Source organism: Leptothoe sp. PORK10 BA2, from assembly GCF_034932105.1.
Taxonomy (GTDB): domain Bacteria; phylum Cyanobacteriota; class Cyanobacteriia; order Phormidesmidales; family Phormidesmidaceae; genus Leptothoe.
This window is the reverse complement of record NZ_JAYGIG010000003.1, coordinates 1-57,671: the sequence shown is the minus strand read 5'-3', so window position 1 is coordinate 57,671 and position 57,671 is coordinate 1. Positions and strand designations below refer to the sequence as shown.

At 51.9% G+C, this 57,671-nt stretch carries 42 protein-coding genes and 1 pseudogene (1 of these 43 running past the window's edge); 22 read left to right on the top strand and 21 right to left on the bottom strand.

What is annotated here, in order from left to right:
* Positions 1 to 998 carry the 5' portion of a SagB/ThcOx family dehydrogenase gene (locus VB741_RS01725; RefSeq protein WP_323363411.1) on the bottom strand. 541 nt of this gene lie to the left of the window's left edge, so only the first 998 of its 1,539 coding nucleotides appear in the window; its start codon is at positions 996 to 998; its stop codon lies beyond the left edge, outside the window.
* Positions 999 to 1,269: 271 nt separating this feature from the next.
* On the opposite strand from VB741_RS01725, the gene VB741_RS01720 reads away from it, so the two are divergent.
* The 5 genes from VB741_RS01720 (at position 1,270) to VB741_RS01700 (ending at position 9,374) form a co-directional block, all read left to right on the top strand.
* Complete coding sequence (locus tag VB741_RS01720; RefSeq protein ID WP_323363410.1) at positions 1,270 to 1,812, top strand: pentapeptide repeat-containing protein; 543 nt, start codon at positions 1,270 to 1,272, stop codon at positions 1,810 to 1,812.
* Positions 1,813 to 1,958: 146 nt separating this feature from the next.
* Complete coding sequence (locus VB741_RS01715; protein WP_323363409.1) at positions 1,959 to 4,808, top strand: tetratricopeptide repeat protein; 2,850 nt, start codon at positions 1,959 to 1,961, stop codon at positions 4,806 to 4,808.
* Positions 4,809 to 5,125: 317 nt separating this feature from the next.
* Positions 5,126 to 5,521, top strand: coding sequence for a hypothetical protein (locus VB741_RS01710; RefSeq protein WP_323363408.1), 396 nt, complete (start codon positions 5,126 to 5,128; stop codon positions 5,519 to 5,521).
* 13 nt (positions 5,522 to 5,534) lie between these two features.
* Entirely contained in the window at positions 5,535 to 8,036 is a 2,502-nt protein-coding gene (locus VB741_RS01705; protein WP_323363407.1) for a DUF4132 domain-containing protein, read from the top strand.
* A gap of 111 nt (positions 8,037 to 8,147) precedes the next feature.
* Positions 8,148 to 9,374, top strand: a complete 1,227-nt coding sequence (locus VB741_RS01700; protein ID WP_323363406.1) for an amidohydrolase family protein — start codon at positions 8,148 to 8,150, stop codon at positions 9,372 to 9,374.
* 131 nt (positions 9,375 to 9,505) lie between these two features.
* Here VB741_RS01700 and VB741_RS01695 read toward each other — a convergent pair whose 3' ends face one another.
* From VB741_RS01695 to VB741_RS01635, 13 genes are all read right to left on the bottom strand, one after another.
* Positions 9,506 to 10,873, bottom strand: coding sequence for a PAS domain-containing protein (locus VB741_RS01695; protein WP_323363405.1), 1,368 nt, complete (start codon positions 10,871 to 10,873; stop codon positions 9,506 to 9,508).
* 85 nt (positions 10,874 to 10,958) lie between these two features.
* The gene (locus VB741_RS01690; RefSeq protein WP_323363404.1) at positions 10,959 to 13,001 is read right to left on the bottom strand and encodes a PAS domain S-box protein; all 2,043 of its coding nucleotides are present in this window, start codon (positions 12,999 to 13,001) and stop codon (positions 10,959 to 10,961) included.
* A gap of 234 nt (positions 13,002 to 13,235) precedes the next feature.
* Complete coding sequence (locus tag VB741_RS01685; RefSeq protein WP_323363403.1) at positions 13,236 to 15,101, bottom strand: CheR family methyltransferase; 1,866 nt, start codon at positions 15,099 to 15,101, stop codon at positions 13,236 to 13,238.
* Complete coding sequence (locus VB741_RS01680) at positions 15,098 to 15,718, bottom strand: chemotaxis protein CheB (RefSeq protein WP_323363402.1); 621 nt, start codon at positions 15,716 to 15,718, stop codon at positions 15,098 to 15,100. Before VB741_RS01680 ends, VB741_RS01685 begins: the two co-directional genes overlap by 4 nt.
* A 252-nt stretch (positions 15,719 to 15,970) precedes the next feature.
* The gene (locus VB741_RS01675; protein ID WP_323363401.1) at positions 15,971 to 17,167 is read right to left on the bottom strand and encodes a WD40 repeat domain-containing protein; all 1,197 of its coding nucleotides are present in this window, start codon (positions 17,165 to 17,167) and stop codon (positions 15,971 to 15,973) included.
* Positions 17,168 to 17,477: 310 nt separating this feature from the next.
* Positions 17,478 to 17,954, bottom strand: a complete 477-nt coding sequence (locus VB741_RS01670) for a ferric reductase-like transmembrane domain-containing protein (protein WP_323363400.1) — start codon at positions 17,952 to 17,954, stop codon at positions 17,478 to 17,480.
* Between the two features lie 923 nt (positions 17,955 to 18,877).
* Positions 18,878 to 20,227 (bottom strand): response regulator, encoded by a 1,350-nt coding sequence (locus VB741_RS01665; protein WP_323363399.1) that lies wholly within the window; start codon positions 20,225 to 20,227, stop codon positions 18,878 to 18,880.
* A gap of 238 nt (positions 20,228 to 20,465) precedes the next feature.
* On the bottom strand, positions 20,466 to 22,514 hold the full coding sequence (locus tag VB741_RS01660; RefSeq protein ID WP_323363398.1) for a c-type heme family protein: 2,049 nt from the start codon (positions 22,512 to 22,514) through the stop codon (positions 20,466 to 20,468).
* A 294-nt stretch (positions 22,515 to 22,808) separates the two neighbouring features.
* Positions 22,809 to 23,723, bottom strand: a complete 915-nt coding sequence (locus tag VB741_RS01655; RefSeq protein WP_323363397.1) for a bestrophin family protein — start codon at positions 23,721 to 23,723, stop codon at positions 22,809 to 22,811.
* 28 nt (positions 23,724 to 23,751) lie between these two features.
* Complete coding sequence (locus VB741_RS01650; protein WP_323363396.1) at positions 23,752 to 25,263, bottom strand: UbiD family decarboxylase; 1,512 nt, start codon at positions 25,261 to 25,263, stop codon at positions 23,752 to 23,754.
* A gap of 133 nt (positions 25,264 to 25,396) precedes the next feature.
* On the bottom strand, positions 25,397 to 26,713 hold the full coding sequence (locus VB741_RS01645) for an FxLYD domain-containing protein (RefSeq protein ID WP_323363395.1): 1,317 nt from the start codon (positions 26,711 to 26,713) through the stop codon (positions 25,397 to 25,399).
* Positions 26,714 to 26,939: 226 nt separating this feature from the next.
* On the bottom strand, positions 26,940 to 28,430 hold the full coding sequence (locus VB741_RS01640; RefSeq protein ID WP_323363394.1) for a hypothetical protein: 1,491 nt from the start codon (positions 28,428 to 28,430) through the stop codon (positions 26,940 to 26,942).
* A 353-nt stretch (positions 28,431 to 28,783) separates the two neighbouring features.
* Positions 28,784 to 29,878: a tetratricopeptide repeat protein gene (locus VB741_RS01635; RefSeq protein WP_323363393.1), complete on the bottom strand. Its 1,095-nt coding sequence runs from the start codon at positions 29,876 to 29,878 to the stop codon at positions 28,784 to 28,786.
* Positions 29,879 to 30,356: 478 nt separating this feature from the next.
* On the opposite strand from VB741_RS01635, the gene VB741_RS01630 reads away from it, so the two are divergent.
* The 4 genes from VB741_RS01630 to VB741_RS01615 all read left to right on the top strand — a co-directional run bounded on the left by VB741_RS01630 (position 30,357) and on the right by VB741_RS01615 (position 33,680).
* Complete coding sequence (locus VB741_RS01630; protein ID WP_323363392.1) at positions 30,357 to 30,881, top strand: DUF3038 domain-containing protein; 525 nt, start codon at positions 30,357 to 30,359, stop codon at positions 30,879 to 30,881.
* Between the two features lie 126 nt (positions 30,882 to 31,007).
* Positions 31,008 to 31,577 (top strand): shikimate kinase, encoded by a 570-nt coding sequence (locus tag VB741_RS01625; protein ID WP_323363391.1) that lies wholly within the window; start codon positions 31,008 to 31,010, stop codon positions 31,575 to 31,577.
* A gap of 48 nt (positions 31,578 to 31,625) precedes the next feature.
* Positions 31,626 to 32,495, top strand: a complete 870-nt coding sequence (argB, locus tag VB741_RS01620) for an acetylglutamate kinase (protein WP_323363390.1) — start codon at positions 31,626 to 31,628, stop codon at positions 32,493 to 32,495.
* A 36-nt stretch (positions 32,496 to 32,531) separates the two neighbouring features.
* Entirely contained in the window at positions 32,532 to 33,680 is a 1,149-nt protein-coding gene (locus VB741_RS01615) for an ABC transporter permease (protein ID WP_323363389.1), read from the top strand.
* A gap of 30 nt (positions 33,681 to 33,710) precedes the next feature.
* Here the strand turns inward: VB741_RS01615 and VB741_RS01610 are convergent, their stop codons facing one another.
* From VB741_RS01610 to VB741_RS01600, 3 genes are all read right to left on the bottom strand, one after another.
* Positions 33,711 to 35,000: a tetratricopeptide repeat protein gene (locus VB741_RS01610; RefSeq protein WP_323363388.1), complete on the bottom strand. Its 1,290-nt coding sequence runs from the start codon at positions 34,998 to 35,000 to the stop codon at positions 33,711 to 33,713.
* A 2-nt stretch (positions 35,001 to 35,002) separates the two neighbouring features.
* Positions 35,003 to 35,659 carry a hypothetical protein gene (locus VB741_RS01605; RefSeq protein WP_323363387.1) on the bottom strand — a complete coding sequence of 219 codons (657 nt, stop codon included), beginning with the start codon at positions 35,657 to 35,659 and terminating at the stop codon, positions 35,003 to 35,005.
* A 371-nt stretch (positions 35,660 to 36,030) separates the two neighbouring features.
* Entirely contained in the window at positions 36,031 to 38,415 is a 2,385-nt protein-coding gene (locus VB741_RS01600; RefSeq protein ID WP_323363386.1) for a tetratricopeptide repeat protein, read from the bottom strand.
* A gap of 4 nt (positions 38,416 to 38,419) precedes the next feature.
* Between VB741_RS01600 and VB741_RS01595 the strand changes: the two genes are divergently transcribed.
* Positions 38,420 to 38,764 (top strand): hypothetical protein, encoded by a 345-nt coding sequence (locus VB741_RS01595; protein WP_323363385.1) that lies wholly within the window; start codon positions 38,420 to 38,422, stop codon positions 38,762 to 38,764.
* Here VB741_RS01595 and VB741_RS01590 read toward each other — a convergent pair.
* Complete coding sequence (locus VB741_RS01590; RefSeq protein ID WP_323363384.1) at positions 38,713 to 39,063, bottom strand: DUF952 domain-containing protein; 351 nt, start codon at positions 39,061 to 39,063, stop codon at positions 38,713 to 38,715. The genes VB741_RS01595 and VB741_RS01590 overlap by 52 nt on opposite strands.
* A gap of 22 nt (positions 39,064 to 39,085) precedes the next feature.
* Here VB741_RS01590 and VB741_RS26225 point away from each other — a divergent pair.
* From VB741_RS26225 to VB741_RS01560, 6 genes and pseudogenes are all read left to right on the top strand, one after another.
* Positions 39,086 to 39,331, top strand: a pseudogene (locus VB741_RS26225) (IS1 family transposase); the annotation flags it as partial.
* Between the two features lie 814 nt (positions 39,332 to 40,145).
* Positions 40,146 to 41,168: an L-histidine N(alpha)-methyltransferase gene (gene egtD / locus VB741_RS01580; RefSeq protein ID WP_323363383.1), complete on the top strand. Its 1,023-nt coding sequence runs from the start codon at positions 40,146 to 40,148 to the stop codon at positions 41,166 to 41,168.
* A 246-nt stretch (positions 41,169 to 41,414) separates the two neighbouring features.
* Positions 41,415 to 41,678: a hypothetical protein gene (locus VB741_RS01575; RefSeq protein WP_323363382.1), complete on the top strand. Its 264-nt coding sequence runs from the start codon at positions 41,415 to 41,417 to the stop codon at positions 41,676 to 41,678.
* Positions 41,632 to 42,987, top strand: coding sequence for a 5-histidylcysteine sulfoxide synthase (ovoA, locus tag VB741_RS01570; protein WP_323363381.1), 1,356 nt, complete (start codon positions 41,632 to 41,634; stop codon positions 42,985 to 42,987). Before VB741_RS01575 ends, ovoA begins: the two co-directional genes overlap by 47 nt.
* 395 nt (positions 42,988 to 43,382) lie before the next feature.
* Entirely contained in the window at positions 43,383 to 44,462 is a 1,080-nt protein-coding gene (locus tag VB741_RS01565; RefSeq protein WP_323363380.1) for a murein hydrolase activator EnvC family protein, read from the top strand.
* A gap of 70 nt (positions 44,463 to 44,532) precedes the next feature.
* On the top strand, positions 44,533 to 45,255 hold the full coding sequence (locus tag VB741_RS01560) for a hypothetical protein (RefSeq protein WP_323363379.1): 723 nt from the start codon (positions 44,533 to 44,535) through the stop codon (positions 45,253 to 45,255).
* Positions 45,256 to 45,266: 11 nt separating this feature from the next.
* On the opposite strand, the gene VB741_RS01555 is transcribed toward VB741_RS01560, so the two are convergent.
* Together VB741_RS01555 and VB741_RS01550 are read right to left on the bottom strand one after the other, a co-directional pair.
* On the bottom strand, positions 45,267 to 45,959 hold the full coding sequence (locus VB741_RS01555; RefSeq protein WP_323363378.1) for a response regulator transcription factor: 693 nt from the start codon (positions 45,957 to 45,959) through the stop codon (positions 45,267 to 45,269).
* Positions 45,960 to 46,037: 78 nt separating this feature from the next.
* On the bottom strand, positions 46,038 to 47,285 hold the full coding sequence (locus VB741_RS01550) for a sensor histidine kinase (protein WP_323363377.1): 1,248 nt from the start codon (positions 47,283 to 47,285) through the stop codon (positions 46,038 to 46,040).
* A 228-nt stretch (positions 47,286 to 47,513) separates the two neighbouring features.
* Between VB741_RS01550 and VB741_RS01545 the strand changes: the two genes are divergently transcribed.
* The 5 genes from VB741_RS01545 (at position 47,514) to VB741_RS01525 (ending at position 55,347) form a co-directional block, all read left to right on the top strand.
* Entirely contained in the window at positions 47,514 to 48,245 is a 732-nt protein-coding gene (locus tag VB741_RS01545; RefSeq protein WP_323363376.1) for a Spy/CpxP family protein refolding chaperone, read from the top strand.
* 254 nt (positions 48,246 to 48,499) lie between these two features.
* Positions 48,500 to 49,267: a Uma2 family endonuclease gene (locus VB741_RS01540; protein WP_323363375.1), complete on the top strand. Its 768-nt coding sequence runs from the start codon at positions 48,500 to 48,502 to the stop codon at positions 49,265 to 49,267.
* 77 nt (positions 49,268 to 49,344) lie between these two features.
* The gene (locus VB741_RS01535; protein WP_323363374.1) at positions 49,345 to 51,456 is read left to right on the top strand and encodes an AAA family ATPase; all 2,112 of its coding nucleotides are present in this window, start codon (positions 49,345 to 49,347) and stop codon (positions 51,454 to 51,456) included.
* A 302-nt stretch (positions 51,457 to 51,758) separates the two neighbouring features.
* Positions 51,759 to 52,940 carry an RtcB family protein gene (locus VB741_RS01530; protein ID WP_323363373.1) on the top strand — a complete coding sequence of 394 codons (1,182 nt, stop codon included), beginning with the start codon at positions 51,759 to 51,761 and terminating at the stop codon, positions 52,938 to 52,940.
* A gap of 367 nt (positions 52,941 to 53,307) precedes the next feature.
* Complete coding sequence (locus tag VB741_RS01525; RefSeq protein ID WP_323363372.1) at positions 53,308 to 55,347, top strand: EAL domain-containing protein; 2,040 nt, start codon at positions 53,308 to 53,310, stop codon at positions 55,345 to 55,347.
* 174 nt (positions 55,348 to 55,521) lie between these two features.
* On the opposite strand, the gene VB741_RS01520 is transcribed toward VB741_RS01525, so the two are convergent.
* On the bottom strand, positions 55,522 to 56,067 hold the full coding sequence (locus VB741_RS01520) for a type III secretion system chaperone (protein ID WP_323363371.1): 546 nt from the start codon (positions 56,065 to 56,067) through the stop codon (positions 55,522 to 55,524).
* 178 nt (positions 56,068 to 56,245) lie between these two features.
* Here VB741_RS01520 and VB741_RS01515 point away from each other — a divergent pair.
* On the top strand, positions 56,246 to 57,671 hold a 1,426-nt coding region (locus VB741_RS01515), incomplete at its 3' end, for a glycoside hydrolase family 3 protein (RefSeq protein ID WP_323363370.1).

Below are 57,671 nucleotides of genomic sequence, written 5' to 3'. Positions count from 1 at the left end.
ATGGCTTTGGTCAAATATTCCAACCCATCCCCCCAGTTAATGGGGGCCACGGCGGTACTGGCCTGGTTGCCAAAGGGAAAGGCATATTGGGAGGCTGATTGAGCCCCCGGCAGCGGACTTGACTGGGCTAACTGGGCCTGCTCTAAACTTTTGTCGGCCTCTGGGGGGATTTTACTGGACTGGTGGATGGCTGCAAGCAGGTCTTCATCCCCTGAGGGCAATCCATCTAATCCATCTAACAGCTGTGGCTCACTGGCCAGGGCCGTACAGCCCCGGGATAAATTTTGCTCGGCTTGCAGCAGATCCGCTAGGGCCAAAATTGCGATCGCACCCTCCTCCTCCCCGTTGAAATACAGCAAATCATTCACCGCATCATCCCCAAACCCTCCGATCAGATGGGGTCGATAGTCACACAGGGAAGCCGCCAGCTCGATATTGCCCAGCAAATGGCCCGTATCCAAACACACCCGCCGGTAGGCCCGGGCCTGGTAGCGCCAAGCCGAGCGCTGGAAGATCACACTGGTGACCACGGCCAAATGGGTATGCTCCAGGGCCGGATGCCAAAAACAAGCCTCCTGCAGCCGCTGCCAGGGATGATCATCCCAAAACCGCACCAGGCTATGGGTTTTCACCTGATAGTTATACAAACCAGCGGGCAGCTGCGATGTCCCCCGCGAAATCAGGTAAACCTCTGCGGGGTAAAGGGCTCCCGCCGAGGGAGCCGAGCGCAGATAAACCGTCTCCCCGGCGGCGCTGGTGAACTTGGCCGTCAGGCCGTAGCTGTGGAATAAAAACTGGGATAGCCGCTGCCACCACTGGTCGGTGGTGCGATCCATCGCCCCCAAATACCCCTGCAGCTCAAACCGGCTGCCCAGGGGATAGGTTTTATACACCTGAGGCTGCTCAGCCCAATTTAAAGTTCCTTCGGGCATGGCCTCGGGAAAATATTTAGTGCGTTGGTGGTAGTGCTGGGCTAGGGAAGGCAGGGCCTCAGTCATGGTGGTGGGTTGAAGCTGTAGATGGAGCGGGGAATGGATCAGGGAACTGAGGGATGAATTGCCTGACAACTGGAGCCATGGGACAGGGTGACCATCACCGAAAAATGTTAAGTGACACTTAAGAAAGTCCTTGTTTCATTACATGTAGCGTAATTTACATTCTGTAACATAAAGTTTTTGTTGCCAAGGTTGCCTGGGGGGAAGCCATGGGGCTGGCGTTTGAGCCGGCCCTGACGATTGTTGGTATCTGATAATTTTGACGTAGAAGTGTATGACAGTTGATGAATTCTTGGCCGCCTATCAAGCTGGGAAACGTAACTTTCAAGGCCTTGTGCTAGAGTCGGCCAATTTATTTGATTGTGACATCCGTGGCTGCGATCTCAGTCAGGCCCAGTTGCAAAAAGCCTACTTACCCTATGCCAAGCTTAGCCGGGTGTGCCTAACCCAGGCCATCCTGACGGGGGCCAACATCAGCAATGGATTTTTGCAGGCCGCCGACTTATCAGAGGCCGATCTTCGGGGGGCCTTGCTATCCTATGTAAATCTCAGGGGAGCTGTGCTGCGGCAGGCTAATTTACAGGCTGCCGACCTGACCGGGGCCGATCTGAGCGGGGCCAACCTGAGCGGGGCCAACTTGAGCCAGGTTAACCTGAGCCGGGCCAACCTGGGTAGGGCCAACTTGAGCCAGGTGAACCTGCGGGGGGCCAATTTATTTCGGGCTCAGCAGGTGGATTTGACGGGGGCCATTTGCGATCGCACCACCATCGGCCCCGACGGTCACCCCATCGACCCCATCGACCAGCTGGAGAATTAATCCCCCAAAACCGAACCCCCAAAACCGAATCCCCAAAACCGAACCCCTAAGTCAGGGAATCCCTCCACCAAAGAGTCCATCAAGCCGCACCAGCTCAGGTATGCTATGAGCAGTCTCCATGACCCACCCGCCATTCCCCTGTCCCTATGACTTTGAGCGCACCATCAAAATCCGCTAAATGGCCCAAACTGGCCCTCCTGCTGATCGTGATGTGTAGCCCCATCCAGCCTAGCTTTGCCCAAGCTGATCCGGCGGCCCTAGGGGGAGCCACCGACGCTGGCCAAATTTCTGGAACTACTGGAACTAATAGTTCAGGCAATTCAATCAGCAGCAATAATGCCAGCAATTGGAGTATCACCCTCCTGATTGTTCTCATTAGCACCCTGATTTTGCTGTTGGGTATAGGCATGGCCATGCTTTGGATGATGCGCGGTGCGGTGGAAAACGAAGTCACCAAGAAGGTGACCGAGAATGTCTTGGGTCAGCTGAACGAAATCGAAAATCTGGAAGGGAAAGTCCGCTCAGCTACCCGCAAAATTGACGACATTTTGGCCGAAGCCGATGACCGTGCCGATGAACTGGTTAAACGCTCCACGGGTTTTCAGCAGGACCTATCCACCCAGCGCAACAGTTTAACCAAACTCTTAGCCGACCTCACCGACCTCAAGGCCAAAACCGTTAAGGAGTGGCAGACTGAGCTGGACAACGCCCGTCAGACCCTAGGCAGCCGCCAAACCGACTTCATTAACGAGCTAGACAGTCTCAAAAATGGAGCCATCCAGCAGCTGCAAACGCTCCAGGCCGACACCCGCCGTCAGCAGCAGACCGTATTCCAAGGCTTAGACAGTGCCCAGTCCACCCTGGACAACCATCTCTCCGGTCTCAAGGCCACCGCCGACCATCGCCAGGGCATCTATTTAGATGAACTAGAACGCAAAGAGTCCATCTTTTCCGATGAAATCGGCACCCTCCAGGCCGACACCATCGAACAGCGCGATCGCTGGTTAGAAAATCTAGCCTCCCTAGAAAAAGACATCGGCCCCCAGCTGGAAGACCTGCGCAAGTCCATGAAAACCCAGCTGGAAAAACAGCGGGACAGCATCATCGACGAAATGCAACAGGAGCGGGGAGAGTTTGCCCAGCAAATGAATGACATGCAGGTCAATGCCCTGGGCCACAAAGAACTGGCCCTACAAACCATTGAACGGTCGGTGAACGATCTGCAGCAACAGTTTCAACAACTTCGCAACGATACCGAAGGTCGCAAAAGTGACCTAATGCAGCAATTGCGCCAGTCCACCGACGACTTTTTGACCCAGTTTGCCACCCTGAGGGTGGATGTGGAAGGTCGGAAGGGTGTGCTGCTGGGGGACATGGACCAGGTAGCCGCCGACTTTAAACATCAGCTAGACCGGCTGCAGGGGGATCTTGGCCTGCAGCGGGACGAATCATTTCGAGCGTTGCAACAGACAGCCAATAGCTTTGCCAGCCAGCTGAGCCAGCTCCAGAGTGAAACGGGCGATCAGCAGGCCCGCACCCTGCAAACCCTTGAAGCCGCCGCCAGCGCCTTTAACCGGGAGCTGACAGCCCTCCAGTCGAGCCTTACCCAGCAGCAGCAACAGTCCTTCCAAGTGCTGCGTCGGCTAGAAGGGGAATTTACCCAGCAGCTAGGGGAAGTGCGAGATGTGGTATTTGGTCGCCGGGATGTGGTGATCGAAAAGCTAGATCAGTTTGACGCCAACCTGGGCACCCAGGTCAACGAGCTAGCCGAAGCCGCCCGTAGGCGTCAGCAGGAAGCCCAACAGCGACTGGAGGTGATTGCCGAGCGCTTTGCCGCCGCCCTCGATGACCTCAAAGCTAAGTTTGAGGGGAAACAGTCCGCCAGCGCCATGGACCTGGAGCAACTCCAACAAAGCTTTGCCCAGCAGCTGGAGGCGCTGCAAACCGAGGCCAAGGTCCAAAAAGACCAAATCATGCGCCAGCTGGGGGAAGTCACCCCCGAATATGTGGCCGACTCCTTTGTGGATACGGCCCAGACCCAGCTCCAAAGCCTGACGGAGCGGCTGTCGCGGCTGCAGTCTAACCGGCCAGAACTGTTTGAAACCATTGACGAGCTGGTGGCCACCGCCGCCGGTCAGATCGCCGAGGGCCATTTAGAAGAGGCCATCATCACCTATGACAAGGCCCTGTCCATTCAGCCCAGCAATGCCGAGCTGTGGCTAGCCCGCAGCCAGCCCCTGGGCCAGCTGAAGCGCCGGGATGAGGCCCTGGCCGCATTGCAAAAGGTGATTGACCTGGAACCCCAGCGACTCGAGGCCTGGTATCAGCGAGGGCTGGTGCTGCGGGAACTGCGGCGCTATGAAGATGCCCTGGCCACCTTTGAACGGGTGATTGGGATTGACGACACGGACCCTAGAGCCTGGCTCAATAAGGGCATGGTGCTCAGCCGTCTGAAGCAGCGGGAAAAAGCCATTATTTCCTTTGATAAGGCCATTGCCCTCAACCCCACTTACCACGAAGCCTGGGTCAATCGCGGCGTCGCCTACGGCATTTTGCAACAGCCAGAAGAGGCGTTCAAGTCCTTTGATAAGGCGGTCAACATTCAGGAAAACGACGGGGTGGCCTGGCTTAACCGAGGGCTGTCCCTAATGGAGCTGGAACGGTTTGAGGAGGCGCTGGGCTCCTTTGAACAGGCCACTCGGTTTAAGTCTGACTTGGTGAAAGCCTGGGATAATCGGGGGTTGGCCCTGGTGAAATTAGGTCGCGATCGCGATGCCCTAAAAAGCTTTGACAAGGCCCTGGAGCTGAATCCCAGCTATGCCAAAACCTACTACAACCGGGCTGTGTGCTATGCCCTACAGAGGGAGACCGATAAGGCCCTAGAGAACTTGCAAAAGGCAGTACAGATTGACCCGCGCTATAAGGTAGAAGCCCAGGCGGACGAAAGTTTCGAAGACATTTGGCAGGATAATTGGTTTAAAGAGTTGGTGGCTTAAAGGGGTACCAACTTAAAGCGGGACGTTTTCCTAAAGACAGAATTTAGCATACTCTTTGAGCAGAGCAAGCTCTACAGGAGTCCGAATTCAGTGCCTTACAGGCTTCTGGCTTCTGACCCCTGACTCCCCACCCAGCCAGGATTTCCCGGCTTAAATTGATCCCGCTTAAAGCTTACGAACCGTTAAGAAACAAAAATTTTAACAATCCCTGACGGACTATCTTTGTAGAAAGTAATCTGGATTAACCAGCGAGCCATTGAATAGGGAACTGGGTAAGCTGTCAACAAGTCCTATTGTTTTAGTGCCCCATCCAAGCCATGGCTAACCGTTTAAACATCCGCGATACCAATAACCTAGGCGACGATGGGCCGGTATTCGTATTGGACTTTCTCACCGAAAAAATTACGGTGCGGGAGCTAATTCGCAGTCGTGTGTATCAAGAAGTAAAGGATTTTAATACCCAGCAACCAGAGTATTTTCAGGGATTGGTGCAGCCCACGGAGACAGAACAAACCCTAAATGGGTACAAATTGCGCAAACCCCGCCAAATCAACTGGGAAGAGCAGTTTGAAAAAGCCCTCACCGCCTTTCAAAGTAATGGTTTTATCATTCTGGTGGATGACGAACAGGTGGTAGAACTCGATGAGGAGATTACCATTACCCCTGCTACATCGGTCTCCTTTATGAAGCTGGTACCCCTGGTGGGTGGTTAATGGGAGGTGCATTGTGACAACTAACCACGCTGATATTATCCAGGCTATTCTGCTGATATATCGGGAGAACAACACGAGGTATGGTTACGACTTTAAAGAGTCTAGCACTTGGGCCATAATCTCTCAGCTGAGCCGGGCTGAGCAGGCTGAGCTGGCGGTTTCCATGGTGCAAGATTATCAACAATACATGGACCGCAATCTTGAACAGAACGATGGCGATGCCTATCGCATGGCTTGCCATCTTCTGAATGTTCTCGTGCTGCTCTTAAATCAGAAATTGCCTTTTACAGCGGAGCATGTCACTGAATTTTTGCGGGCTTGTCGCCATCAGCGATCGCAAACTTATTATTGGCTCACCCCCATCAAAAAGATGGTGCGAAATTACCTCAAAGACCATGAGCTAACCCCTGAACTCCAAACCGCCATTGAAGCCACCTGCGACCACTGGGGAAAAGGGTACGGCGACACCCGCAAAGCCGCCAATCAGCTACGTCTATTCATCTCCACCGAAAACAAAACCCTGGCTCTTCTCCCAGGCGAAGTCTGGTCCGACTTCGCCAAACAAACTATCGAAGCCTTGCCCGAGTCTGAACATTCCACCTGGGTTCAGCTCATAGAAGTCTGTAGCACCGCTACCGGCGGCCAACCCACCGCCAAGTGGCTCAAGGCCGCACGTTCCCTGCGACAGGCCGTGGCGAGTAATATATTTTTGCAACAGATGGTGCAGTGGTTTCCCCTGGTGGATCAACCCCGCCCCCAGCCCTTGCCCAACGGCAGTGATGACACTATCCAAGACCAAAATGCCGATATTCTCAAGGGTCTGGTGTGGCTCTGTGGTGACCAAACCGAGGGAGAGTTGGTGCGAGTGCTGGGGAGATTGGCGGTGTCGGCCTATCGCAAAATTCCCGGTGTTGGTCCCCGCTGTGTGAAACTGGGCAATGCCTGTGTGTGGGCATTAGGGCAAATGCCCACGGCGGATGCCATTGGGCAGCTGGCGTTGCTTAAGGTGAAGGTAAAATTTGGCACCGCCCAAAAGGGTATTGAAAAGGCCCTGACCGCAGCGGCGGAACGGGAGGGATTGCCCCGTGAAGAAATCGAAGAGTTGGCGGTGCCCACCTATGGTCTGGATGAAGTGGGCGTGCGGCGGGAGACCCTGGGGGACTTTACCGCTGAGCTAGTGGTAACGGGGACCAGTAGCACGGCACTGCGATGGATAAAGCCCGATGGGAAGCCGCAAAAGTCAGTGCCACAGGCGGTAAAAGATAACTATGGTGAGGAGCTAAAGGAGCTAAAACAGGCAGAAAAAGATATTCAGAAGATGTTGCCTGCCCAGAGAGACCGCATTGAGGCGCTTTATCTACAGCAAAAGGCCTGGGACTTTGCCACCTGGCAGGAACGGTATTTGCATCATCCGTTGGTGGGGACATTGGCTCGACGGATGCTGTGGCAGTTTGAACAGGATGGGAACCACGCCGTTGGCATCTGGTTGGACAAGCATCTGGTGAATCTGGAAGATACCGCCATCGATTGGCTCACGGATAAAACCCAGGTGAGCCTGTGGCACCCCATCACAGCTACCAGCGATACCATCCAAGCCTGGCGGCAGTGGCTGGTAGATCATGAGATTCAACAACCCTTCAAACAAGCCCATCGGGAGATTTATCTGCTCACGGCTGCAGAGGAAAACACAGGTGTCTATTCCAATCGGTTTGCGGCCCACATTATCAAACAGCATCAGTTTAATGCCCTGTGTGGCCAGCGAGGCTGGAAGAATCAGCTGCGGCTAATGGTGGACGATGACTACAATCCAGCCCGATTGCTGTTGCCCCAGTGGAATTTGCGGGCGGAGTTTTGGATTGAGGGGATTGGGACTAACTATGGTATCGATACCACCGAGGCAGGGAGTTATCTTTATCTGGCGACGGACCAGGTGCGTTTTTATCGGATAGATGCGGCGGACAATTATGCCCATGCGGGCGGTGGGGGCTATGGTACCTATCGCGTTCCAGCTGAACCCATTCCCCTAACGGAGATTCCGGCGTTGGTGCTGACGGAAGTACTACGGGATGTGGATTTGTTTGTGGGGGTAGCCAGTGTGGGGAATGACCCAAACTGGACAGATGCGGGTACGGCAGGGGGACGGCAGCATTATGACTATTGGCATGATTATTCCTTTGGGGAGCTGTCAGCGACAGCCCAAACGCGGCGACAGGTGTTGGAGAATTTGGTGCCGAGGTTAAAGAAGATTGCAGACCGTTGTTCGTTTCAGGAAAGGTTTTTGGTGGTGCGGGGGGATATTCGCACGTACAAGATTCATTTGGGTAGTGGGAATATTTTGATGGAGCCTAACGATCAGTATTTGTGCATTGTGCGGGCGGGAAAGAGTGCGGCGGATCAAGTGTTTTTGCCGTTTGAGGGGGATAAAACCCTGGCGTTGATTTTGAGTAAGGCGTTTTTGCTGGCAGAGGATACAAAGATTACGGATCAGACGATTTTGAGTCAGATTGGTCAGTAAATACTCTGCGCCATTTGCCAATTCATCCCCTCCTCGGAGGGGTGCCGGTCAGGCGGGGTGGGTCTCGATCTCTAGGACCGAACTGTTTTTTAGTAACCTTTCTGCACTGACATGCTGACTTTAAAGGACTGTATCGTTCTTCACGGAAAAGACTTACGCCCCTATCAATGTCACCAGTTCACGGTTGAGCAGGACACGATCACCCACATAGATCTAGGATCTCCTTGCAATCAGCTGGAACAAGGATCGCTGGTGATCATTCCCGGTCTTTACAATAGCCATACCCACATGGGGGATTCTTGCCTGCCAGATGGTACGACGGGTATGACCTTGGAAGAGGGCTTTTTTAGACCTAATGGTTACAAGTATCGGGAACTGGGTAAACAGACTGAAGCTGAACATCTGGAACATCTGGTTGCCCATCTACGCTATATGGCAAGAACTGGGACGGTGGGCCATATTGATTTTCGAGAACAGGGTGTTTATGGCAGTCAGTTACTCCGCCAGGCCGCTGATAAAACTGGGGTGAACTCGGTGATTTTGGGGCAGTTTAATCAGCTGCCCTTTACTGAAAGCCAGTTGCAAGAGAATCGAGATGGCTTGTCGGACAGTGCACTTGCAGAACTCGATGCACTACTGACCATTGCCGATGGCTTTTCTGAAAGCACGATGAACGATCTGACGGATCTAGCCTGGCAACAGATTTACCTTAGGAGCCAGCACAAACTTCGAGCGATCCATTGTTTGGAAAATGAAGGCTATCGGGATACCAGTTTAGCGGTTACCGGACGGGGGGATCTGGAGCGGGCTTTGGAGCTATATCAGCCTCACTTAGTTATCCATGCCACCGTTGCTAATGCTGCTGAAATTGGAATGTTATCCGCTCATCGGGTGAATGTGGTGTTGAATCCACGGGCTAATGCTAATTTGGGTTTGCCTCTACCTCCCATTGCGCCTTTGCTGCAGAGTCAGGCAAATTTGTTGCTGGGTACGGACAATGGCTTGCTCAATAGTCCTAATATGTTGGCGGAGTTAGATTTTACCTATAAGGTCGCTAAAAGTCAGTTTGGGAGTGCGGCCCTACGGCCTGACCCGGTAGATATTTTGAAAATGGCTACTAGCAATCTGCATGGGGTTTTAGGCCAGGATATCTACGGCTATCTGGAGGTCGGTTTACCGGCTGATTTTGCCGTGTTGAATTTTAGGCAACCTCATTTGCGGGCCACTCGTCACATTTTGGCTTCGATTGTGAGTCGTACTACTCCAGATGATGTACTGGCCACGGTTCGCCAAGGGCAGGTCCTGTATCAGGATCCAACGTTTGCATTGGCAGCCTAAGGCGAGTTATTTCAGAGCTACCGTCTACCATCTGCAGCCGCATGGGAATCTGCCTGTCGTGCTGGTATTAAAAGTCCCTGTCATTGGGGAGAAACCCTTTCAACTGACTGAGCGAACGATCAGGACACACTTTAAACACTTTCATTGGTGGAGCTGGTCTCTTGTTCGGCGGAGTCCAGTCTTTTGACCAAGGCAAAGAATCCGTTGACTGTCTCTTTATCTAGCTGGTCGGGGACAAAGGTAACGCTGATGCGAAAGGGGGGCTGATCGGACCAGGTGACGTCCTGCTCAAAGGTGATGCGTTCGCCGGATAGGGCTGTTTCAATCGAAATTCTGATCTGTTGGTAGGCATTTGGGCCTAACACGTCCCATAGGTAATGCCCTATGATGCTCCCTCGGGGTTTGCCTAGCCAATCCTTATGGGTTCGATTGGCATAGAGCACCTGTTGTTTGGCATTAATGTAAGTCAGGAATACGGGTAGAACATTGGTCACCAGCAGCAGCTGTGCTTCGCGTTGTTGGAATGCTGTTTCGGCCTGTTTTTGGGCTGTGATATCTCTGCCTGCTGACTGAAATTGAAAAAAATCTCCGTTGCGGTCAAATAAGGCGCGATGAACCCATTGTTGCCATCGGATTTGGCCATCGGGCATCACTACTTGGTGGTCAAGGGTAATGACGGGATGATCTTGATCGAGGTGATCTAGAATGGCTAGATGCTTCATGAGTCTTTCTTGGGAGGTCTCTCCAATCAGTTCAAAAAAATTTGAGCCCATGACGGACTCTGAAGAACAGTCGAAATATTGGCAAAATGCCTGATTGGCAAAGGTTAATCGACCATCCGCCATCAATCGGCAGATGAGCTCGGTTTGGTCTTCAACGATGGCTCGATATTTCGCTTCGCTTTCTTCAATGGCTATGGTGGCTCGCCGCTGCTCGGTGAGGTCTCGAAACAGCCAGCGAATCTCTACCAGCTGAGACTGGTGGTCTCGCACGGGTGCTACTGTGAAAGAGGCGTAGAGGGACTGTTTTTGGTAGGGCTGCAGGCGCAGGCTAAAGCTCTGAAAGGCTTTGCCTTGGTGCAATTGGCTGAGTAAGGTATAAAATTCATGAATATCGGCTTGGGCAACCATGACCGCTAGGGGCTTCCCAATGGGTGATTGTGGCGGCCGGTGGAGCAGGGTTGTGGCGGCCTGGTTGATGTGTTTGATGATCCCTTGGGCATCTGTGACGATGTAGCCATCGGGGGCTAAGTCAAATAGGTCAAAGTATTGTTGACGTTCCGTGGCGAGGGTACTCTGGGCAATGTGTACCTGGTTATACTGGGCAGATAGTTCTTCTGAGAAAACCTGTATTTCTTCTAGGGCATTGGCCAGTGCATTTAGGGCCTCGGTCAGGAGATGTTTTGGTTCGTTGTTTTGTTGGGCGTGCTGCAATAATTCGGTTAATTGTTGTTGTGCCTGGTCGAACTGGTGGCCAAAAATGTCCAGAGATGATGTCATGCCTTTGATGGTTTTGTCTGGGGTTGTCTGGGGTTGTCTGGATAAACAGTGGTCAATCCCACGGTCAGAAGTTGGCTAGGGTTGGTCAGAAGTCTTTGTAGGGCAAGGTAAATGATACGGTGGTGCCTTGCTCTAGTCTACTTTCTACCCGGATGCTGCCTCCATGTTGTTGGATGATGCCACGGCAGATGGCTAGCCCTAGCCCCGCGCCGCCCCGATGGCGAGAATCGGATGCGTCTACTTGATGAAATGCTTCAAAGACACGTTCTAGGTTATCTGCGGGTATTCCTTGTCCCTGGTCGCACACTTGAAACCTGATGTGGGGTGAGGTGGGGGGAAGATTGGGATCTACGGCCTTGCCTGCGATGATCAAAACTGTGCTGCCGGTGGGGGAGAATTTGATGGCATTGCTAATGAGGTTGGTGAGGACTTGTATGATGCGATCGCAATCTGCCCAAACTGAGCAGCTACAGGGGATCGTCTCCAGGCAAATGCCATGCTCCTGGGCCGTAGCCTGTAGCGTTTCGATAGCACTTTGGATGATATCAGCCACGCAACAGGAGCTTGGATTGATCGATAGCTTGCCCAGGGTGATTTGCTGCAAGTCGAGCAAGTCATTGACTAACTTCGCCATCCGCTCAGTATTATTCATGGCCATGGCCAGCAGGTGTTGACCTTCCGTAGAGCTCGGATCGAGGGAGTTATGGGTGAGGAGCTTCAGGGCCCCATGGATAGTGGTTAACGGCGTGCGCAGCTCGTGGCTAACGACGGAGATTAGCTGGTCTTTTTTCAGTTCTATCGCTTTGCGATCGCTAATGTCGTGCACCAGTACAAAGAAGCCCTTGACCTCACCATCGACTAACCGATCGGGGACAAACGTGGCACTCATCCAAAACAGAGACTGGTCGGGCAGTGTCCCTTCCTGCTCAAAGGTGACCCCCTTCCCCGATAGCACGTCTTCAATGGGCATGCGAATCTGTCGGTAAGTATCGGTGCCTAGCACTTCCCACAGATAGCGCTCCACAATATCTGTGTTGGACATCCCCAACCAATAATTGTGGGGGCGATTCGCATAGACCACCTGCTGCTTAGCATTGACATAGGCCAGGAGTATGGGCAAAGAATCGGTCACCATCCGCAGCTGTGCTTCGCGCTGTCGCAGGGCTTCCTCAGCCTGCTTTTGAGCCGTGATATCTCTGCCTGCTGACTGAAATTGAAAAAAGTTACCCTGATCGTCAAATAGAGCACGATGCACCCATGACTGCCAGCGGATCTGCCCATCGTCTAAGGTGACGCGATGCTCAAGGGTGCTCACCGGCTGATTTTGATCTAGGGTCGCCAACTGCCGCATCACCATAGCTAGATCGGCGGCCACAATTGGGTCAAAAAAACTTGTGCCGATCACAAATTCTGAGGAGCGGTCGAAATACTGACAAAATGCCTGGTTGGCAAAGGTTAATCGGCCATCGGCCAGGGAGCGGCAGATCAGCTCGGTCTGGTCTTCCACAATGGCTCGGTATCGCGCCTCACTTTCTTCCAGAATCATGGCCACCTGGCGCTGCTGGGTTAGGTCGCGAAACAACCAGCGAAACCCTAACAGCTGCAATCGATGATCCCAGATGGGTGTGATGGTAAAAGACCCATATAGGGATGACTTTTGGTGAGACCGCAGACGTAGGTCGAAATTCTGAAAGGCTTCGCCCTGCTGCAGTCGGTTGAGCAACGTATAAAACCTTTGGCTGTCTGCTGGGACAATCAACGCCCCCAGGGGCTTACCCACCAGGAACTGCGGACGTCGATTGGTCAGGGTGGCAGCCGCCCGGTTAACTTGTGCAATTATTCCCTGATGGTCGGTGACGATGTAGCCATCGGGGGCCAAGTCAAAAAGATCAAAATACTGCTGGCGCTCTGTGGCGAGGGTGATCTGGGAGACCTGCAGCTGGTCATGGTGCTCAGATAGCTCTTCTGACAGCACATGCACTTCTTCCAGGGCATTGGACAGTTCATCTAGGGTCTGGGTGAGAATGTCCTTGGGGACATGTTCCTCTGCAGTTTGCTGAGCTAGCCCAACTAGCCGTTGTTGTGCCTGTTCAAATTTCTGGCCAAAAATATCTAAATACGATGTCATGGTGTTTAAAACAATCCTGAGGGGGCAGGATTGGACCTAATGCTTTAAGGAGAGTCATTAAAAGGAGCTATTACGCGGTTCTATTTCGATGGGCCAGTTTAGTCTGGATCATGGATGGCAGGGAAATTTGTGGGGTAATTCCTAAATGATACAAGGCATCCATAGGGATGACGGCCTACCGCTACTGCTCTAAACATACAAGGGTTCCGCCCACTTGGATTGGGTGTAAGGCAGCTACAACTCACTGCTAGGGCTATCTCTCTCCATTAGGAGAATGACTCCCTGGCGTTGATTATCAACGCCGATCAGGGGAGTACAGGTGACTCGGCAGGTAAAGGCTTGGCCGCGACGGTTGATCGTTTCTAGCACTACCTCCGTGCGATCCGCGCCGTTGAGGCAGGCGCGGATCGCTTCACGGAGCTGATCGACGGGGAGCCCAATGTCTAAATTCCAGAAGGACTGTCCTTCTACCTCTTCGGTGCGCAGACCCCAAAAGTCTTCAGTTTGCTGGTTCCAGGTGAGAATATTAAACTGCCGATCGAGCACTGCCACACCGGCATTGATGCTGGCCAAAATTGAGTTGAGGTAGGCATTGGCCTGGTTGGCTTCGTTGGTGCGTAGCCGGAGTTCGTCGTTGATGGTCTGCAGTTCTTCGTTGGTGGACTGGAGTTCTTCGTTCATGGTTTCCAGTTCTTCGTTGGTGGACTGGAGTTCTTCATTAGTGGTTTCCAGCTCTTCGTTGGTGGACTGGAGTTCTTCATTGGTGGTTTCCAGCTCTTCGTTACTGGACTGGAGTTCCTCGTTGGCGGTTTCTAAATCCTGACTAGAGCGCTGTACCTCGGTTTGGAGGTCATGGTAAAGGGTGACATCGGTAAAGGAAATGCTAACGCCGAGAAGCTCGCTATCGTTTTCCCGCAGCGGCGTTAGCTGCACATCTAAAAATTGGATGGTGTCATCGGGTAGGGTGCGGGCTACATCTTGAAGTAGGCTCGGCTGCTGCCCAGCGTAAACTTGTTCAATCAAAGAGCGCAGCTCTAGGGGGCGATAGGAAATTTCCAGATCCTGAAGCGGCCGCCCCAGGTCTTGTCGGTTAATGCCAAAGGTACTGCGGGCCAGGTGATTGGCTATGATTAGATTGCCGGTTCTGTCTACTACGATCTGGGCGACAGCACCAACGTTGAAGGCCGCATCCCTCAACTGTCCTTGCTCTACTAGGCGACCGCTGGCTTCTTGGTCCCCGCTCTGGCTAAGGACCAAGAGGTGGTCGCGCCGGCTGACGCTAGAGACTTTTTTGAAAATTCGGTGCTGCAGATTGATCGGGGTAAATAAATTGCCATGGGTGAGTAGCATCTCAGCTTTACCTAAAAAAATTGCCCCGGCTGGGTTGAGGGCAAAGTGCAGCCGAGCCAAAATGCGACCCTGGGTTTCTGCATTGAAATACATCAGGGCATTGCGGCAAATCAGTAAATCAAGGCGAGAAATGGGGGCATCTTGCACCAGGTCATGGCGGCCAAAAATGACGCTCCGCCGTAGATCGGTGCGAAAGGCATAGGTGCCTTCTGTTAAGGGCTCAAAGTATTTGTTTCGCAGTGCTGGAGGGATAGCCTCGAGGGCAGAGGCAGGGTAGCTGGCATGACGGGCTTCCGCCAGGGCTTCGTCGTCGACATCAGTGGCGTAGATTTTAACCCGTTGACGAAATTGTACTGGCCCCAGAATTTCGGTTAGGACCATGGCTACGGTATAGGCTTCTTCGCCAGAGGCACAGCCTGCACTCCAAATGCGGATGGGTTCGTCCGGTGGTTTTGCCAGCAGCAGGTCGGGCAGTAATTCGTGCCATAGGTAGTCCCAGGCAGGCTGATCCCGAAAAAACGAGGTGACGTTGATCAAGATCGTATTAAACAGGGCGGTGAATTCCTCGGGATGTACTTCCAGGTAGTCGAGGTATTCCCCAAAGGTATCGAGGTTGCGGGTTTGCATTTGCTTGGTGACCCGCCGCTGCAGCGACGATCGCTTGTACCCAGTAAAGTCAAACCCACGGCTGTGTCTGAGAAACTCGAGGAGGGCTTCAAAGGTTTGGGCTTCGTCCTGGGGAGGGGTCATGCAGGGTCTCCGGTTGTCACCAGGGTGATCAAGGCTAGGGCAATTTCAGATAACGGTAGCACGAAGTCCACTGAGCCCGTTCTGATGGCTGTTTGGGGCATCCCTGAGAAGGCTGCGGTGTTGGGGTCTTCAGCAATCACAGTGCCCCCCATGGCTTTGATGGCTGTGACCCCCATGTCGCCATCGGTGCCGGTGCCGGTTAAAACGACGGCGATGGCTTGGTGTTTGTAGCTAGCGGCGACGGAGTCAAACAGCAGGTCTGCCGAGGGGCGCACAAAGTGCACTAGCTCGGTCTGGGTGAGGGAGAGGGTGCCGTCTGCGTTGACTAATAAGTGCCGATTGGGCGGGGCGATGTAGATACTGCCCGGCTGCAGGCGATCGTTTGCTTCGGCTTGTTTGACGGTTAGGGGAGTGCGGCGGCTGAGGATGTCGGCCATCAGGGAGCGGTGCCGGGGGTCCAAATGCTGGACCACGACGATGGGGACTGGAAAGTCTATGGGTAAACCGCCCAGGACGATGCTAAGGGCGTTGAGACCTCCGGCGGAGGTTGCGATCGCAACAATCTCAAACGCAGCTTGCTTACCTTCAGCCGGGTCAATAAAAACAGGGTCATCCATGGTTTCTCAGTGTTCCAGTGGTAACGCCTTTGAAAAAAATGACTTGAACATGCGAGCCTGTCTCCCAACGACTCCAGTTGCTATTGGGGGCTCCCTATAGTGCAAGCTTACCTGTAACTCACCTTGTCAGCATCTTTTAAGTGAAGTCATCTTGCAGACCAACAGTGCAGCTCAACAACGCAAAAAAAGAGCCACCCCCGTAAAGGGGTGACCCAGATGTTCCAGGAAACTTAACAAAAAACTCGACCGGGCCTATAACCGCGCCTGTTCCAACAGCCAAGATGCCGACCAAAACCGTACTGCACCATCCGCGCTGCTACTCATCAACATCTTCCCCTCATCCCCAAACTCCACACTCCACACGGCCTTCCTGTGGCCCTTCAGGGTCTGCACCAGCTGATGGTTTGTAGTATCCCATAGATTCACCGTACGGTCATAGCTACCGCTCGCTACCGTCCGACCATCGGGACTAAACGCCACTGAATATACTGCACGATCATGGCCCACAAACATGCAGGTGGGCTCAAATTTCTGCAAATCCCACAAAATAGCCATCTTATCCTGGCTGCCGCTCACTAGCCTTTGACCATCGGGACTAAACGCCAGATCCCATACCGTACGCTTGTGCCCATGGAGGGTAATCTGCTTTGCCCCGCTATGCACATCCCACACATGGAGCATGCCGCGACGGTCGCCACTGACCAGGGTCTTGCCATCGGGGCTGATGGCCACTGATGTGAGGCCATGGGGATGCTTAAATGTGCGCAACAATTCCCCAGACCACACATCCCAAACCTTGGCCGTTTTATCAAAACTACCGCTGACCAACAGCAGGCCATCTTCACTCATAGCCAAGGATTTCACATCATCCGTGTGGCCCACCAAATCGTGTAGCATCTGCCCTGTGATCAAATTCAAAATTTGAATGTGGTTGTCCCAACCCCCACTAGCCAAAAGTTTGCCCCCTGGACTGAACACCACATCCTCCACCGCATCGGCATGGATCAGGTGAGATTGCAGACGGTTGCCAGACCCTGAATCCCATAGGTTAACCGTGCCATCAAAATCACCCGTGGCAAATACCTGACTCTTTGGATGCACGGCACTGGCATAGGCAACCCTGTCAGTTAAAACTGTTTGCCTGGAGCCAAATCGACTATCAAAGCCAAAGGATGCATAATCATCCGCAACACCTGGGGTAACATCGGCTATACCCATACGGCTGGTCACGCTGGGAGCAGCCAGGTCTACCCCCAACGTGATGCAGGCAGCCCCTAAGCCTATGAGGGCAATGGTTTCAAATTTTGAACCCTTCTTTTTACCTTTCTTTTTGCCAGTTTTTTGGCTACTGGACTTGTGAGTTTGGTATTGCTTCGACGGACAGGTCGCAGTTTTTTCCAGCAAGAATGACCCGTTGGCAGATTTAGTTTTTTTGGACGTAACGATCATGATTTAGTGATTGCACCACAGCAGATGTTCAGAAAACTCTTAGCCCAGAAGACAGGTAAGTCTCTAGTACAGTGTCAGAGCTAAAAATTGGAGTTGGTCATCCATAACGATTGAAGAGTGAAGGGGTAAAGGGTAAATCTTTACCCCTTCACTCTTCATGCTCTTGATTCCAACTCTAAGTTTAGGCAAAGCACCAGTCGTAGGTATTGCCCATGGCAGAGGGTGTCAACAATCCCCCCTCAAAAAACCTTCTAGGGTATGGTTGACAACACTCAGACAGTAACAATTGGGATACTGTTCAGTTGGAATTTCAGTTGGAATTCGCTTTAGCCAGGGCTTTTTGAAACTCTGCCCCTTTGCGCATCAAGAACAAAGATGTAATGGACAGAATTCCCACAGCGGCAATGGGAGTGACCAGAGTCCACTGCCCCGACATTTTGTTAATCACGTGCCAGGCTAAGAGGAACATCGCCCCATAGGTCAAGGTATGGAGTCGTTTCCAATTTTGTTTTAGCCGCTTCATGCTCCAATCATTGGAGGTGGCCGTTAATAGCGTAAAAATAATCAACGTTGACAGGCCTTCGGCGCTGGCTCTGTAGGTATTGACATCAAAAAAGTCGAAATTGCGCTTACGAATGACGAAGTAGGCGTGGCCCACAGCCATCACAAATGCGAATATGCCAATGGCGCGTCGCTGTTTTAGCAGCCAACGAACAGCATCATGGGTTTTGAATGCAGGAAATACAATCCGGATTATTGTCGGCACTAGGGTTGCAACATAAGCCACTAGTGATAGCAGCCCCAAATAGTTTCCAAGGGGCGCAGAATCGAATGGTAGACGCATTTTCAGGTAGAACACTCACAGGTCAATTGATTAAATTGAAGATGCAAAACCTTCCCAAATGTCCGGTGTAATTATTCAGTTTCAAAGGCTATTGCCATAGATCCAGGTTGTTGCCCAGGGTTCCAACTATGACATGGTTGGCAAGCCATGGTTGGCAAAATTCTAAACCAACGCTGCCAACTCAGACAGATTTATGGACCCCATCCAAACAGCCGACCAAGCTAAAACATCCTTCTAAACTTCCACTCCAAAACAAATAGAAAGTGTGAGACGCACCCATTGTGTCCCCATAAAAAAGAAGCATTTGCCATCCACTGTTGGATATACGGGCTCAACCCAGGGGTCAAACACATATTTACAGTGGGTCTACAGATGTTCTAACTTAGGAATATATGGTAAAGCAGACCAGTTTCTTGGATTGTATAATCCGGATACTTTATGGAAAGCTTATCATATCTTTCGCAAATCTTAGAGATTGTGTAAATTAACCCATGAATGTGCTTGACATTCGGTCGCATTTATGGGTTAGCCTGTAAGGAGATTGCATTTAGAGAAAAAGGTGATGATATCTAAACCTTGTCTAACTCGAAAGCTGGAGTTTCCCTCACCCTTTCCCTCACCCTTTCCCTCACCCTAAATCCCTCTCCCGTGGGGAGAGGGACTTTGATGCCCCGCCTCCCCAGTCCATAGAGCGATGGTCGTTGCTGATTTAGAGGATGAACTGCTCTGTTGGAAATACCATGTATAGAATACAACGCATAAAGCCCTTGGTATCCAATGACGAGATACCAGGGGCTTTATGGGTTAGTTATGAGCCAGTCATCGCTTGTGGCTTAGCCACTGGCTGGCCGTCTAGGATTAAAGCACTAGGATGAGAGAGCCTGCTGATAAGCCGACTCCTTAGGAATCAAGCCAAGGGGCAGTGAGGCTAGTGCTTCACTAGCCGATGCAAACCGCAAATGGTGATTAGGACTCACCATACGCTCAAACAGTTTGACAATTTGGGCATCAGCCTTCACCAAATCTGTCAAATTACCCTGACCGCTAACCTCCACTAACCACTCTGGAGTCTGGCCTGTTAGGGATTGCAATACGATCATGCCAATGGAATAGATATCACTATTAAATTGGGGATTGCCCGCCCGCTGTTCAGCCGGTTGATACTGTCCTTGTCTCAACAAAGCCTGACGATAGGGCAATGAATGGGACCTGAAGTTAACCAACATCCGCTTCAATAAACCGTACTGCACTAGAACAATCCGACCGTCGGATTGACGACGCACAAAGCTATCGGGATGACACTCACAATGGACCATTTGGCCCTGGTGAAACGGATGTACCGTACTCAACAAACTGTGGGTTAACTTCAGGACAAATCCCATCGATTGGGCACTGCCTAGTTCCTGGGTCAACGATGTCCCTGCCACATAAGCCTGCACCCAGTAAAAAGTGTCATCTTGCTCAAAATAATCCAGACAGGTGGCGATATCATCATGGCGACTGATCACCTCCAAGAAACTCATTTCTGACTCTAGGGAGCTACGCACAAGACTCAGCAGGGCAGGGTTGTTGACGGGCAGCTTAAACGTATTGATAATGACTGAACTAGGGGAATCAACCGTTAAGTCTTTGGCCAACATACATTGCCCAAAGGAACCGTTACTCAGTACCTGGATGATCTCATAGCGATTGTTTAACAGTCTGCTGGATGATTGGAGAATGGTAGGAATTTGGCTGGGAATTTGGCTGAGGGTATGGGGCGAACTACGACTCTGTAGGGTTGAGAAGGCGGAGTTTAAAGCATCTACCCGTGAGAACTGTGGAGTTGTTGCCTCGGCTTCTGCTGGTGAGGTTCCCCTGAGTAATGTCTCAACTTTGGCTAAAAGACTCTTGAGGACAATGGGCTTTGTATCATAGTCATTGCAGCCTGCTTCCAAGGCTGTTTTCCAGTTGCCTGTTTTAGTTTTAGGGGTCAGCGCCAGCACAGGAATATCCATTGTCGCGACAGAAGCTTTAAGAATCTTGATGGACTGCCACCCATCTATCCCCGGCAAATCTGTATCTATGATGATCAGGTCCGGCTGGTGCTCAATGGCTAATACCACCCCTTGATCACTGTCGGTTGCCACTAAAACATGGTATCCACAATGCCGCAGACGTCGTTCCAGCATCTTGCGATTTAGCGCATTGTTTCCTACTAATAAAACCGTAGACATATTAAATAATAAGGATGGATTTTAAACGCTCAATGATGTCTGAACTAGGGTATCAATTTAAGCCGGGAAATCCTGGCTGGGTGGGGAGTCAAGGGTCAGAAGCCAGAAGCCGGTAAGGCACTGAATTCTGACCCCTGAATTCTGAATTCTGTCCTTGGGAAAACGTCCCGCTTTAAGTTGATACCCTGAACTTATTCTGGATAAGACTTATAGAGACCTTATAGGAGGCTTTAAAGACTTAAACTGCGGCACATACTTGTAATTCTTCTAGGAAGTTTTGTAAGTTCAAATCATTACGATAGTAAATACTTTGAATATCATCGGCGATTTGGATGCTCACTTCTGTTTCGATAGCTGAGTTAGCCATGGCGATAATGGGGATTTCTTCAAACTGTGGTGTCTGCCGCAGGGTCTTGATGCACTGAATGGCATCGGACTCTAAGCTTAAGTCGACTAATACTAAGGTAGGCAGTTCCGATTTAGAGAGGGTAACGGCATCGGCGCTGTTATCCACACATTTGACTATCCAGTTTTCCTGTTTCAGCATCCGGGTAACGATTTCTTCGTTCTTTTCTTTTGCTTGCAGTAGCAAAATCCAGGGCTTTTTATCTGGGACTAACTCGCTGCCTCCTTCAACGGTTTGGGGTAACCGTAGGGTAAACTGAGATCCTTTTTCATACTGACTTTCTACTATGACGTCTCCCCCCATCATGGTGGCAAACTGTTTGGTAATGGTCAGGCCAAGACCCGTCCCCCCAAACTGTCGAGTGGTTGAGTTATCGGCTTGGGCAAAGGCTTCAAATATGGTTTTCTGTTGCTCGAGGGTCATGCCGATCCCTGTATCTGTGACGATGAAATCAATCCAGTCCCGATCTTCATGGATGTTGGAAGACACAGTCAGGGCAATGGTGCCTTTATGGGTAAACTTGTTGGCATTGCTCAACAGGTTCAACAGACTTTGGTACACTTTGGGCCGATCCGCCACGATTGCATCGATATATGTGTCATGGTGAACAATTAGCTTATTCCCGTTTTTCTGTATTAGCGGATTGAGTACATCTACCACCTGTTCCACTAAAAAGGAAATTGAGAATTCCTCTAGGAACAACTCCATGCGACCTGATTCAATCTTCGATAGGTCGAGCACCGAGTTAATTAAGTTGAGTAGCTGTTTTCCCGCCTCTTGAATGCGGTACAGATCGATCTGGGCATCTTCCTCAGACAGATTTTCGGCATCTTCAGCCAACATCTCACTGTAGCCAATAATGGCATTCAGAGGTGTGCGTAGCTCATGGCTCATATTGGCCATGAAATCACTTTTTGCGCGGGTGGCGGCCTCAGCATTTTCTTTGGCATGGTTCAAAGACTGTTCCCTGAGGACCACCTCATTAGCCATGTGCTCAAACGCTCGGGCTAGTTGACCAGGTTCATCTTTACGGGTGATTAGGTTACTGAGTGAGGTTGATTCATTGGCCGCATCCGATAGGTTGACTCGTTGACCCAGGCTAATGTCACGGATCAGTTTGCTGAGCTGCCCCAGGGGGTTAATCACGGTGGTCATGAGCAGTCGATTAATGACGCCAATAACCACGGCAAATACGCTGATAAAGATAGCAACCACCAGCAAAAGGTAACGATTGCCCTGGGCAAATACTTGGCTAGAGGGTAAATATATGGTTTGGGCAGCAACGGTTTCTCCTAGCTTCCAGCCAAAGCCATTTTTGCTACCGTAGGTGTTAATCATGCTGGCGGGGGCTGCGGAAGGTATGCTATGACATTCGAGGCAGCTTTCTTTTGAAATGGTGAGGGGCCGGCTAATGTACAGCAACTTGGCACCGTCCATATTACGGTAGCCCTTGAGCTCTTTTAGCTCAGAATTTGCCCGAAACTGATTAACAATCTGAGTTTCGAAGTCATCCGCCTGATCTCTTGGGTTTGTTGGGTTTAGGGTGGCTTCCTTATAAAGAAAATGTTTGTAGGTATCTTCGGTGCGAAAATTTTCGAACACTTCCCGTGCCGCATAGGCGGGTACGGTTTCTGGAATAAATTCTGAAGATTCAGCTAGTTTGTTTGCCAACTGAGGACTGACCTTACCACTGGTGTAGTCTCTGACAGCGTTCATGGTCTGGATTAAGATCTCAGCCCGCTGTACGATTTCTCCTTCGGCTTTCTGACGCATGGCAGCTGAAAGGATTAGCCCACTGGTTAGAATGCCAACGAAGAAAATAATCGTCAACATTTTGGTAAATTGACTACCTAGGCTGGAAAGATGGCGTTTGGTCCTCATAGCGTGTGGCTCACCCTTGGAAAAGTTAGATCAATACGTGGATACTCTATTGATTAATTATGTGTTGAGACATCGTTACACCAGCAGGGTGACGCGCTGGTAAAATCAACAATTTATATATATGTAGGCGTTCTCTAAACTATTCTGATTCTGTCCTGGTTAGGTGAAGGGTTTAGGACAGTGGGGAGCCCTATCTTGTGATTTTGAGCACAGTGCCTTCCCAGAGACTGGGTCAATTTTCTGCGCCCGCTCTTAACCAATAGCCTTTATGCCCCCAAATTCCCTGGGTAGTCTCTACCGCAGGGCCGTAATTTGCCAGGCCTGTTGTTCGTTGGTTTCAATGCTGGGGGTCAGGGTAATGAGGTCTTGAATATTGCGCTCCATGGTCTGGCAGATTTCGTTTAGGGGGAGATCGTTGAGGTCGCAACCAAACGGATTTTCTATTTCTAGACCAATTTCTTCTACGCCAAAAACTGCAAAGGCCACTAGGGCCACCACTGGGATTGTCCATCCATTTAGCTCGCTCACTATCTGGAATGGTAGGGCCATGCAGTACATCACCAACAGCTGTTTAAGGTGAATGGAGTAGGACAGGGGCAATGGTGTTTTGAGAATTCGTTCACAGCCGCCGAGGGTGTCCACTAGGATATTGACCTGTTGGGTCATGGCTTGGAATTGGTAGGGGTTGATCCGTCCCTTGAGCTGTTGGATCTGGAGGTAGTCGTTAAGCCAAAAGGCTATTTCTAACGGTGGGTTGTTCATGCCCGAGAGCTGATCGATTTGGGCAGGGGGTAGCAGATGGGTGAGTTCTGGGGCGCAGGGCTGGTAGCGTAGGTGTTGTTTGGTCGCGATCGCAAACCCCAACAGCAGCTTCAATGCCTGTTCCTTAGACTGGCGGCTGGTATCTACCGAAACCCAGATCTGGCGGGCCAGGTTGCGAACGGTGTTGATCATGGTGCCCCACAGCTTGCGGCCCTCCCAAAAGCGCTCGTAGGAAGTATTGGTGCGAAACACCAGCAGCAAACCCAACACCAGGCTGGGAACCACACTGCTCAGCACGGGCCAGGAAACGGCAAAACCCGCCTGGTGTAATAGGGTGATCCCCAGGGCAAACCCGGTACACATACCCACCCGAGGCATCACTGCCCGGATGACGGAACCGCGTATACAAAATAGGGTTTTAAACCAAGGTCGACGATCTTGTGCCATGGGTATTTTTTAGGGCATGGGAACAATGTTAGCGAATATCATAGCCAAACAAATTGGGGTCCGCTTCACCCATCTCCAGATCTCCTAGACCATATTCTGTCCAGCGTCGTTCTACCATGGCGGCCACATCGGGGTCAGACTTGAGTTCGTCCCCCCATTCGTGATCGGTTTCCGGGGGTACCTTGGTGGTGGCGTCAATGCCCATGCGGCCGCCCAGGCCCAATTTCTCATTGGCAAAGTCCAAGGAGTCAAAGGGATTGTCCGCCAGGATAAAGACATCGCGGCTGGGGTCCACCTTGGAGGTGAGGGCCCAGATTACTTGGCGAGGGTCGCGGATGTTGATGTCGTGGTCGACGACGATGACAAACTTGGTGTAGGTAAACTGGGGCAGGGCGGTCCAAAAGGCCATGGCGGCGCGGCGGGCCTGACCGGGGTAGGACTTTTTGATGGAAATGACGGCGGCCTTGTAGCTGAGGGCCTCCATGGGCAGGAAGAAGTCTACAATTTCAGACACCTGCTGCCGCAGGATGGGCGTGTAGATGCGGTTGAGGGCGATGGCGATCATCGCTTCTTCCTTGGGGGGCCGACCGCTAAAGGTGGTGAGATAGATGGGATTTTTGCGGTGGGTGACACATTGAAACCGCACTAGGGGGGCGGCCTCATTGAGGGGGCCGTAGTAGCCCATGTGGTCGCCAAAGGGACCATCGGTGGCTACTTCTCCGGGGGTGATGGTGCCTTCTAAAACAAATTCTGAGGCGGCGGGCACTTCTAGGTCAATGGTTTTGCATTTGGCTAAATGCACACCGCTGCCGCCGTACAGTCCGGCAAACAGCCATTCGGACAGGTCCACGGGGATGGGGGTGGCGGCGGCCATGATGATTAGGGGATGGACACCAATTGCGATCGCAATCTCCAATTTCTTCCCATTTTCCGCCGCCTTACGCAAATGTCTCGCCCCACCCCGCACCGACAGCCACTGCACCGTCATGGTGTTTTTGCTTTGCAGCTGCAGACGATACACCCCCACATTGGGAATGCCGGTTTCACAGTCCTTAGTAATCACTAGCCCCAGGGTGACCACCTTGCCGCCATCCTGGGGGTAGGGCTGGATCATGGGAATCTGGGTCAGATCCACCTCGTCCCCCTTCAGTACCACCTGATGACAGACAGGTAGCAAGTCCCGCTGGGGTTTGGCCTTGATCACATCAAAGAGAACCTTCCCAAACTCAATAGCCTGGGAGATTTTCTTAGGCGGTTTGGGCTGTTGTAGCATGCCCAGCTTTTTACCCAGGGTTTCCAATTCTTCGGGGCGTTCCATCCCCATGGACCAGCAGGTCCGCTCTAGGGTACCGAGGAGATTCACTGCGATGGGGTAGGGAGACCCCTTAACATTCTCAAACAGTAGGGCGGGGCCACCGCACTGGAGCATGCGGTTAGAGATTTCGGCTATTTCTAGCTCAGGGTCAACTAGGGCTTTGATGCGGCGCAGTTGGCCACGTTGTTCGACTAAGTTGATAAATTCGCGGAGATCTCGGGCCATGGGGGAAATGAGTTGGGTCGGTAATGGGTAGTCACTTCCTTATTATGGGCGTAAATGGGCTGGGGGGCTGTTGTGCTGCGTGCCCTCCAGCCCCTAAAAAACACTCTAAACGTTAGGCTAAACGTCAGATTGTCTATTCCACTTCTGACACCATCACCTCATACCGCCCATAGTCTTTGTCAATGGAGGTGATCACCCTGAGGGGACGCACTTCACCAGGGAGCATCGGGGCGTCGCTGCCGTAGACAGCGAGCACGTCTTCGCTGAGGATCAGCTTGCCGCTCAGATTGTAGAAATTGACCTGGAACTTCAGCTGGCGAATGGCACTGTCGCCTATATTGGTGACCGCCCACTGGGCATCGAAGTAGGCGCTATCGGTAATGTCATAGCTATTGAGGTTTTCGGCACGGGCCCCGAGGGAAAAGGTGGGTTGCCCAGCTTTTGGGGCCACCCATTCATAGGGAATAGGTGTTTCCTGGGGGTAGGCATCAGGGGCGGGCAGCTGGTCCATGGTAAGGACGTTTAGGCGAACAGCGGCTAGGTCTGGGGTGGTTTTGTGGATCAGGTCAAAGGCATGGTAGTCACCGGGGCGGACGGTGGCGTTATTGTCGGCGATGGCTTCTTTACTCTCGCTTTCGAGGATCTCACCGTTGCTGTCCAAATACTCCACCTGGAGCTGCAGCGCGTCTATTTCCTGTTTACTAGTGTTTTGCACCACGGCCTGCAGGGTGTAGTAGGAGGAGTCCTTGTAATTGTCTAGCCTGGATTGCCGTGGATCTAGGGTTAAACCGTCTTGGGCAAAGGTGATGGGAATGTCGGCGGCGGGGGCGATGGCGGGCTCGGTGGTGCCAGGTTCCGCTGGGGGGGCGATGGCGGGCTCGGTGGGGCCGGATTCCGCTGGGGGGGCGATGGGGTCGGCGGCTAGCTCAGTCTCTTGAGCCTGCTCTACGGCCGAGCGGGTGGTGACTATATCCATCACCGGCCTAAAGGCGACCACTCCCAATATGGCGGCTAAACTTAGCCAAATCAGTCTTTGACGACTGTTCGCCTCATGTTCCAGGGAGCTAATTAGGATCACCGCACCTTCGTCGCTGGGTCTAATGTCCAGACAGCGCTTGGCGAGGGCAATGGCCTGCTGTTTGTCGGCGGCCTTTTTTTGCTTGCCATACCGCTGATCGTAGGCGTAGGCCAGGGTTTGTAGGCTTTCAAAATGCAAGGGGGCTAACGCGGTTGCCTGGGTCAGTTCGTCAATGGCTTCATCCAGACAGTCAAAGTCTAGATAGTTCCGCCCCCGCTCAAAGTGATCCTGGGCCTTTTGCTCAACGGCAGCCATGTCGTCCGTCCCTAGACCGACTTCTTCGGCTAGGGCCTTTAGACTCTCGGCAGTCATCGGTTCCTTCCACTCAAGTAACCGTTGAATATAGGCTTCAATAATCAGATCGCGCCCCATGGGGAACTCCGTTGACGTTGTTAGTTGGCTCCTTCCCACGATAACAATACGGATCCAGGAACGACTATCTAGTTTGGGTCTCCTCAGTGAATTTACGATGTATTGTTAGGCTGGGGTTGCCTACGTAAATTTACGAAGCCTTAGTAGACTACAGGGTATCCATTGTGTATCAGGTATGTATCAGGCTGTTAGGATGCCCTCGGCTTAGCCCTAATTGACTTCTAAGCTACTCGGCCTCTAAGACCGACACCTTATAGCGTTCATAGCCGCTGGAAACGGACTTAATGACGCGGAACGGGCGAACTTCGCCGGGTAGCAGCGGCGTATCATTGTTATCAATGACGATAATCTCTTCACTCTGCAAGGGGCGACTGTTGGCATCGTAAAAGTCTGCCTTCAGCTTAAGTTCACTCAGGGGGTAATCGCTGGTATTAATAATCACCCATTCGGCGTTAAACGTAGGGCTACCTGACTCTTTACTTGACTGGGGTTGGCTGGGGTTAGGCTTTTTGGCCTGAGCCGCTGCCTGAGACGCAACAGCCCCGGCGGGGTTAGCCCCACTAGGGCTGTTGGGCGGAGCAGCCAGGGGCTGGGTGACCAGGGCCGCTGTCACCGCTGGGCCAAATTCTTCGCTGCGGCTAGCGAGTTCAAAGCTAATGTTTTCGGGTGCTAAGGAGCCCCAACTGTAGTTGATCGGTGTGGGGGGGACGTAGGTGTTGCGGGCAGTGGCCTGCTCAATGTCGCTGACAGTGAGGCGAATGGTGTCTAACTCAGGGGTGATTTTTTGGATCAGGCTGAAGGCGTGGCTATCACCGGGGCGCACCATGGCATCACTGGCGCCAATGGCTCGGTTGGTCTTGGTTGCGATCGCAACCCCATTCTTATCTAAAAACTCCACCTTCAGGGTAAGTTGGCGAAATTCCTGATCGGTGGAGTTCACCAAGACCCCTTGAAACTGATAGTAAACCTCATTGTCAAAGTCCCCCAGCTCCGATCGGCGTGCTTCCAGCACCAACCCAGAATGCTCAAACACCACGGGAATATCCACATCCGCCGCCCTATCAAAGGCAGAGGCCTGCGCTGGAGACGGAGTGGTTGGTTCTGCCGGTAGGTCCTGGTTGTCGTCCTGGTTGTCGTATATGGCAGACCCAGGGACGACGGTACCAGGGGTTGGCCCTAGGATGACCGATGGGCCCGCAAACATCGGCAGACGACTCACCACCATCACCCCCAACCCCAGGATCGCCAGTCCCCCAGCTGCCACAGCCAGCTTCTGCCGGGTCCACCTGGATAATTTTTCTTGGGTATTCGCTGTGGTGTGCTCCAGAAAGTCAATGATCACCTGGGCTTCTTGATCATTGGGCTTCAGTTCTAAGCAGCGTCTGGCCACCAGCAGGGCTTGCTGCCGATCGGCTGGATCACTGCCCCGGTTGTAGCGCAGGTGATAGACATTGGCCAGGGCATTGAGAATATCCAGGTTCAGGGGGTCCAAGGAAGTGGCCTGGACCATCTCCTCAATGGCCTGATCCAGGTAGCCAGATTCTACGTACTTACGCCCCCGGCTAAAATGCGCTTTAGCCTGGCGCTTAACCGCATGCATTTCTGCCGGGGTAATCCCCACTTGTTTTGAGATCGTGGCCAGTACATCTGAATTCACCGGCTTTTCCCAGGCCACCATGCGTTGGATATACGCCTCAATGATCCGATCTCGATCCATATAATTCGCCTACTCCATGGCGTTGCCCAATGGTTAACACAGCAACACCTATTGCCTATCTATTCAATCGATTCCGCACTGCCCCCTATAGATAGGAATAAAGATAGGGATAAAATCCAACTAAATTTCCATAAAGTCTTTGTAGGGCCATCCAGGGATGGCCCTACAAAGACGATCAAAGCCGTTTGCTACGGCCTGTTTGCTAAAACCGGGTATCAACTTAAGCCGGAAAATCCTGGCTAGGTGGGGAATCAAGGGCCAGAAGCCAGTGAGGCCCTGATGCCTGACTCCTGACTTCGGAATACTATCCTGGGGCAAACGTCCCGCTTTGAGTTAGTACCCCTAAAACCTACTTATTTCGAGCTAAACAGCTCATATTGTTCAATGTCAGTCACCGTTACCCGAACGCTGATCAAATCCGGGGTAATTTTATGGAACAGCTTAAACGACTGGGTATCGCCCGGCCAAATGATTGTTCCAGGGTCAGTCACAGCCACCGGATTGATGGTGGAAATGGCAACACCATCGCCATCTAACATTTCCACCTTTAATTTCAGCATTCTCACTTCTTGACCGCTGTCATTGATCACAATGCCATGCAGCTTGTAATAATCCTCACCTTCATATTCCCCTAATCGCGACAGCCGAGGTTCAATCAATAGGCCAGGATGGTCAAATGTAACTGGAATATTAGGCCCTGGATCAAAGGCTGGGTTACTTACCGGTTTGTCAGGGCTAGATGGCCCCTCGGCAAGTTCTGTCCCGGCCTTAGGCTCCGTTGCCGCATCAGCAAATCCAGGTATACGGTCTAGGTTCGCCAACCCCACCATCACCGCCACTACGCTGGCGGAAAAAACAGCCACAGTCGCCGCTGCCGACGCCACTGCTTGAGGATAAACGACGGGTTGCTGTAGAAAAACAATCAAGAGCGCAATTTTTGTTTTTGTCCGTCGAGATATTTTCTTGGGGCTGAAGGCATTTTCCAGAAAGCCAATCAATATAAAAATGTTCGGCTTTGTCTGATGAAATGAGATTTGGGCACTGGTATGATTTTCCAGATCTTTAATTAAGGCTTGGGCCCTTTTGTCATTGGGCTTCAGTTCTATACAGCGCTCAGCCATGAGTAACGCCTGTTGTCCATAGGCCTGGCTGCTGTCCTGTTGGTAACGTTGATAATAAATATCGGCGAGGGTGTGGAGCACCTCTAGATTGATCGGATCTAGGGCTTGGGCCTGGGCCAGTTCATCAATCGCCCGGTCAAGCAGGTCAAACTCTTGGTGGTTCAGGCCACGGACAATATGGCCCTCCACCTTGAGCTGGATTGCATCCAGTTCGCCCTGGGTAATGCCCACTTCAGCGGCAATGGTCGCCCGGGTGGATGGAGTGATGGGCTGTTTCCAGGCTAGAAGTCGCTGAATATAAGCCTCAATAATGCTAGCGCGAGCCATAGTCTACTCCGTTTCAGCCATTGGTTGGAGGGTAGATTGCGTAATCGGCTTTTCCTAGCCAGCCACCGTTGAAGATAAACCTTGTCCACGTTCAGAATGGTCGTTTTGCCTACGGAGAACCGAAAGGTTTCACCTGGGCTTTGGTTTAGGTGTCAAAAATACTGGCGCGACCTGTCACATGCCCTCTCTGTTTATGCATTCATTCTTTTTGATACTAGATAAGGATAAAGTTTTGACTAAATAGATGAAGAAATGAAGGGGTATCAACAGCCAGTGAGGCCCTGATTCCTGACTCCTGACTGCTGAATACTATCCTGGGGAAAACGTCCCGCTTTGAGTGGGTACCCAAATAAATTTGAGTGGGTACCCAAATAAAGTAGTTAGAACGTTGTCAGGGTTTGAAACCAATTATTGAAACCAATAACAGATGACAATGCGGCGCTAAACTACAACGTGGCTGTGTAGTTTCCTCTCAACGGTGTCCGCTAACCTTACCCTTGACCAGTTACGCTCCATTAAGGGCCAGCTCGACCTCGTGCTGCTTGCCCTGGAAACTCTTGTGGGTATTGGGTCCGAGGCGATTTTGGACCAGGCAAAAGTACTCCAGTTAAACACTCTGCTGTCGGACCGGGTTAACCTGTGGCGGTTGCGGCAGTCGAGCCCATTGCGCAAGGGCCAAGGTCGGAAAAAGCTGGATGTGGATGAAGCTCGGGCCTTGGTATTAATTACCGCCCAGCTGGCAGGCCAGCATCGGCAGACCATCCACCAGGCGATCATTGCCTTAGAAAAAGCTACAGCGGATGGTACACCGCCCCATCGAGTGGCCATCTTGGGGGACTATCTGGATCGGTTTAGTAATACCTACGCTGAGCGGATGGACTCGGTGGAGCAGCCCGACACCCTGGAAAAACTAGCCTTTCAATTGCTGATCGACCTACTGTTTTATAGCGGTGGCGGGGGGCCGCAGCGGCTGTGGCAGGCGCTGTTAGATCGGGCCGAGTAGTAGTGCTTATGTGCTACAGGTGTCTTGACACCAGCTTTTACCCTACAAAAAGCTACAGATTTGGCTGGGGGTAAGTTTAGTCCGATAATAGGTGGGTCAAAAACGCAGTCTGAATTCAACCTTGGCATGACCGCAGACTTCCTTAAAGGGACAAACCTCTACCTGGTGGGCATGATGGGCTCCGGCAAGACCACCATCGGCAAACATCTGGCCCACCTGCTTAACTACCGCTTTATCGACACGGACGATGTGATTGTGCAGGCCACGGGCCAGAGCATTAATCAGGTGTTTACCGAGCAGGGTGAAGCGGCTTTTCGCGATCTTGAAACCCAGGTGCTGGCTCGGGTGGCTCCCTATACCCGCACGGTGATTGCCACCGGCGGCGGCATGGTGATCAAACAGGAAAACTGGGGCTACCTGCATTTGGGTCTGGTGGTGTGGATCAATGTTTCCATTGATGAACTGATGCTCCGCCTTAGCCGTGACACTTCTCGACCGTTATTAAAGGATGGCAACCTGCGCGATAAGCTGACGACGCTATTGGAGCAGCGCCAAAATCGCTATGCCCAGGCCGATGCCACAGTGGTATTTCAGTCGGGGGAGAAGGTGGGTGCGATCGCACAACGCACTCTAGAAACCCTCCAAACCGTCATCGCCGAAAACCCCGCCACCAGCAGCACCCTTAAACAACCCTAATTCCCGTTCCCATTTTCCCCCTTACTCTCTTCGTCCCTTCACCACCCTATGGAAACTGCCGCCAACCGCGTCCAAATCCTCAGCGAAGCCCTACCCTACATCCAAAAATTCCAAGGCCGCACCGTCGTGATTAAATACGGGGGGGCCGCCATGAAAGACCCCACCCTAAAAGATGACGTCATTCGCGACATTGTTTTCATGGCCTGTGTTGGCATTCGCCCTGTCCTAGTCCACGGCGGCGGTCCCGAAATCAACACCTGGCTCGATAAGCTCAACATTGAAGCCCAGTTCAAAGACGGCCTGCGCGTCACCGATGCCGCCACCATGGACGTGGTGGAAATGGTTCTGGTAGGACGGGTGAACAAATCCTTGGTGGGCCTAGTCAATGCCGCTGGCGGCAGCGCCGTTGGTCTCTGCGGCAAGGACGGCAATCTGATCACCGCCCGGCCCCATGCTGCCGAGGGGGTGGGCTTTGTGGGGGAAGTCACCCGGATCGAACCCAAGCTGGTCAAATCCTTGGTGGAGGCAGGCTATATCCCCATCATTTCTAGCGTGGCCGCCGATAATGATGGCCAGCCCTATAATATCAATGCCGATACGGTCGCCGGGGAGCTGGCCGCCGCCCTCGGTGCCGAAAAGCTGATTCTCCTCACCGACACCCCCGGCATTCTCAAGGACTACCACGATCCCTCCACCCTCTATAACAAATTGGACATCCAAGAAGCCCGCGCCCTAATTGACTCCGGCATCGTCTCCGGCGGCATGATTCCCAAGGTCACTTGCTGCGTGCGTGCCCTGGCCCAAGGTGTGCGCGGAGCCCACATCATCGACGGTCGTGTGCCCCATTGCCTGCTGTTGGAAACCTTTACCAACTCCGGCATCGGCTCCATGCTAGTCGCTTCGCATCAGACAGATTAGAATAGCCCCAATCCCTACTAACCTCCCCCCGCATCCATGGCTTCTACCTGGTGGAATAAACTCAAACAAAACTCCCTGGCCCGGTTTGGTGCCACGGTACTGATTATTTTCTACCTGACCGTAGCCTTTGCCGAACTCACGGCTCCCTATGATCCCTATGAGCAGCAGTTCAATGGATCGTTGTTGCCGCCCACGACGGTATATTGGCGGGACCAAACATCTAAAAAGTTTATCGGTCCCCATGTGTATCCGATCTCCCAGGGGCCGGTGGATATTGACACGGGGGAGCGGATGACGGCAACGGATTTTTCGCAGCCGTCGCCAATTCGTCTGTGGGTAAAGGGGGCAAAGTATCAATTATTTCAACTGAAAATACCCTTCGTCAAAAGTATTTCCTTCGAAGATTCTATGCAGCTGCAGGAAGTACAACTGTTTAAAGGGATTACCTTTGACCGGCATTTGTTTGGCACGGTGGGTGAGGGTAAGTGGAATATTTTGGGTACGGATGAGTCGGCGCGGGACCAGCTGAGCCGGTTGATCCATGGGGGGCGGATTAGTCTCAGCATTGGCTTGGTGGGGATTCTCATCACGTTTCCTTTGGGCCTTTTAATTGGCGGCATTTCCGGTTACTTTGGCGGCACCCTCGACATGGTGATCATGCGCTTTGTGGAGATGATTATGTCCATTCCGGGCTTTTTCCTGTTGGTGACGTTGGCGGCGGTGTTGCCAGCGGAGCTGAGCAGCTCCCAGCGGTTTTTGTTGATTGTCCTGATTCTGTCGTTTATTGGTTGGACTGGGCTGGCGCGGATTATTCGGGGTGAGGTGTTATCGCTGAAAGAGCGCACCTTTGTGCAGGCGAGTCAGTCCATGGGTGGGCGGTCGTTGCACATCATTTTGCGGCACATTTTGCCCCAGACGGCTACCTATGTGATTATTTCGGCCACCCTGGCGATTCCGGGGTACATTCTCTCGGAGTCGGCCCTGAGTTTTATTGGCCTAGGCATTCAGCAGCCGGATGCGTCCTGGGGGAATATGCTGTCGGCGGCGACGAATGCGTCGATTTTGGTGTTGCATCCGTGGTTGATTTGGCCGCCAGCGGCGTTGATTGTGATTACGGTACTGTGTTTTAACTTGCTGGGGGATGGGCTACGGGATGCGTTGGACCCCCGCAGTTTGGAAGAGTAATGTAGGGGCACTCCCGGTGGATCCCCGCTTTTATGATGCTGGTGGCATAGGGTTACCTGGCTCGTCTATGCCATGGGCGGCTAAAACCTGGTGAGCGGCTTCAGCATAACGAGCCACCATAGGAATCTGAGGAAACTCAGAGGCAATTGTCACAACCTCCATGGCCATGGCCACTGATTTTTTCGGGTCAGGTTTGGCCTGTAAATAAAAAATACTTAGATTAATCAGCGTCATTGCTACGTATGGCAAATAGGTGCGCGGGTTCTCCTCGGCTAACTCGCGTCGGATGTGCAACGCTTCTTCGTAGTTCCCCTGGGCCGCTCCATACTCATTTTGCGCCTTTTGCAAATTCGCCAAATTGTTCAGCACATTCGCCACGTCTGGCAAATAGGTGCGCGGGTTCTCCTCGGCTAACTCGCGTCGGATGTGCAACGCTTTTTCGTAGTTCCCCTGGGCCGCTCCATACTCATTTTGCGCCTTTTGCAAAAGTGCCAAATTGTTCAGCGTCATCGCCACGTCTAGCAAATAGGTGCGCGGGTTCTCCTCGGCTAACTCGCGATACACCTGCAACGCTTCTTCGTAGTTCCCCTGGGCCGCTCCATACTCATTTTGCGCCTTTTGCAAAATCGCCAAATTGTTCAGCGTATGCGCCACGTCTGGCAAATAGGTGCGCGGGTTCTCCTCGGCTAACTCGCGTCGGATGTGCAACGCTTCTTCATACAGCAGCTTTGCCTGATTAAAGCAGTTGTGTTCTTGCAAAAATAGGGCATACTCAAACCCGATTTCCGGTGTGTGAGCTGCCCGCAATGCCTCTTCAAAATACCCACAGGCCTGCTCAAACCGATTAGGTTGATCGTAAAAAGTAGCCCACAGCCGTGCCTTAATCACATATTCATTGGCCAGCTGGGCTCTATTTTTAGCCACCTCAGCCTTTTCCTGATCCAGCTGCCCATCCCGTGCAATCAGCTGCTCCAGATCCCGCGCCATGTCTTCTGCATTTAAGATGGCATCGGCTTCTCGAAATTCCCCTTGGTCAAAGTGGGCCTTCGCCTGGGCTAGGCGTTCACTGTTGATTTCAATCTTGGTAAAGGTTTCATATAACCGCAGCACGTTCTCTTTAAACTGCTCCAGCTGCTGCTCCAGCTGCTCCAGTTCAGCCCCTGCCTGTAGCGCCCGATCTGTTTTGCCCGTAGCCTGCAGATACTCGACAAACTCCTGCTTTTCTTCAATTTGCTTGGTCAACGCCTGATAGTCCAGGGATTGATAGACAAACTGGGCGGTTCCAATCGAGTCGATGTTGTAAATCTTGGTATCGCCCACAGCTACTCAAACCTCGCTGAGTCAATCTTGTCGATGTGGTAGGTTTTAGAGCTGTCATTAATGGTGCTGTCATGCACATCTTGATATACCTTGTTCCCATCCCCTGACACGGTCACCGTCTTCTCCGTACTACCAGATGGCCCATCTGCAGCTCCCTGGGCCCTATCATCTGTCTTCAGCTCCAGAAAACCGCTGGCAGCTAGCTTATCTAGCTGATTGCCAAAGTGCTCCCGCAACCCTTCAATAGTTTTGTATTCTGTCTTGTAGTGCTTTAGCTCTTTTAGCTTGTCTTCAAACGCCCACAGACTCTTTAACTCATCCCGGTCCCGCGTCTCCGATGGCTTAAAGTACGTAAAAATAAATGGTTTCCGTGTTTCCGAAAACGTGCCAAACGCCTTTTCAAATTCTTCGGCGGTGTACTTACCCACCTTATTAAGCGCCAGCAGCACAAAGATATCGCAGCCTTGAATTGCCTGGTTATATTCGCTCTGTAATCCCTCTGCCGACATCGCATCGAGGAAATCTTCCCAAATGTCTAGATGCAAAAAAATGCCCCGATCAAACCAGGCTTTGCACTTGCGATAGATAAAAATTTCAAACTGCTCCCGATCTTCTTTCAGCTCTGACGAGGACGCCAAGAATAATCGAACTTTCTGCATCACAGTTTTGAGGTAAAAGCTTTCAATAGTTATAGCAAATCGCTACGTTAGTTATAGTAAATCGCTACATTTGCCAGGTATCTAGAGCAAGCACGAACTCTGCTGCCTGACCAGGCAAATCATCACCCATCAACTTTCTTCAATATGAAGTACCCAGCTTCCGGGTTAATACTTTGTATCTTGACGACGATAAAATTTTGTCCTACTTTCATCTAATGTCGCGACGTCCGCGGCTGACTAGAACCTAATAATTTGGCACCATCGGCAGGTGCTACCAACACCTACCGACGGCTAACCCCCAGAAAGCTGAGGCCAATGCCGAGCAGTATGGATAATGAAACACCCGCCAAGCCCCTAACCAACCCATAGGCTCAAAAACCGCGATAACAGTTCAACCGATTCATTGCCTGTTCGCGCGTATCCCGCTCCTGCAGCGCCTGGACAATCGCTATTCCCTGCTCAAACTCTCCTGCTCTACCATAGGCCACCGCAATCTCCTCGTAGAGACTACCCCGATCCTCAGGATCGTCCACGATCAAATCTTCCTTGATGTAAAGCATCTTGGATTCGTCTCCTGGCACCGTCTGGGCCATCTCAAATGCCCGAGCTAACACCGGCGATACCGGATCCTGGCCTAGGTGGGCATACAGTTCTGCCACCCGCAACAGCTGACGAGTCCCGCTGCCAGGGGCACTGGAAACACGGGTCAAAATCCTCACTGCCTGGTCCGTTTGACCTGCCTGGATATAGCGGTCTGCAATCTGCAACATCTCATCTACCTCAATGGTAGAGACATCCCGCGATTCTATGATGTCTAACGCCGTTGCATAGTCTTTTTCGGCCATTAAGCGCTCCACCAATAGGGTTCTCCATAGTGGGTTTTCGGGGGTTACTTGTGCGATCGCATCCAACAATCGCAATGCCAACCCATACTCTCTCGCATTCACCCAGCCAGTCCCCACCGTTTGTAACGTAAATGACTCATAAGGGTCTGCCGCGACTTCTCCCACCATCCCCAACACCCGCTCAAACAGTTCAGGTACGGGTTGCCCAGCCTGGGTCTGGGCCAAGGCAATAAAGTTCAGCGTCTCTAACCGGCTGCCAATACGGGGCAAGCCCTCCGCCACCTGAACCGCCCGATCGATGGTTTGGGCTGACTCATCCAAGAGTCCAGCCTGTCGTTGTGATAGCCCAATTTTTACCAATGCCTGGGCATAGTCCTCTGCAGAGGACTGGGTCTTTTCGGCCATGGCAAAGGCCGCTTCAAAGTCACCCGCAACAGCATAAGCCCCAGCAATTTCCCGCCAGACCCGATGCCGGTTGGAGCGATAACTCGGGTCAATGCGTTCAACAACCTGGAGGGCCAGATCAATCTGGCCTGACCTGGCAGCGGCCCCGCCAATGGCGGTGTAATCTGATAGCTCGTCATATGTTAGCTCCTTAGCCACCAGGGTTTCGACGGTCGAAAGGGCCAGCTCATAATCTTCTAGCACCATGGCTCGCCTCAGAATCTCTTCCCATAATGCCTGCTGCTCATAGGTTTGTTCCACATTTTCCGTCGCCACTAGGGCCTGTCGCAACACGTTCCTAGCAGCGGCCGGATTGTTCACCGTACTATAGTGGTTGGCCACATCCATCAGACCATATACCTGGATGCGTCCCGCCGGTGCCACCGCCAATGCCTCCAGCACTTGCTCGGCAAAACCGCCATCTACCATCGCCTGGGTAAACTGGGGACCTGGATAACCAAATGTCTCAATGGCGACAATCGCCTGGTTAAAATAAGACAAAGCCTCTGTTTTATCGCCAATACTGGCTAAATGTAGGCCAATCTCTTGCAGTGCGCGGATCGTCGGCTGCTCCAGGGTGAGCTGCTGGACTAAGTCCTTGGTCCGGTCTCGCTGGCCCGCTTGCACCGCTGACAAGGCTACATCCCCAATGACACTCTCTCGCTCGTAGGGCTGCTCAATAGATTGGGCTAAGGTCAGGGCCTGGTCCAAATCGCCTGCCTGGGCATAGATTGTTGCGATCGCAGCCACCGCCTGATCTCGACTTACCGAGTCTGGGTAGTTAACCACCGCCACCAGTTGCAAAGCCTGGGCAGCCAGCTCTGTTGCCGTGCTATAGTCCCTAATCTCGTTATACCCCTGGGCAATAGACGTCAGCGCATTTACCTTAAACTCAACTCCTTCCAAATTTGGCTCCAGTTGTCGGGCCTGCAAAAGTAAGTCTCCAGCCACCGCTAGGTCACCTATGGCCCCATAGTCTGTTGCCATGGTGGTCAGCAGCTTTATTTTTAAGCGGCTATAGCCCGTGGGAAGTTCCTGGGCAGCGTCACGGGCTGATAACAATACAGTCCGCGCAGCATCGGTATCGCCCTGGGCCATCAGGCGATCCACCCCATGGAGCAACCAACCGCCGGTAATAGTGTTCTCCGCCACAAACTCTTCTAAGATTTGCACCTTGGTAGCATCCTGCTCAACGGTACTGACCAACTCTAGGGCCTTGACCAAATGGTTGGCCCCTGCCTGTAAAGATCCTTCCCTAAAGGCCTGCTCACTCCAGTAGGCGTGGACAGTCACCCGGTCACGTTGATAAAAGCTAGTTTCATCAATGCAAATCTGGGATTGGCCAGCAGGGGCCTGGGCCGATACCGATAGCTTAGGCACCGATAGCCCCAGCCACCCCACGCTGCCCAAGCAGGCCATAGCCACCCAGCGTTGCCTAACTCGTTTGATGATCTGTCGATTGCCCATGGTTATGACTCGTCCCAGGAAAGTGATGTGTCCTACGGGATGGCTACAAGAGGGCAATAAGTTTTTACAGGCAAATACTGAGAGGAGGCAGGCCGTCAAAGTCCCTCTCCCCCCGGGAGAGGGATTTAGGGTGAGGGAAACTCCAGGTTTCGAGCCTTTTTTGGATGCTGCTGTTGGCGGAGCAGAGTTATTGCGATCGCGGCGTGGAGTTATTGAGATCGCGGCGTGGGGTTATTGCGATCGCAACGTGGAGTTATTGCGATCGCGGCGTGGAGTTATTGCGATCGCGGCGTGGAGTTATTGCGATCGCAACCCCAACGGCAACTCAAATACCCCCGTCGCACCATAAGTATCCCGATACACCTGCTTTACAGCAGTCCAAGGCACTCGACCATAAATGTGGGGATACAACTCCGTCCCACCGGACGTATTCTCCACTCGAATCTCACAATCCACGGCGGTCGGGTCAATGCAAAACAACACCAGTCCCTGCTGGCCCCCATAGTGACGACGGCTCACCCCCATCACCTGATGCAAAAACGAACAGTGGATAAATCCCTCCGCCGCCAGATCCGCCGACTCAAACCAACCCTGGGCCTCGGCTAACTCCACATCAGCTGCCGGAGCAATACGATACAGCAGATCCATCACAGTATCCTCCCTAGAATCCTTCAGTACATGTGCTGTTGCATATACCGACTTTGGGCCGGTTTATCGTCAAGTTATTTCCAGAAAACTGCACAAAGCTGTTGATAAGTAAACTGGGCTAACTAATCATATTGAAAGGTTAAATAATACTTTCCGTCAACGCATTTCTAGGTTAATGCGGAAGTCTCTCTTTTTCTTAAAAAATTTGGAAAATTATGGGGGTACTATCTGGTCTTTTATCCATGATTACAATTCATGTTTGGTATAGGTTTGAACCTCTTCACTACTTGCAGATCACTACCAGTTCACTACCCTTAAACCCACCATGTTTCTTGCGTTTTGTCAATGCGTAAGTCCTAGAGTCAAATTACCCTGTCTCTGAAGCTTCTAAACAACATTAAGAGTTTATAATACTTCTCAAATCTCACAATTATCTGTCAATTATCTGTTCTAATTCCTTCTATGGCTGTTTTTCTGCCATTTTTCTTGATTACAATCATTTTTCTAGCTTTGGCATAGTCTTGGCTTGTTTCAAGTAGTTAGCTTGAAATCGTTTCCTTGTAAAACTTTGACCCAAAAGTTGGATGAACGCCATACCACGCTGCAATCTACCAGTGGGGATCGATTATCAAAAGCCCAACTCTAAAATGATTACTGGCATTGTTGAAAACTGGTCACAAAACCCAGGTGATGAGTTAGAGTGGAGCCTGACTTCGACGCTGAGAATTGACAATATTTCCCCTACCTAGACCAGTCAAATTTGTGATGGTATTTGCGATATCGTACCCTCAATTAAGGAGATGTCCAAGGAATTTATTGTGCAATTTAGTAAGATTGATAACTCAGATTGATCACAATGCTCGGTAATTAAGTTTGTTGCATTTGTCAATGATTATAATTCGTATTTTGATGCAGAACGTAATCTGAACCTAGCAATTTTAGAACTAGCGGAATACAAACCAAACTTGAGGCTAGCTAATAATTAGATTCGTTCAATTATTGTTATGGCCTCTGCCCCTTTGCAAAGGAGCAGAGGCCATAACACAACACCCACAGCACAACATATTCATGTCATCCCGCCAATGATATCTCCCACCCCCCTTCCCCTTGAGAAATCCACTAGTACACCAGATGGACGTTTTCAGACTGTCTACCTGGACTCCCCTGAGTTTTCTAGTGGGCTTGAGGGGCAAGACGTGATTGAGGGGCTGACCCAATCTCCAAAGGTATTGCCACCAAAATACTTTTACGACGATCGCGGTTCCCAATTATTTGAACAGATCTGTGGCTTACCGGAGTACTATCCGACCCGTACGGAAGCTTGGATTTTGCAGCACTATGCCAGGGCGATCGCCCAAGCTACAGGAGCCTGTGAACTGGTGGAACTGGGTAGTGGCAGTTCCACCAAAACCCGTCTACTGCTAGATGCTTACCAGGCCCAGGGCCATCCTCTGTATTATCAGCCCATTGACGTGAGTGCGGGCATCCTGGCGGACAGCGCCGCCCAATTGCTGACCGACTACCCCACCCTGCAGGTGCAGGCCCTGGTGGGCACCTATGGGCAGGCCCTAAATGCCTTACCTACCCCCGCCAGAGCTCCGCGCCTGCTGTTGTTTTTGGGCAGCAGCCTGGGCAACTTCACGCCCCTAGAGTGCGACCAGTTTTTCGCCCAGGTTGCCTCCGTGCTGGAGGCGGGCGATTATTTTCTGCTGGGCATTGACCTACAAAAAGATACCGCCATTCTAGAAGCCGCCTACAACGATTGCCAGGGGGTCACCGCTGCCTTCAATTTGAATATGCTGGCCCATCTCAATTACCGCTTTACCGGCAACTTCAACCTGGAGGCCTTTCACCACCAAGCCATCTATAACCCTGAGGACTGCCAGATTGAAATGTATTTACGCTGTCAGCAACCCCAGTCAGTGCAGTTGAAGACACTGGATCTGAGTATCGAGCTAACTCCTGGGGAAAGCATCCGCACGGAGATTTCTCGCAAATTTAACCTGGAGCAGATGCAGCACTATCTGCAAGTGCAGGGACTTTCTCCCGTGCAAACCTGGACCGATCCAATGCAATGGTTCGGGGTCATTCTCTGCCGCCGGTGACCTAGCGGATAATTACCTTCCTTGGCTCCCTATCACTATTCTTCGTTTCATCCAATTTTCATGATTTGAATCATATTAGCTTTCGAGATAATTATGGTATTTAGGGTTTGTGGGCCAGTCTTTTTAAGACCTTAAAACCTCTAACTAGAAAGCAAGGAAATGTATTTCCTGTGAGTTTTCCTGAGAAAATTTTTTTGAGATCATCTGATTAATCCACGCTTTTCTTAAACGACTTGGGAAAGGGATTTGTACTGGGCTATTTTTGATGGCCTTGATGCGAGAAAGACAAAGGGCAATTTTGACTTTAAGCAGGTGGTTACTGTTGATCCAGGATTACGCTATAAAGCGATCGCCAGTAGTCAGGCCGATGCAATTTTGGCGTTTTCCACCGATATTGAAATAGCCATTGAAATAGCCTCAATGGCCCCAATCGGATTATCCAAAACGTGTAATGGGAAAAACCATGATCCAGACCGCCCTTGCCACACCGCCCTGCCTCGATCGCTGTGATTCCCAGGCGGTCTTAGCCTACTACCAGCGGGCCTGGACCCTGGAAGACCGTCTATGGCAGAGCCTGGTGGGGGATGAACCCTTCTATCTCAGCCCTGACCCTCTGCGCAATTTGCTGATTTTCTACCTGGGTCATACCGCTGTCTTTTACATCAACAAACTCAGGCGGGTTGGCTTGATCCAAGAGGCCCTGCATCCGGACTACGAAGACCTATTTGCCGTGGGGGTTGACCCCGAAAAACCCCATGAAATTGCCGGCAAGGTTGCCCAGCTGCGCCGGGCTGCCCTAGCTTCGGTCTGGGGCTATCGCCAAGCCGTCTACCATCGCATCGCCGATCTGATTCACCGGAGCGATTTCACCGCCCCCGTCACCTCTGGCCATCCCCTTTGGGCCCTGATGATGGCGATCGAGCATCAGTATATTCACATCGAAACCTCATCTGTGCTGATCCGGCAATTGCCGGTGGAGATGGTCCGCCGCCCTGCCGATTGGGTATACCTGCCCGGCAACGGTGATGCTCGCCCTAACCCCCTGGTGGCGGTGGCGGGAGGGCCCGTGCGTCTGGGAAAACCCCAGGATGCCCCTAGCTACGGTTGGGATATTGACTATGGCGATCGCACCCTTGAGGTCGCCCCTTTTCGGGTGAGCAAATACCAGATTACCAACGCGGAGTTTCTAGCCTTTGTCCAGGCGGGGGGCTACGAGACCTCCACCTACTGGTCTGCCGCCGCCTGGGAGTGGAAAACCCAGCAGGCCATCTCTCATCCTAAATTTTGGCTGAGAGATTCCCAATCGCCGGAGGGCTATCGGTATCGGGCTATGTTTGATGAAATGGTTCTGCCCGGTCAGTACCCAGTTGAGGTGAACTACCATGAGGCGGTTGCCTACTGTCGCTGGTATAACGAAGGCACCGGACGCCACACCCGTCTGATGGGAGAGGCGGAGTGGCACCGGGCGGTCTGCGGCGAGTCCCCCCATCCCCAACCGGTGGAGGACTACAACCTCGACGGCCAGTTTGGGTCTCCCCATGCGGTGGGGGCTAGGCCAACCGCCCAAACGGCGATGGGCATCTACGACCTGCGTGGCAATACCTGGGAGTGGCTCAGGGATCACCTCACCGCTCTGCCCGGTTATCAACCCCATCCCCTGTACGAAGACTACTCCGCCTCCTATTTTGATCACCTACACCAAATGATGGCTGGAGGCTCCTGGATCAGCTGTGGAGCCGGGGCATTGCCCCACTATCGCAACTGGTTCCGGCCCAACTTCTATCAACACGCGGGTTTCCGTCTGGCTGAAGACATTTGACACGGATGACCCGTTAGGAGTGATCTGCCCCAAAGTTTACGAGCAGAGAGACGAGGGCGATTTACTCTAACGATACCTCGCAAAGAAATGCGCTCAAGGGTAAATAGTCCACGGAATGAGGGGCCGGACTGTATTGCGCCGATGGAGAGCTAGCCACCTATTCGTATACCTATTCGTACAGACGAATTTCGTTTTTCAAACGGCAAAGTCAGACTATTATATGCTTCGTGTGCTTTGAACGCCCCGCAGCCTCTCCCGAGGGGAGGTGTGATCCCTGATTGCCATAATTTGAGTGCTTTAGAGAGTTTCTGACAAAACGAATGACGGTAAGACGATCACAGCGATTTATATCTCTCTTTGTCAGCATCATAGTTTGCGTCTGTTGTTTGGTACCTATGGCCATAGGGCAAACCCAAAATAATGTGCCCCTGGAACAACTAGAGCAACAGAAGAAAAATTTAGAGCAGCAACAACAGGAGTTAGAAGCTGAGCAAAATCGACTGCAAAAGTTAGAGCGAGAAGCGGCCCAGCAGTTGGATGGTTTGCAGGACAGTATTACGATTACGGACCTCAAAATTGGGGATACGGAGTTTCAACTCGCCCAAGCGCAGGAACGGCTAAAACAGTTGGAAAATGAGTTTGGCTGGGCCCAGGAGGAATATGAAACGGTCCGCATCGCGGCGGTGCGACGACTACAGTTTATGCAGCGGCAAAAGGATGCGGAGGGCTGGGCCTTACTGCTGAAAAGCGAGAATTTAAATGAGTTTTTGGAGCGGCGCTATCTGCTGAGTAAGGTGTACGAGGCGGATAGTAATGTGATGGCGGAGGTCCAGGCCAAGGCGGATATGATCGTGCGACAGCAGCAGGGGGTGGAAGCTCAGAAAAATTCCATTGCCCTATTGCGGCAGCAACTCCTAGCCCAGCGCGATCAGTTTGAGGCCCAGGCGGGCCAGCAAAATGAGCTGATCACCCGGCTGAAGGAAAATCGCAGCGCCCTGGAAGCGGCCCAGGCTCAGTTGGTCCGAGATTCTGAAAGTTTGGCTAATTTAATCCGGCAGCGGGTGGCGGCTGCCACTGGCGGGGTGGTGGGGACCGGTCAAATGAGTTTCCCCACTGCGGGCCAGATTACCAGCCGCTTTGGCTCTCGGTTTCATCCTGTGTTGGGCTATAACCGGTTTCATGCGGGGGTGGACTTTGGCGCACCCTATGGCACGGGCATTGTGGCGGCGGACTCGGGTACGATTATTTTTTCTGGCTGGTATGGGGGCTATGGGAATTCGGTGATTATTGATCATGGGGGCGGCCTGACGACACTTTATGCCCATGCCAGTCGTCTCAATGTCAGTGAGGGTCAATCGGTGTCAAAAGGGCAGGCTATAGCTGCAGTGGGTTCTACCGGTCTGTCGACGGGGCCACATTTGCACTTTGAAGTGCGCCGCGATGGCAACCCTGTGGATCCCTTACGATTTTTGTAGAATAGGCGCGGTCATCGCATTTGGATCAGCGTCGTCATCTGAGGATAAGCAAGCATGGGTTTGGTTAAACATGGCTGATGTTTACAGTCGGGCCGTTTGCCTGCTGGCTCTGGTTATGGTCGCCTTCGTGCCGATGGCAGCGGCCCTGGCGGAACCTATACATCCTGAACAATTTGAGCAATTTGATGATGAACTAGATCTGGCACCGGGTACGGTGGAAAGCAGCCCGGTGCTCCAGGAATGGTTGGGAAATACCCCGGATGTCCTGGATGCTATCCGCCATGAGCCTAGCTTTCCGACCCGTTTTCAGCTGAGCTATGCCCTGTTTCCCTCTAGTCGCGATGAACGGGGACTGGCCATTGGGGTAGAAGATGTGTTTGTGGGGGATCTACCCCTGACGGTAAATGCCGACTATGGGGCCAATTTTGATGGCAATGACCGGGACCGGGAGGCCTATGGGGCCCACGTGCGGTATTACCTGTTGCCCTTGGGGGACTATGTGAATGTGGCCCCGCTTGTGGGCTATCGCCATGTGGAGGCGGTGGACTATCGGGAAAGCGGTGTGCAGGTGGGTTTTCAGGTGAAGGTGGTACCGTCGCGGGGCGGGGGGGCTGATTTTGCCTATACCCAGAGTTGGGTCAGTCCGACGGAAGCGGATGCGGTGATGATTACCCAGTTGGAGTTTGGCTATGGGTTAACGGAGCGACTGCGGTTGGCGACGGATGTGGAATGGCAATTTGCGCCGGGGGCGACGGATAGTCGGTTGGGGATTGGGCTGGAATGGGTGTTGTAGTGGCATTGCCCCTACGGTGACAATTTGGCGGATAGTTTGATGGCAAGTAGGGCGGCCTGGGTGCGATCGCGCAGTCCCAACCGACCCAAAACCCTAGTCACATGGTTCTTCACGGTGCCTTCTGACAAAAACAGCGCCTCAGCAATTTCCCGATTATTCGCCCCGGTGCCCATCAGCCGCAGCACCTCCTTTTCCCGAGGTGTCAATTCATCGAATCCTTCTGGCACTTCTGCCGCAGGCTGCTGCTGCCCGGAAAGCATTTTTTCTAAAATGCCAGGACCAAACTGGCTGTAGCCCTTGGCCACGGAGCGAATGGCCTGGGCCAGTTCTTCGGAGGGAGTGTCCTTGAGTAGGTAGCCCTTAGCCCCCACGGCCATGGCCTGGGCAATCAGCTCATCGTCATCGAAGGTGGTGAGGACTAGGACCTGGATGGCAGGGTATTGGGTTGCGATCGCACCCGTCGCCGCCACCCCATCCATCACCGGCATCCGCATATCCATCAGCACCACCGCCGGTAGTTGGCCAGTCCGCTGCAGCTGCCCCAATAAAGCCAACGCCGTCTCTCCATTGTCCGCATCCCCCACAATGCAGATGTCGTCCTCTAGCTCCAACAACGTCTTTAACCCCTGCCGAATAATCTGCTGATCATCCACCAGCATCACCGCAATGAGCCCTGAATTGTTTTGTTGAGACGATTGATTCATAACCCCACTCTCCTAGTCGGCGGCCACCCACAAGGGATACCCCCACAGCAACCCGTCTTCACCCCTTCATGCCCCGCTTCACCCCGTTGCCGGCACCACCAGCCGAATCTCGCACCCCTCCCCCGGTCGACTATTCACCGTCAAATTCCCCCCCATCGCCTGGGCCCGTTCCCGCATGCCCTGCAAACCAAATCCCGTAGACGTTTGCCCCAGATCAAACCCATGGCCATCATCTCGCAACAACAACCTTATCCCCTGCTCATCCACCATCAAACTCAGGTCCACCGCCGTTGCTTCAGCATGTTTAACAATATTAGTTATCCCCTCCTGCACCAGACGATAAAGGGCCATGCTCATCGCCTCCGGTAACGGCTGTAAAAGTTGGATATTAATATTAGGCGTAATCCCCGTACTCGTCTTCAACATATTCACCAGACTATTTAACCGACTCTGAAGAGAATTTTGATCGGTCGATTTATTCCGCAGGGTGGCTACAGACTGACGCACATCCTGGAGTGCCACAGACCCCAACCGCTTGGCCTCCGTCAGCAGTTCCTGGGACTTTTTAGGATCTCGTTGGGAAAGTTTGATCGCTCCCTCTAGCTGAATATTGAGGGCCGTTAGGGAATGGCCCAGGGAATCATGAATCTCCCGAGCAATGCGGCTACGCTCTTCGACTGTTGCCAGCTGTTTGACCTGGGTCGCAGACCGTTGCAGATCCTCATTGGCCTTTTTCAACCGATTTTGGATGGTCCTTTCATTGAGCAAAGCATTCACCAACAACAGCGTAAAGACCAGGGCCAAACCAAAGAACACAATCAGATTCATCTGGAGGCTACCGATCAAATGGCGCATAGGTCGAGGAATGGGTGGTCCATTCTCCCCTGCCAATCTTCTAAACTTCAGCCCCAGGGTGGTCATAAACAACAAAAATGCCAGGGCCGTCACCGTCACCTGGCTCATCAGCCCCACCATTAAACAGCTGCGGATCACCAACACCAGATAAATAAACGGAAATAGACGGGTTCCCCGCAACATCAGGCCCGATGCCACCAAAATCAAAACGACCTGCAGGGCAATATGGCCCAACTGTTGCCAAAATCCTTTTGTCGGTAAATACAACCCCAACAGACCAAACAACAGGAGGCAACCAACCGTGAATAAGGGCCACTGAGCAAACGTCTGCCCATGGGTTAAACCACGCCGAGCCGCCTCCCGCAGCGGCGGCGTAGTGACAATGCTGGTAATGGCCACCGCCAGCAGGCCCCACTCCAGGTAGAGCAAAAAGCGAAATGGATGGTTATGGAACTGGATGGCGCGGCTCATGTCAAAAAAACTGGCAGTTTGGCATTGGCGAAGCGGTAGGCGGTGGCCTCCTCAGTACCACCCTACCCAAAATTCTATAGTTACACTGTCACTCCCCATGACTAGTGACTAAAGTCATGCCCCACCCCATGACTCCAGTCCTCCCCAAGTGGTGACTTCTGCTAGCAGTCACCATCGCTATCCCCTGGCTAGGATAAGGCCATCGTTAAGCACACAGGCAATCAACCGATGAGATTTCTAACCATGCATTCCACCATCAAACAATTCCTCGGCGGGGCTCTGATGTTAACTACCTTACTGGCCGCCCCAGCCATGTTCAAAGTCTTTAGTGCCAGTGCGTTACCCCCTGACGTGGCCGAAGAACTCAACCTCACCCCAGCCCAACAAGCGGAGCTAGAAGCAATTAAAGAGAATGCCCACAACCAAATAGAAGCCATCCTCACCGCTGACCAGCTGGCTGCCCTAGAGGGCACAACTGGCCGCGAACGGCACCAGGCCATGCGGGACCTAGACTTGAGCGAAGCACAACGCACCCAGCTGCGAGAAATACGTGAATCATCCCGCGCGGCTGCCGGTGAGGTCTTTACCGCTGAGCAACGGTCTGAACTAGAGGCCATGCGAGCTGAACGCGGTGAAGGTCGCAAAGATCATCGGAAAGGAATGGGCGAGGCCCTAAATCTGACCCCCGAGCAACAGTCTGAACTAGAGGCGATTAAGCAGAATGCCCAGTCCCAGGTTGAAGCGGTTCTCACCGCTGACCAGCTGGCTAGTTTAGAGGGGACAACGGGCCGTGAGCGTCACCGGGCCATACGCAACCTAAATCTGAGTGAAGAGCAGCGCACCCAGATGCAGGCAATTCGTGAGTCATCTCGAGCTGCAGCTGATCAGGTGTTGACTGATGAGCAGCGGGCCCAGCGGGAGGAAATGGGCGAAAACCGAGGCCAGCGTCGTCAGCGTTAGTCACGTTAGGGTGCATTGCTAAATAAGGAACAATAGGAACACAACATACTGGGTCCAGAGGCAACTGTCTCTGGCCTTTTTTAATGGCACTTTTCTAATCGCAAAGTGATCGTCTATGGTAGGAACAATGGGCACAAAACCATAGGTTTGTCAGCTGTTGATTGATTGCTGAAGCTCAACAACAAGAAAATATATGCTGTATTAGGCAGTTTGTGCGCTAAAACCGAGTTAAGGACTATACCATTTACTGAACCATGGTTATTGCCCAACCCATCACCTCCAAAACTCCTACCCTAACGGTCGCATGGGAAAAGCTACCGGACGACTTTAAGCTACCTGATGATCCTGTGGATAACGTTAATCAACCGGCACTGGCCGCAGCCCTCACAGATAGCTTGAATCAAGCGGGGCTAATGGTAGATACCGCATTTACCATGACCAACTACGGCGTATGTGCCACCGTGGACGGTAAAATTGTCGTCAAGGCACCGGACTGGGCCTACGTCGCCCAAATAACCGTCCCCAGAACTGAGATTGAACGTAGCTATACGCCCCATTTACAGGGCGATGTTCCCACCATTGTGATGGAGTTTCTCTCGGCCACAGCGGGGGACGAATATTCCAGTAAACCAACCTATCCCCCCGGCAAGTGGTTTTACTATGAAACCATTTTGCAAGTGCCCTACTATGCCATTTTTGAACCCGCCTCAGGGGATTTGGAACTGTATCAGCGCCAGGATGATGGTCGCTATAAGCTGCACACCATGGCGAACAATGGATTGTATTGGATCGAATCGATGCAGCTATTCCTGGGGGTCTGGCAAGGGGAGCGGGAAAATCGGACAGGTTATTGGCTACGGTGGTGGGATGCCCAAGAAAACCTATTGTTATGGGGCATAGAACGAGCAGACCAGGAAGCTCAACGGGCAGACCAGGAAGCCCAACGGGCAGACCAAGCAGCTCAACGGGCAGACCGATTACGGGCACAGCTGCGAGCAGCAGGTATTGAACCAGAAGAGTGAATGGGATCCCCAAACTGCTGAGTTCCACCCATCAAAAAAATCCGAAATCAAGGGCATACTGCTTGAATATGAACAGTATGAACACGATTCCCATCTCCATCGGCAGCCTCGTCCTCCTCTCTGGAGCCCCCGGAGCTGGAAAATCCACCGCCTGTCAGCACCTGCCCCCAACCTTGGTGCTGTCTAGTGATGCATTGCGGCAAACCTTTTTTGGTACGGCCAAACGGCTAGTGGATGGACAAGTAGCTGACCGCCCCCTAGACACGGACGATCGGTTAATTTTTGCCACCCTGGAAAGCGTGGTGCGGGCTAGGCTCAAAACCGGGTTGACGACCATTGTTGACGCTACCCTGATCAGCGATAAAGAACGCAAACCCTTTGCCACCATTGCTGAGGAACTGGGGGTGCCGGTGCAGGTGGTGATTTTTAACCCGCCAGTGGAGCAGGTGCAACGGCAGAATAAGCAGCGACGCTGTAGGGTGCCCGAGTATGTGGTGGCTAGGTTTTGCGATCGCATCCAAACCACCTCCCAATGGCCCTTCATTCTCACCACCGGCGACAGCACCCTCACCATTGATATTCCCACCATCCCAGACGACACCCAGCTGGACGTCATCGGCGATATCCACGGCCTAGCCGACACCCTGGAGGCCATGCTCCACCAGCTGGGCTACGACCAAAATCTCACCCACCCCGACGGACGGAAGCTTTGCTTTCTCGGCGACCTCGTAGATCGCGGTCCCCAATCCCTAGAGGTGCTAGACCGGGTGATGCAAGCTGTTGCCCAGGGCCACTACTGCGTGCGGGGCAACCACGACAACAATCTGGCCAGGGGCCTGCGGGGCGAACTTATGAGGAGCAAATCCGGCCGAGAAACTCTGCACAAAGCCCTCCAGCGAGAACAGTACTACCAGACCCAGGTACGAGACTTTATCCAGACGCTGCCATCCTTCTACCGTTATCGGGACTACGTCCTATGCCACGGCGATATCGAATGGTTTGATCCGCTGCTGCAGCCCGCCCATGAACGGGTCTATGGCCGCTGCCGCATGAACGAAAACTACGACACCGATGGCGTCTTTCGCCAGACCAGTGACTTAACCGTGGTGCGGGGCCACATTCCCCTCACCTCTGAAGGAGAACGCACCTATTCCCTCGAAACCGGGGCCGGATTTGGCGGTCCCCTTACGGCCATGCGTCTGCCTGAGCAGGAGCTGTTAAATATTGCCTGTGATTTTGACTATCACCAGTGCCCTCCTAGCTTTGCTAAGCAAATGGAACCCCTGGTTAGCAACAAGCTAGTGAAACAAGCCTCGGATGGTCCACTCACCCTATTTAAGTACAGCTCCAAAGCCTTTTTTACCCCCTCCGCCTGGGATCAGTACCCCGAGCTAAAGCTGGCCCGTGGGGTGGTGGTGGGCCTAGATGGCAACCCCGTCAGTCAGCCCTTTCCCCGTACGTTTAACTACCTTGAAAAAGATACTACACTCCCCCCCGCGACTGAAGTGATCGCGGTGGAAAAGCTCAATGGCTTTTTAGTCAGCACATTTTTACATCCCTATGATCCTACTCGGGTGGTTGTTACCTGTTCGGGGTCGTTTCAAGGAGACTATGTGGACTATGCTAAATCATTGCTGTTTAAGGATGGGCTGTATGGTCGGGTGTTGGCCTGGCTAAAAGAACATCAGGAGACCACCCTGCTGTGGGAAGCAATTCACCCCGAAGATCCTCACATTATTCAGTACGGCTCGGAGGACTATGGTCTGCATTTGATTGGGGCAGGTGTACTGGGCGCTGGGTTTATCAGGGAAGAAGGGTTGGATGAGATCGCAACCATCCTCCAAACCCCCCGTCCTGCTTGGTTCCCCTGCACTTTTGCCGATGCGATCGCAAAATCCCACCAGGTGGAGCACGAAGGTTTCATGATCCGCCTAGCCACCGACGGCACCTTTGCCCTGAAGCTCAAGAGTCCCTACTATCTCCGCACCAAGTTCCTCGCCCGACTTAACCCCAAAAAATGTAAGTTCATGTACGGTCAGCCTGAGCGCTTCAAACAGGAGCTGGACGAAGCCTTCTGGCCCCTGGTGGATGCCGTTACCAGCCAAGTCACCCAAGCCACCTGGCTCACCTGGACCGATGTGGACCGGCGCAATTTTGTCCAAACCTGGATGAATGCGGTATACCAGTAACGGAGGGAGGCGATGCCACCAAAAAATAGAGCAAAGAATATAGCGCTGAGATAGCCATGCTAAGCCCGACTAATCCATGACCCCATCCTCAAACTACAGGCATGCCCAAACGATCAGGCGGCTGAACACTGGCGCGATCAAATCGAAGCTTGCCAAGACAACCTAAACGACATCCCCAGCGGCTCCATCAGCTAACGATGCCAACAACAAGCAACCTACGAACCATTCCCCTCAAACCCTTTTCCCTAAACACAGTCAGCATTACCTACTGCGGTATGTTCCTTCGTCGTAGCTAAATCAATATGCCATATCAAAACGTTCCCTTCACAACCGATAAGCCAGTCCTCTCCTGGGCCAACCACGATCTCGGCTCCAAGGAGATCCAAATGGCCAAAAACGTCGCTGCTCTGCCCTTCGTCTATAAGCATGTCGCCCTCATGCCCGACGTCCACTTGGGCCAAGGGGCCTTAGTCGGCTCCGTCGTCGCCACCCAAGATGCCCTCGTCCCCGCCGCTGTCGGTGTCGACATCGGCTGCGGCATGTGCGCCCTACGCACCCCCTACAACAGCCAACAACTAGACGGCAAACTGAAGAAAATTCGCAAGGAAATCGAAGCTACCATCCCCACCGGCTTTGACAGCAATAAAAAGATTGAAAAATCTGTCTACAACTGGCAAGGCTGGCGCAGCTTCAAAGACCTCCATAAAGGAGTCCAACACCTAGAGACCAAAGCTCTCAGCCAAATGGGCTCCCTCGGTGGCGGCAACCACTTTATCGAAGTGTGCATCGACACCGAAGACAGCGTCTGGCTGATGCTCCACTCCGGCTCTCGCAACATCGGCAACATGCTGGCCAAATACCACATCAGCACTGCCAAAAACCTGCGTAAGCTGGCTACCGACAAACTGCCAGACCCCGATCTCTCCTACTTTGTGGCCGGTACCGAAGAGTTTCGCAGCTATTGGAACGATCTGCAGTGGGCCCAAGCCTATGCCCTGCAAAACCGCGAAGAAATGATGGCCCGCTTTAAGCACATCATTGAAAAACATCTCGGTGGCGGCAAACCCTTCAAACCATTGCTTGCGGTCAACTGTCACCACAACTACGCCGAAAAAGAACAACATTTTGGCCAGGATGTCTACGTCACTCGCAAAGGGGCCGTCCGTGCCCGCACCACCGACTATGGCATCATTCCCGGCTCCATGGGCACCAAGTCTTACATTGTCAAGGGCAAGGGTAACCATGATAGCTATTGCTCCTGCAGCCATGGAGCCGGGCGCGTCATGTCCCGCACCAAAGCCAAAGATACCTTCACCCTGGACGACCTGATCGAACAGACCGCTGGGGTGGAATGTCGCAAGGATAAAGGCCTCATTGACGAGATTCCAGCCGCCTATAAACCCATCGATCAGGTCATGGCAAACCAACAGGATTTGGTGGAAGTCGTGGCCACCCTAAAACAAGTCATCTGTGTTAAAGGGTAAAACATCTAGTTTCAAAGGCTGCTTTTAAAGTTCTCTGCAGAAATAGCCTAATAGGTTAACAAATATGCCCTGAATTACAGGACATCAACTTAAATTGGAAAATTTTAGCCGCAAGGGAGGACAAGCACCGAAAGCCATTAAAGCATGACTCATGCCTCCATGCTTTAATGGCTGCCGCATTACGACTTTTATCCTTACGACAACGATTTACATCAAGTTGACACCCTATTTTCAATAATTTTACTGTTGACTTTTCGGAAGCAAGACCCACCTCTATTTAGCATGTGAAATCAGCTAACAATAAAGTGTAAAACCCTAAAACAAGCCCTATACTTACCAAATTGCCAATTTTCAGACTTCCCTGTCAATGTCAAAAGACTTCAATGGGTATGGTCCCTTGCTAATTGTCAGAGAGGCATTCACATCGCTTCTGCCTATTGTCTTGGCCATCAATATTTTGGTCTTAGTCTCCAATTTTACATCCTTTTTAGATCGCCATAACATTACAGCCCTATCTATCATTGATACTGATGAAATCAACCGACTTTATTTTTTCTTAATACCCCTATTTTTCAACTTATCTTTTAGTAGCTTACTAGCCAAGGAAAAAGATCTTGATCGAATTGGAGCAACCTTAGTTTCGATGGTCTGCTTTTTCCGCGCATCAGGGTTTATAAACATTAACGATGCTGCTCAAATCACATCACAAAATGGCTCTATTTTAACTAGTATTCTCTGTACAGTATTCAGTATTAATGGACTTTATCTCTTCTCTAAATTTCGATTTCTAAGACTATTAAAAAATTCCAATAACGTCAGTCCTCGACTAAAAAGAAGTCTCAACCTATCTATTCCTGGTCTATTGACTGTTTTATGTATCGAAGTCTTAGCAAACATCTTAAGGGAATCCCTAGGGACAGATACTATAGCTCAACTTATACAGGGTCTCCCTAAGCTCTCCAACTTAAGTCAGCTTCAGGAACTGATTTTATATAAAGTACTTGCCCTCTCAGCATGGTTATTTGGCCTCCATGGTGAATATACCGCTGACGGTCTATTTCGGCTTATTCAGGATATTCCAGTAGGCGAGCCCAGGGGCATTACCCTGAAAACCTTCCATGATGTATTCATGAATATTGGTGGTTCTGGATCAACATTGGTTATTCCATTCATCATTTTATGGACCAAACAAACACCGAAACTTAAATCGATCGCCCGTTTAAGCATTCCATTTTCCCTATTCAATATTAATGAAATTTTATTATTTGGGCTGCCTATTATTCTAAGTCCTCTCTTGTTTTTACCGTTTTTTTTAGCCCCATTTGTCAATATGATAATTGCATTGATAGCGATATCTTTGGGGCTATTTGATATAACATTAACCCCTTATGTCCACTGGATGTCACCACCATTCTATAGTGCCTACGTAGCATCAACTTGCTCAATTCCTGCTATGGTGACTCAATTAATATGCATTGCCGTTGATGGTTTAATCTATCTGCCATTTATTGTATTGATCAATCGCCAATATCAAACACCATCATCCTTGGCTAATTTTTTAAAGGTAGATGCTTACGATTTCCTATATGACGAAATAGACCATTATGAAGAACGCCTATTTTTCAGTAAACAAAAAAGTGATCTAAGTAGCATCGAAGATGCGCAAGAAACTTTAAGACAATTGAAGGGTGGCACACTAATACTATTCTTTCAGCCTAAATTCCATGCCCAAACTCTTGAAATGGTGGGCATGGAGGCTCTGTTACGATTGCAGAATAGAAAAGGTGAATTTGTGTCTCCTACATTTCTGTCAGGACTTTATCGGCAAGGTCTATCAAAATCAGTCGACATTAAAGTAACAGACTTAGTATTTGAGCAGTCACTAAAATGGCAAAAACTAGGATTATCAGTGCCGACAATTAGCATGAATTTTGACAAAGACTTCTTGTTAGATCAGCAAGCTGTTGAAATGTTTATTAATCGTGCTAGGGAGCAGAACATTTCTTTCTGCATTGAGATTACAGAACATACCTACACTGTTCAATTAGATGCCTTAAAATCCGTAATTAAAAAATTACGACATTCAGGCCATAAAATATCTATTGATGATTTTGGCGCAGGATATTCTTCTCTAACTAGCTTACTCACATTGGATGCTGATGAAATCAAGCTAGATCGTAAACTAGTTGTCCCTCCTGAAGGTGAATTGGAACGGGGACGTATTTTATTGAAGTCCAGTATTCAACTATGTCACGATCTAGGTTTTTACATAGTGGCAGAAGGTGTGGAGACATCCTCTCAACTAAAGTTTCTGCAGGAATGTGGAGTCGATACCATACAAGGGTACTACCTCGGGAAACCAATGCATCCAAGGCAAGTTGTTCATCTGTTTCCTACACTCAACTAAACCATCCCAAGGATGTTGCTTCACATGATCTTGTCTGCAGTTGAGGATTGACAGCATAAAACGAGTTGGAAACAAGTTGCCATGGCCGGATTTTGTAGATTCAGTCATTCTGAGGATCGGCAGCACGTTTTTTTAATCTGTCTTGCGCAATGAAAGTTGTTCCTAGGTTAATCCTTAGATTTGCTCAAGATCGCTGGGGCGTTGACGCTGACGCAAACCAAAATTTAACTCATTGCTAGAGTAGGAAGAACCAAAGGTTTCAGCTAAGCTCACGACTTGCCGGAGGGCTGAACGAAAATTGTCCCCCTGCAAGGTGCTCAGGGGATGTACATAGACCGCAACGACTGCTGCATCAGTGATGGCATAGCGGGCATCTAAAGCTGTGTGAAAGTTAGCCGCCAGCATCGCCTGCACCTGCTGTGCGGTTAGCTCCTCCACTGGCAAAACAGGACTAAATACCCGCATCCGATCATTGCTGGCATCGGCTAAAACGATCACAGCTCGATCGGCTACGCTAAAGCGCCACTGGCCATTTTCCCCCTCAACGTTGCTCACCTCCGACTCCAGAATTTGTTCTAGTCGCTCCACGGTCATGGGCTGTAGCTGTTCAGGTGACTGTATAGGTGCGGTCTGGGCACAGGCTACCGTGGTGACAAGGGGCATGGATAGGGCGATTAGGGCTGCGATCGCAAATGATGCCCTACGGGAGAAAAAAGTCATAGCTAGAGGCTAAAGGAAGGAGCGCCATCATTCTAAATGCCTAATATGAGCCATCCCTGAGAGTGGTTTAAAGCTTTTAAGGCACCTCTCTGTGGTGAACTATGGGCACAAATCCATATCCCCAAACGGTCCAGTTTGGTTTACGATTTACTTCCCTAGCCATCCTATGGAAATCAACATGCTTGGTTCACTGCTACTCTTGCTAGTGTTTGGCAGTTTTATCGCCTATGCCGTCTACAGTGTCGCCTCAGCTAAGGGACAAGACACATCGTCAACAGCAGCACCAACAGCAGCACCGACCATCACCCCAGCCCACTGGCCGACGGCCGGCGGCGCTTCCCTGGAGCCCTCCATGGAAGCCCGCATCGATGCCCTGATGGCCACCATGACCATCGAGGAACTGGTGGGCCAAACGATCCAAGCTGATATCGCTGATGTCACCCCCGAGGATGTTCGCCGCTACCATTTAGGCTCCATTCTCAATGGTGGTAACTCGGCCCCTAGCGAAGATATGCACGCCGCCCCAGACCAGTGGCTAGCTCTAGCCGATAAGTTTTATGCCGCCTCCATGGACCAGTCCAAGGGGGGGCAGGCAATTCCCCTCCTCTGGGGTACCGATGCCGTCCATGGCCACAACAATATTGTTGGCGCAACAATCTTTCCCCATAACATTGGCCTGGGAGCCACTCGCAATCCTAAACTGATCCAGAAAATTGGCGAGATCACCGCCAGGGAAGTCATTGTCACCGGCATGGATTGGACCTTTGCCCCCACTCTAGCCGTGGCGCAGGACAGTCGCTGGGGCCGCACCTATGAGAGTTATTCTGAAGATCCAGAGATTGTTGCCCAATATGCCACAGCCATTGTTACAGGGTTACAGGGAGAACTCAATACCCATAGTTTTCTGAGTGACCAGCATGTAATCGCCACCGCCAAGCACTTTATCGGCGACGGCGGCACCCAGCGGGGTAAGGACCAAGGCGACAATATCGACAGTGAAGCCGACCTGCGGGACTACCACGGTGTGGGCTATCCCCCCGCCTTGGCAGCAGGCGTACAGACGGTCATGGCGTCTTTCTCCTCCTGGCATGGCCAACGTCTGCACGGCCATAAACCCCTCTTAACCGATGTGCTCAAGGAGCGCATGGGCTTCAATGGGTTTGTGGTGGGAGACTGGAACGGCCATGCCCAGATCCCAGGCTGTTCCACCCAAAGCTGTCCCACGGCGTTTAATGCGGGCATTGACATGTTCATGGCTCCCGATAGCTGGCGTGAGCTACATCACAATACCGTAGCCCAGGTAAAGTCTGGGGAGATTTCCCGCAGTCGTCTGGAAGATGCGGTGCGGCGGATTTTGCGGGTCAAGCTCCGGTTGGGCCTATTTGAGAAACCTAAACCCTCAGCCCGTCCTTTGGCTGGTAACTATTCCCTGTTGGGCCATCCTAACCACCAAGCCGTGGCGCAACAGGCCGTCCGCGAGTCGTTGGTCCTGCTCAAAAACAACAACAATCTCCTACCATTACCCACTGACCAAACCATTTTAGTCACGGGCGATGGGGCGGATGACATTGGTCAACAGTGTGGCGGTTGGACCCTTTCCTGGC

Bases quoted from the DNA above. Each gene is read 5' to 3' on its own strand.
- VB741_RS01715 (WP_323363409.1), top strand. From the start codon at position 1,959: ATGACTTTGAGCGCACCATCAAAATCCGCTAAATGGCCCAAACTGGCC.
- VB741_RS01665 (WP_323363399.1), bottom strand. From the start codon at position 20,227: ATGTCTACGGTTTTATTAGTAGGAAACAATGCGCTAAATCGCAAGATG.
- VB741_RS01710 (WP_323363408.1), top strand. From the start codon at position 5,126: ATGGCTAACCGTTTAAACATCCGCGATACCAATAACCTAGGCGACGAT.
- VB741_RS01600 (WP_323363386.1), bottom strand. From the start codon at position 38,415: ATGGGCAATCGACAGATCATCAAACGAGTTAGGCAACGCTGGGTGGCT.
- VB741_RS01540 (WP_323363375.1), top strand. From the start codon at position 48,500: ATGGTTATTGCCCAACCCATCACCTCCAAAACTCCTACCCTAACGGTC.
- VB741_RS01660 (WP_323363398.1), bottom strand. From the start codon at position 22,514: ATGAGGACCAAACGCCATCTTTCCAGCCTAGGTAGTCAATTTACCAAA.
- VB741_RS01520 (WP_323363371.1), bottom strand. From the start codon at position 56,067: ATGACTTTTTTCTCCCGTAGGGCATCATTTGCGATCGCAGCCCTAATC.
- VB741_RS01590 (WP_323363384.1), bottom strand. From the start codon at position 39,063: ATGGATCTGCTGTATCGTATTGCTCCGGCAGCTGATGTGGAGTTAGCC.
- VB741_RS01595 (WP_323363385.1), top strand. From the start codon at position 38,420: ATGACTCGTCCCAGGAAAGTGATGTGTCCTACGGGATGGCTACAAGAG.
- argB (WP_323363390.1), top strand. From the start codon at position 31,626: ATGGAAACTGCCGCCAACCGCGTCCAAATCCTCAGCGAAGCCCTACCC.
- VB741_RS01650 (WP_323363396.1), bottom strand. From the start codon at position 25,263: ATGGCCCGAGATCTCCGCGAATTTATCAACTTAGTCGAACAACGTGGC.
- VB741_RS01685 (WP_323363403.1), bottom strand. From the start codon at position 15,101: ATGACCCCTCCCCAGGACGAAGCCCAAACCTTTGAAGCCCTCCTCGAG.
- VB741_RS01645 (WP_323363395.1), bottom strand. From the start codon at position 26,713: ATGGGGCGCGATCTGATTATTGAAGCCTATATTCAACGGTTACTTGAG.
- VB741_RS01635 (WP_323363393.1), bottom strand. From the start codon at position 29,878: ATGGCTCGCGCTAGCATTATTGAGGCTTATATTCAGCGACTTCTAGCC.
- VB741_RS01675 (WP_323363401.1), bottom strand. From the start codon at position 17,167: ATGATCGTTACGTCCAAAAAAACTAAATCTGCCAACGGGTCATTCTTG.
- VB741_RS01720 (WP_323363410.1), top strand. From the start codon at position 1,270: ATGACAGTTGATGAATTCTTGGCCGCCTATCAAGCTGGGAAACGTAAC.
- VB741_RS01545 (WP_323363376.1), top strand. From the start codon at position 47,514: ATGAGATTTCTAACCATGCATTCCACCATCAAACAATTCCTCGGCGGG.
- VB741_RS01690 (WP_323363404.1), bottom strand. From the start codon at position 13,001: ATGACATCGTATTTAGATATTTTTGGCCAGAAATTTGAACAGGCACAA.
- egtD (WP_323363383.1), top strand. From the start codon at position 40,146: ATGATATCTCCCACCCCCCTTCCCCTTGAGAAATCCACTAGTACACCA.
- VB741_RS01680 (WP_323363402.1), bottom strand. From the start codon at position 15,718: ATGGATGACCCTGTTTTTATTGACCCGGCTGAAGGTAAGCAAGCTGCG.
- VB741_RS01605 (WP_323363387.1), bottom strand. From the start codon at position 35,659: ATGCAGAAAGTTCGATTATTCTTGGCGTCCTCGTCAGAGCTGAAAGAA.
- VB741_RS01550 (WP_323363377.1), bottom strand. From the start codon at position 47,285: ATGAGCCGCGCCATCCAGTTCCATAACCATCCATTTCGCTTTTTGCTC.
- VB741_RS01625 (WP_323363391.1), top strand. From the start codon at position 31,008: ATGACCGCAGACTTCCTTAAAGGGACAAACCTCTACCTGGTGGGCATG.
- VB741_RS01530 (WP_323363373.1), top strand. From the start codon at position 51,759: ATGCCATATCAAAACGTTCCCTTCACAACCGATAAGCCAGTCCTCTCC.
- VB741_RS01525 (WP_323363372.1), top strand. From the start codon at position 53,308: ATGTCAAAAGACTTCAATGGGTATGGTCCCTTGCTAATTGTCAGAGAG.
- VB741_RS01700 (WP_323363406.1), top strand. From the start codon at position 8,148: ATGCTGACTTTAAAGGACTGTATCGTTCTTCACGGAAAAGACTTACGC.
- VB741_RS01655 (WP_323363397.1), bottom strand. From the start codon at position 23,723: ATGGCACAAGATCGTCGACCTTGGTTTAAAACCCTATTTTGTATACGC.
- VB741_RS01695 (WP_323363405.1), bottom strand. From the start codon at position 10,873: ATGACATCATCTCTGGACATTTTTGGCCACCAGTTCGACCAGGCACAA.
- VB741_RS01560 (WP_323363379.1), top strand. From the start codon at position 44,533: ATGGCTGATGTTTACAGTCGGGCCGTTTGCCTGCTGGCTCTGGTTATG.
- ovoA (WP_323363381.1), top strand. From the start codon at position 41,632: ATGATCCAGACCGCCCTTGCCACACCGCCCTGCCTCGATCGCTGTGAT.
- VB741_RS01615 (WP_323363389.1), top strand. From the start codon at position 32,532: ATGGCTTCTACCTGGTGGAATAAACTCAAACAAAACTCCCTGGCCCGG.
- VB741_RS01640 (WP_323363394.1), bottom strand. From the start codon at position 28,430: ATGGATCGAGATCGGATCATTGAGGCGTATATCCAACGCATGGTGGCC.
- VB741_RS01535 (WP_323363374.1), top strand. From the start codon at position 49,345: ATGAACACGATTCCCATCTCCATCGGCAGCCTCGTCCTCCTCTCTGGA.
- VB741_RS01555 (WP_323363378.1), bottom strand. From the start codon at position 45,959: ATGAATCAATCGTCTCAACAAAACAATTCAGGGCTCATTGCGGTGATG.
- VB741_RS01565 (WP_323363380.1), top strand. From the start codon at position 43,383: ATGGCCATAGGGCAAACCCAAAATAATGTGCCCCTGGAACAACTAGAG.